Here is a 57,671-nt window from a genome sequence, read left to right on the forward strand (position 1 = left end):
ACCTCACTCTGGTTGCCTTCATTGGGATCAACATTATTGTCCAGCGCGAACTTATCGCCTTTCTCGAGGTAAATTTTGCCTTCAGCAAATCGGGCAATACGGATTTTAGGCCCTTGTAGGTCGACCAGGATCCCGACTTCACGGTCCAGACGAGCGGACAGTTCACGCACCTCTTTGGCGCGCTGAATCTGTTCTTCCGCCTGTCCGTGGGACATATTGATGCGGACCACGTCCACACCAGCCTTGATCATGCGTGCCAGTTCCCCTTCCCGATCCGTGGCTGGGCCCAGCGTTGCAACAATTTTTGTACGTCTTAAACCAGATGGCATACGTTATGTTTTCCTTTGACTTGAATCTTGTGTCTGCTTCAATTCGGGAAGAAACAAGATGTCTCGCGAAATAAACTCATGTTCAGGCGAACGCCTGAAGTTTATTTACCGAGCCATCCTCATGTTTTCTTCCACACCAGACAAGAACATAAAAGGGCCGGGCCAAAACAGCCCGTCCCAGCATTCCAGCGCTTACTTCTGCGCTGCTTTTTCCAGCATTTCCACCGCGGGCAGTTTTTTGCCTTCCAGGAACTCCAGGAAAGCACCACCACCGGTTGAGATGTACGACACTTTGTCTGCGATGTCGTATTTATCAATCGCTGCCAGGGTGTCACCGCCACCAGCAATGGAGAAGGCATCGGATTCGGCAATCGCCATGGAAATGGCTTTGGTGCCTTCGCCGAACTGATCGAACTCAAACACACCGACCGGCCCGTTCCAGACCACGGTGCCAGCGTTTTTGATGATTTTCGCCAGTTCCGCGGCAGAATCCGGACCAATATCGAAAATCATGTCGTCGTCTGCCACGTCGGTCACAGGCTTGGTTTCCGCTTTGGCGTTCTCCGAAAACTCTTTTCCGCATACGACATCCGAAGCCAATGGGATCGCCGCCCCACGGGATTCCATGATCTCGTTCAATTTTTTACAGGTTGGCACCAGATCGGTTTCAGACAGGGAGTTGCCAACATTATGGCCTGCCGCTTCGATGAAGGTGTTGGCGATGCCACCCCCCACAACCAGCTGGTCCACTTTTTCCGACAGGGATTCCAGCACTGTCAATTTGGTTGAAACCTTGGAGCCACCAACGATGGCCACCATCGGGCGTTTTGGCTCATGCAGGGCTTTGCCCAGTGCTTCCAACTCAGCCGCCAGCAATGGTCCGGCACAGGCAACGGGCGCATACTCACCCGCCCCATGGGTAGAGGCCTGGGCGCGGTGGGCGGTACCAAATGCATCCATGACATAGATGTCGCACAGTGCCGCGTATTTTTTGGAGAGTTCAACGTCGTTCTTTTTCTCACCAACGTTGAAACGCACATTTTCCAACAGGACGATTTCGCCTTCGGCCACGTCCACATCGCCGTCCAGATAATCTTTCACCAGGCGAACGTCTTTGCCCAGTTTTTCTGACAAATCCGCCGCCACTGGGGCCATGGAAGATTCCTGATCGAATTCACCTTCAGTCGGACGCCCAAGATGAGACATCAGCATCACTTTGGCACCGGCTTCGGCAGCCATTTTCATGGTCGGCAAGGAAGCACGAATCCGTGCATCCGACGTCACTTTGCCATTTTTAACTGGCACGTTCAGATCTTCGCGAATCAATACGCGCTTACCTGCCAGATCCAGGTCAGACATTTTCAATACAGACATAAACCGTCCTCTTTTTAACGTTTGAGCCCAATGGGCCGGGATCATTGTGATTGTGTTCACTTATAGGGACGACGTGAATCATCCACATAAGCCAGCACAAGCGAAAAAGCCATCGGGCCCAGGAAGGCCCCGATGACAAACTCAACGACTTAGTGAGTGCCGACGTGCTCAACCACACGCATCATGTTGCAGGTATAACCGTATTCGTTGTCATACCAGGCCACCACTTTCACGAAGGTGCCGTCCAACGCAATGCCTGCTTTGGCATCAAAGATAGACGGACGAGAATCGCCACGGAAGTCAGTGGACACGTTCGGCTCATCGGTGTAGCCCAGAACGCCTTTCAGGTCACCCGCTTCGGACGCAGATTTCATGGCCGCACAGATGTCGTCGTAAGACGCATCTTTGTTCAGCTCAACGGTCAAGTCCACAACCGACACGTCTGAAGTGGGCACACGGAATGCCATACCTGTCAGTTTGCCGTTCAATTCCGGCAGGACTTTACCAACCGCTTTGGCCGCGCCGGTGGAAGATGGAATGATGTTTTCCAGAATACCACGACCGCCGCGCCAGTCTTTCATGGACGGACCATCAACGGTTTTCTGCGTCGCCGTAGCCGCGTGAACGGTCGACATCAAACCACGCTTGATGCCGAAGTTGTCGTTCAGAACCTTGGCCACAGGTGCCAGACCATTGGTCGTACAAGACGCCGCGGAAACAATCGCCTGACCGTTGTAGTCGTTATGGTTCACACCATACACAAACATCGGCGTGCTGTCCTTGGAAGGCGCAGACTGAACTACTTTTTTGGCACCCGCGTCCAGGTGAGCCTGACAGGTTTCTTCGGTCAGGAAGAAACCGGTACATTCGATCACCAGGTCGGCACCGACTTCGTTCCACTTCAGGTCAGCCGGGTTGCGCTCAGCGGTGATGCGGATTTCTTTGCCATTCACGACCAGGTTGCCGCCTTTGACTTCCACGTCCCCGTCAAAGCGACCGTGAACGGAATCATACTTCAGCATGTAGGCCAGGTAATCCGGGTCCAACAGATCGTTGATGGCGACCACTTCGATGTTTTCAAAATCCTGAGCCGCTGCACGGAATGCCATACGACCAATACGGCCGAAACCATTAATACCGACTTTTACTGTCATAATTTACTCCTGAAATTCACCAGGCCTGGTCAAAACCGGCCCGGCTTTGGGTTACGTTAAAACTTAAAAATTATCCGATCAGTGCGTTTGCGCGCTTGACCACGTTTTCAACCGTGAAGCCAAATTCTTCGAACAAGGCAGGCGCAGGCGCCGATTCACCGAAGGTGGTCATACAGACGATGTCACCATCCGTGCCCACATACTTGTACCAGGAATCCCCAGTACCGGCTTCGATCGCCATGCGCTTCACACCTGGGGTCAGAACGCTGTCACGATAGGCCTGATCCTGCTCGTCAAACACGTCTGTGGACGGCATGGAAACCACGCGAACGTTCTTGCCAGACATTTGCGCCGCGGCGTCCATGGCCAAGCCGACTTCGGAGCCGGTCGCAATCATAATCAGGTCCGGCGTACCGTCACAATCTTTCAGGATGTAGCCGCCTTTTTCGATGTTTTTGACCTGCTCAGGCGTACGCTCCATTGGCTCCAGACCCTGACGGGAGAAGACCAATGCCGTCGGCGCATCGCCACGCATCACCGCCATCTTCCAGGACACCGCGGTTTCCACGGCGTCACAGGCACGCCAGGTTTGGAAGTTTGGAATCACACGCATGGTCGCCATCTGCTCAACTGGCTGGTGCGTTGGGCCGTCTTCACCCAGACCAATGGAATCGTGGGTGTAAACATAGATGGTGCCGATTTTCATCAGGGCCGACATACGCAGAGCGTTGCGCATGAACTCCATGAACATAAAGAAGGTGCCGCCGAAGACCTTAAAGCCACCGTGCAGCACCATGCCGTTCATCATGTGCGCCATGCCAAATTCACGCACGCCCCAAGACAGATAGTTGCCGTTGGCATGCGCGTGATTGATTTTCTTGGTGCCCGACCAGTTGGTCAGGTTAGACCCGGTCAAATCGGCTGAACCACCGAACAATTCCGGCAACAGACCACCAACGTGTTCAATCGCGCTCTGAGACGCCTTACGCGAGGCGACTTTTGGCATGTCTTTTTGAGTGTTGGCAATGAACTTGTCCATTTCCACTTCAAAATTGGCCGGCAATTCGCCTTTCAAACGACGTTCGAACTCGGCTGCTTCTTTCGGGAATTCTTTGCGATAGGCTTCAAACGCCTCGTTCCAGGCCGCTTCGTCCTTGGCGCCCTGCTCGCTGTGGTCCCAACCGCTGTAGACATCTTCCGGCACGTGGAATGGCTCGTGGTCCCAACCCAGGTTTTCGCGCGTCAGCTTGATTTCCTCGTCGCCCAGCGGGGCACCGTGGCAGTCGTGTGAGCCGCACAGGTTTGGCGAACCAAAACCGATGGTGGTGCGGGTACAGATCAGGGTTGGCTGATCGCCATTGGCTTTCGCTTCGACGATGGCCTTGTTGATCGCATCCGCATCGTGACCGTCCACGTCACGAATGACCTGCCAGCCGTACGACTCGAAACGTCCGGCCGGGTCTTTTTCCATCCAGTCATCGATGTGGCCATCAATGGAGATGTTATTGTCATCCCAGAAGGCAATCAGTTTGCCCAGACCCAAGGTCCCGGCCAGCGCTGCCGATTCATGCGACAGGCCTTCCATTAGACAGCCATCGCCCATGAAGACGTAAGTGTTGTGGTCAACAATGGTATGACCCGGCTTGTTGAACTGAGCCGCCAGCGTGCGCTCGGCAATCGCCATACCAATCGCGTTGGCAATCCCCTGACCCAGGGGACCGGTGGTGGTTTCGATGCCGTCGGCATAGCCGTATTCCGGGTGACCGGCGGTTTTGGCGTGCAGTTGACGGAATTGCTTAATGTCGTCCATCGACAGATCAAAACCGGTCAAGTGCAGCAATGAATACAGCAACATGGAACCGTGACCGTTGGACAGAACAAAACGGTCGCGATCGGCCCAGTTGGCATTTTTCGGGTTGTACTTCATGTGGTCATTCCACAGCACTTCCGCAATATCCGCCATGCCCATCGGGGCACCCGGATGACCGGACTTGGCTTTTTGGACCGCGTCCATGCTCAAGACACGAATCGCATTGGCTAGTTCTCTACGGGTTGGCATTAAACAACTCCCCTAAGTTATAAAAAATTCGGTATGACCATCGGTGCCAGCAGCAGGCCCGCCCCGGCAAAAATTCAGGGCAAAACAGCGCTAACTACTTCATTTTACTGGCAGAGTGCATGGTTTTTGATACAGGCACCGATCGTAAATTGGAGCAACATTCTCTCTTAAAAAACCATTTTCATCAAGTTTTCTTATTTTTTGCACGTCCGCTTACCAGGTCCAAATCCAAACATTGACAGCTCTCAGACGGCTCAAATGGCACCCTAACCGCCCCAGATGACAAAGGCGTGAATTTTCGAGTACCCATGAATTTTTTGTGAAAACCGACACGGAATCACCGCTTTTAACCCTAATATGCTAGGATTTCAATCAGTCATACGCTTTTTAACTCAACCAGGAGACGTACGATGCCACTTCGACTTAAAGACTTTGTGCAAACCGCCAAAGACCATGTCAAAGAAATCACCTGCGATCAAGTGGCCGACTATCAGGCGCGCGGCTACAAGCTGCTCGATGTTCGCGAAGCCGCGGAATACCTGGGCGGGACCATTCCCATGTCCCTGCACATCCCCCGCGGCCTGTTGGAACCCAAATGCGATCCGGACTTTCCCGGCCATGAAGCGCAGTTGAGCAACCCGGACCAGCCCTGGATCATTTTCTGTCAGGCAGGCGGGCGCGGCGTACTCGCAGCCTACACCCTGCAGCAGATGGGGTTTACCGACGTGGTCAATCTCGCTGGTGGTTTCGGCGCCTGGAAAGAATTTGGCGGCGACATGGAATGCCCACCGACCGAAGACGGCCTAATGCGTTGCGACCACCCGTGGAATCCGGGCTACATCAACAACTGATCCTTGCCCGCTGAGTCTTTGTTTTCTGCTTTTTGACCAGGCCTGGTCAAAAAGCATTCAACCTCAGCGTTCAAGCACATCCCGCCGCCTCTGTCGCGCATGCTCATAAAACGACAACGCGGCCGGGATCACCATCAGAATCAGCACCGTGGAAAATGCCAGGCCAAAGGCGATGGATGTGGCCATGGGGATTAGAAATTGCGCCTGCAACGACGTTTCAAACAATAGCGGTGTCAACCCGGCGATGGTGGTCAGAGAGGTCAGCAACACCGCCCGAACCCGTTGCACCGAAGCCTCTTCAAGCGCTTCACTGACGCCCATGCCCTGTTCACGTAAATGTTTGTAAAACGTGACCAGAATAATCGAATCATTGACCACAATCCCAGACAGCCCGAACAGCCCGAACAGGGACAGAATGGTCAAATCAATGTTCAAAAGCCAGTGACCGGTAATCGCGCCGATCAGGCCAAACGGAATCGCCATCATCACCACCAGTGGCCAGACATAAGAGCCAAACACCCAGGCCAACACGATGTAAATCATCGACAGGCCGATCACCAGACCAATTTTCATGTCGCCCATGGTTTCCGACTGCTGAGCCCGCTGCCCCTCCAACGAATAGCTCAGACCATAACGCTGTACCAGCTCAGGCAAGATTCCCTGCTCCAATTCAGCCAGAATGCGATTGGCATTGTTGAGGGTTTTGTCCACTTCGCCCACCACAGTCACCGCCAGACGACCATCCACATGGCGCACCACATCAAACCCGCGCTGAGTCCGCCAGTCAGCCACCGTGCTGAGCGGCACTTTTTCGCCCTCCGGCGTTGTCACTCGAAAGCGCGACAAGGTGGCAAAACGAGCCTGCTCAGCGCGCGGCAACTGCAGCCGCACCTCCACTTCATCCACACCATCGGTAAAAATCTGCACCAGACGACCGGAAAAAGCATCCCCGAGCTGACGGCCGAGTGAGGCATACGTAAAGCCCAGCGCCTTGCCTTGCGGGGTCAGTTCGTATACGAGCTGATCGCGCCCATAAGGCAAGTCATCACGCACCCCAGAGACCCCTTCAATCTGATCCAGAACCGCCTGAAGGTCCAGCGCGGCCCGTTTGAGCGCCCGCGGCTCCGCACCCCAGAGGCGCACATCAATATCACTCCCCGGCGGGCCCATTCGCGGCGATTCAATCGTGAGCACATCCAGCCCCGGTACCGTCCCGGCGCGCTTCTCCCATTCTCGTATCAGCGCTTCATTGCGCGTCTCACGCTGATCGGAATCCACCAGTTCGATGTTCACACTGCTGAAATTCGCCCCTTGCTGGCGTGCGGTTTCGTTGTAATGCACCACGGCCGTTTTGACAATGCCCGGTTCCAGGGCCTGTTCGGCCTCAAGCAACGCCTGGTACAACCGATCCGCATAGCGCGCACTGACTTCGGGCGGAGTCCCGGCGACAAAACGTGCATCCGCATTCAGTTTGGTGGACTCCGGCGACGGGAAAAATACAAACGCCAGACGTCCTCCGGCCAGCAGTCCCACCACCAGAATCATCATTGCCAGGGTGCTCGCCATGGCAATGCCTCGGTGCGCCAGCACCCAGCGCACCGCACAACGAAACGGCCCATTGCGCCAACGGTCGAACCCGGACTCCAACCGATCACGAACACTGCCGGGCTTAACCGGTTGGACGCGCGTCAACGCCATGCGCAAATGCCCGGGCAGGACCACGAAACTCTCGACCAGCGAGGCAAAAATCACCGCAATGATCACCAGCGGGATCGCAAACAGAATATTGCCCACTTCGCCCCCGACCAGCATCAAAGGCAAAAACGCCGCCACCGTTGTAATCGAAGCCGCCGTGACCGGGGGCAACATCCGGTGCGCCCCGCCTTCCGCCGCCCTGAGTGCCGACTCGCCACGTTCATGGTGCGCCAGCGCATCTTCCCCGACCACAATCGCATCGTCCACAATGATGCCCAGCGCCATGATCAAGGCAAACAGACTCATCATATTGATTGAGCCACCGGCCAGATACATCACCATTAGGGTCATCATGAACGACACGGGGATGCCCACCGCCACCCAGAAGGCCACCCGGCCATGCATAAATAAATACAGAATGAGGACCACCAGAATCAGGCCGCCGATGCCATTATTGACCAGCAGCATAATGCGCTCGTTCACTAACGACCAGGTTTCATCATAAACCTTCAGTGTCAGATCCGGCGGCAAGCTGGAACGGGTCTTGGTCAGCCACTGCTGCATCACCTCGAACGACACCAGTGTGTCGCCGTCTTCGTCACGCATCAACCGCATTTCCACCGCCGGGGCACCGTCCACCATCAACTGGGGACTGTTTTTCATGACCCGGCGTTCAATCTGCGCCAACTCCCCCAGACTGACCCGTTCGTGATCGCCTTGCACCCAGCTCAGCTGGGAAAAGGCTTTCGGCGTCCGTGCCTGTTCAATCGCACGGATATCACGGGCGGAATCGGCATCCCCAAGGGATCCGGCCGGTAAATCCACACTCATGCCGTTGATCCGATCAGCCAACTGCTCAAAGGTCAGCTCATGCGCCTCCAGTTGTTCCTGGGACACCTCAATCGCCACTTCCTCATTGGGCAGACCCGTGAAATTAATCTGGTCGATCCCGGCATCCAGCAATTCACGCTCAAAACGACGCACCCAGGGTCGCAATGCGTCACGGTCACCCCCCTGATGAATCACCAGCAGCCGTGCCACCGGCTCATAGCGCACCACACGTTGCACAATCGGTTTTTCAGCGTCCTGAGGAAGATTGCGCAACTCACTGACACGCTGATTGACCTCATCCATGACCTCGATCATGTCCGTGCCTTCCTGGAATTTAAGCGAGAGTGTGGCCATGCCCAGAGAGGAGGTGGAGGTCATCTCATCCAGAGACTGAACGTTGCGCAATACCCGCTCAAGCGGCTCCGTGATCGAAGTTTCCACATCCTCGGCATTGGCCCCGGGCCACACCACTTGCACCGTGGCCACGTCGAGCTCAAAATTCGGGAAAAATTGCACGTTCATTTTGATCAGGGCCACAAGCCCGGAAAGAATCATGATGATCATCACCAGATTCGGCGCGACCGGATGCCGGGCAAATCGCCCGATCAAGCCATAAGATCTGTTTTCGCCCGCTGGCTGAGAAGGGTGCGCCGAATCCGCTGCACTCATAAACGCCCCCCAAGCTCAGAACGCTCGGAGGCAACGTTTTCCTTGATCGAGACTTTCAATCCGCCCACCGCGTTGGGCAAATGAGTGGTGACCAGGCGTTCGCCTTCTTTGATCTCCCCTTGCAGCAAAGCCCAGGTCTGACCGGCCTGCTCCGTTTGCCCCAACAGCGTCACCCGACGCGGTTGAAGACGACTCGCTTCCACCACATACACCCGGTCGGTGCCATAGAGCGCGGAGTAAGGCACGGCAAACACCCCTTCGTGTTTAGGTAGATGCAGGGTCGCCGAAAGCAAATCACCGGGACGCAAATAGGTCAGCGCCGCTGGCAAGGCAAAAAATCCGTCCACACCGCTGGCCGAAGCTTCCCCATCCAATCGTATCAGCGGCAGAAAAACCTCCCCATCCGGCGTTTCAAAAGTGGCTTGGACATTGGTTTCAGACGCCTGAGCCCGGTACAGCCCCTTTAAATGCTCACGCGGCAGACGAGCGCGCAACACCAGTGAATTCAAATCATAAAAGCGCATTAACGTCGCACCGGCGCTGACTCGATCCCCGGGGGACACCGACACCGAAGCCACTCGCCCATCAAACGGGGCGTCGACAATGCCTCGCTCACGATTCATTTCGGCCTCGCGTACATTCGCCTTGGCTCGCTTTTGCTGTGCTGCCAGCTTCGCCAGGGTGGTCTCATGTTGTTCAACCGCAAGCCGGGCCGTCACCACGGCGTACTCCTGACGTGCCAGCGCCTCCCGAGCCTGATCCACAGCAGATTCCGACACTAAGTCCCGCTTGAGAAGGTCCTGATTACGTGCCAACTCGGTCTCTTTGAGCGCCAGAATTTTCTTTTCACGCACCAGTTTTTTTCGGTTGGCTGTTTGAGTCAACATCTGGGCGGAGCGCTGTGCCTCGATGTCTGCCAACTCGGCTTGCGCCCGAGCAAGTGGCACCGACAGATCCACCCCATCCAACGCCAGCAGGCGCTCACCTTTGCGAAACGCCTCACCCGCGAGCAGCGGACGCTCTGCCACCACACCGGTTACCGGTGACGCCAGTGTGACCATCTGCTCCGACTCGACTCGCCCGTAGAGGCTTTGGGATGGCGACAACGCCTGACGCTGCAAAGACAAGACCGACACGGGCCACACCTTCTCTTCCACTGTGGCTTGTGGCGCATCCGGCTTGGTGGCTTTGAGCAGCACAAATATCAGGATCGCGCCCAGCACAATCAATACAGGCCAGACAATCGACTTCAACTGAGCAACACGGCGGGCAGACAAAGGGTTGGGCACGAGGGAATCCTTGATTGATACGAAGAAGCCTGGACGCGCAAACGCGAGCGGTCTTGCTTCACACGTCAGATAAAAAGGATCATTATAAGGACTTCCCGACACCACACAATAACCGTCGTGCGCGCAGCGCATAAGAAAATCCTATTGTCCTGCATCAAAAGATTCACAAACATAAGGCTTGCATCGGCCCCATCCATAAATACAATCTATGGATAGATTAGAAAATATTTTCCAACCAACGCACCGAAGGAGTCGTTATGAAAAAAACATGGATCGCAGCCACCATTGTGGCAGGTTTGAGCACACAGGCATGGGCCACCCCCACTCATGACGAAGCACGTCAGCTGGTCAAAAGCTATATGGGGCAACTCAAGCCCGAGCTGAAAAAAGGCATGAAAAACGGAGGGCCGGTCAATGCCATTGATGTTTGCCACACCAAGGCACCTCAGATTGCAGCTGACCTGAGCGAGCAAAGCGGCTGGCACATCAACCGCGTCAGCCTTAAGCCACGAGCGAAATCGGCTCAGCCCGATGCCTGGGAAGAAGAAGTGCTGACAAAATTCAACCAGCAGCTGGCAGAGGGGACCAACCCGAAGAAAATCGAGTTCTCACAAACGGTGATCGTCAATGGCGAAAAGCAGTTTCGTTACATGAAGGCCATTCCCACCGGCAATATCTGCCTGGCCTGTCATGGCACCGATGTCAAAGCACCGGTTAAAGAAGCCATTGCCAAACACTATCCACAGGACCAGGCAACCGGCTATGAAAAGGGAGAATTACGGGGTGCCTTCAGCTTTACTAAGCCGCTCTGATCAAGCGTCTAACCGCCTTCAATCGAAACGCGCTACGGCGCGTTTTTTTATGGTCACTGACGGTCCGATGGGTGACAGCAATCCCCACACGCCTGACGACAACATGACTTGGATTCAATTTCCCACTGATGATGCCCGGGCTGATGTCGAAAACTGAGCGGCTCCTGATGCACACTGATGTCTGCATCCCCAAAGCGTGCATGCAAGGCATCGGTCACCTCTTCCGCAATCGCATGGGCTTTGTGCAGGCACATCATATCTTCCAGCTCCAGATCAAACTGGATCATCACTTTGGGACCGGAGCGATAGGTCCGCAAGTCATTAAACCCTTCCACACTCGGGTTGGACAAAATAATGTCACGAATCGCATCGCGGTCGGCTTCAGGCAGCTCACGGTCCAACAACTGATTGGCACTGTTTAAGGCAAGACGAACAGCCTGATAGCCGACCAGCGCCCCGATCAGAAGCCCCAGTGTGGCATCGATCCAACCGTATGCCGCCAAAAGAAGCCCGACCAGCACCGCTGCGTTGGCGCCGAGATCGGTCATGTAATGCCAGGAATCGGCCATCACCGCCGTGGAACCTGTGACCCGGACCACATAACGTTGAAACGCAACCAGAAGAAAGGTCAGCAACATCGCCCCGGCCATGACCCAGACCCCAAGTTCCGGTGCACGCACCGGCTCTGGTTCCAACAGGCGATCCACCGCGTAGACAATCAAATACAACGCTGAACCGGCAATGAAAATGCTTTGGGCAAACGCGGCCAGAGGCTCTGCTTTGCCATGACCGAAACGGTGCTCGTTATCGGGAGGCTGCTGCGCCAAACGCACCGCCAGAAGAATGGTCACCGAGGCCACGATGTCCACGGCCGAGTCCAACAACGTCGCCAACAACCCGACCGAGCCGGTCATCCACCAACCCCAGAGTTTCAGCAACAGCAGAAACACCGCCACGGCCACAGAGGCATAGGTCGCCCAACGCGTCAGCTGTGCTTTTTGTTCCGATTCAGAAAGCCGCATGCCCAACCCTTTTCAATTAACCCGAAAATTTCATAAATTTGTGCCCAAATCGCGCAGGAAATTGTTTTCACAAGGAAATTTCTGAAAAAGTGTCGTATCAACGATTACGACCGATTGAAGAAATATTTCTTGTGGAATCAAGGGGCAAGCGAGATGGCGCATCATTTGTGAATTTTTCGGGTTAGATGGAAACATCAGAAAAATGCTGATGAAATGTTTTGATGGCCGCGTGACGTTCCTGTGTCAACGCCTCGCCCAACGCCGCGCCCTGATAACCTTTGGCCAGTAAAGGTTGAGGCGAGACAGAGGCCACGGCTTCCCGAACCTGCCGCCAGTACTCACGCTGCGGATAGGCCACCGACTCAAACCCGGTCCGCCCGCGCGCATCCGCCCAGCAGACCGTCAGCAGATCGTCCAGCGTCTGTGTCTGTTTGAGTGCACCCGCGGCGGTCAGCACCCTCATCACCGTCTTGGGGCGCAGCGCGGGCTCACCCTGAGCATCCAGCCCCTGATGCACCAGGCCATGATAACCGGTGGCCAAAACCGCAAACGCCGTCATCTTTTTAGGCAGGCGATAACGCTGCCCCAGCGCCTCCACCAAAGGCACCCCCGCCTGTTCATGGCCGTGATGCTTGGGCCATGCCTCAGGGGGCGTCAGCCCTTTCCCCACATCATGCATCAAGGCAGCCCAGCGCACCTCAATGGCGTCGCTCATGGCACAGGCCTGGTCAAGAACCAGTTTCGTATGCACCCAGGCGTCCCCTTCGGGATGATACCGTTCGGGCTGAGCCACGCCTTTCAAGGCAGCCAACTCCGGGAACAGTACCGACAAAGCCCCCACATCATCCAGCACTTCAAAAAACCGACGGGGCCGAGCCGTCTCCAGCGCCTTTGCCACCTCCTGCCAGACGCGTTCGGGCGTGAGGGCCGACAACTCACCGGAGGCACTGATGGCGCACATCAGATCGCGTGTCTCCTCGGCCAGCTGAAACTCGAACTCGGCCAGCTTGGCAGCGAAACGCGCAACCCGTAACACCCTTAACGGATCCTCCGCAAACGCGGGCGACACATGACGCAGCACGCGGGCATCGAGATCCGCTTGACCGCCATAAGGATCCACCAGTTCGCCGTCTTGCGTCTGCGCCATGGCATTAATGGTCAGATCACGTCTCAACAGGTCCTCTTCCAGTGTCACATCGGGCGAAAAACGCACCTCAAAGCCATGATAGCCCAAGCCGGTTTTTCGCTCCTGCCGTGCCAGCGCGTACTCTTCTTTGGTGTCGGGGTGCAGAAACACCGGAAACGCCTTGCCCACCGGAATAAATCCCTGGGCTTGCATGGCTTCGGGCGTACCGCCAACCACAACCCAATCCCTGTCTGCCTGGGGCCAACCAAGCAAGCGGTCGCGCACCGCGCCGCCCACAAGATAAACATTGCCTTGATTCATAACCGTCATTTTATGCCAGCCCCTTTAAACAAAAAAGCCGCCTGACTAAAACAGTCGGCGGCTCGCATCAACCTCGGCGCAACAACTCGCTCAAACGGAACCATCCCGGCCCGCTTCCTGACGATAGGCCGGATAACGCTCGCGCATCTGCGATGGTGCAACCAACCCGGCCAGCGTTTGCTCAATACTCTGAGGCGCAAACCCAAACTGAGACGCAAACACCGTGTCCGCCGTTTTATCGGCCCGCAAGGTTTTCAGCTGAAAGTGTGAAGCAGATCGGATCGGTGCCAACTCGCCCAAAGACGCCATCAAACGCGCATTCAAACGACACATCGGCAACAAAACGGCATGTTCTCTGCCCATCAAATCTGCCACGGTCTGGGCCACATCTTTCAGCGTCATCTCTTCGGGCCCCACCACCGTCACTTTTTTCTCGAAATCCGCCGGGTGGGTCATCACCTTGACCAGGGCTGCGGCAAAATCCTGAACCGACAAGGGTTGAACCGCCAGGCCAGCCTGATAAACCGGCAACAGAGGCATCCGCTTAAGCTGCGCCTGATAACAGCTGCTGACCTCATCATTGGGTCCCAGCAGCAAACCTGCTCGAAGCACGGTGGTCTGGGCCTGTGTGATGGTATGGGTCACTGCATCCGCTTCCCCCAGCTGGTACAGCCAGTTGTCACGCGCATTGCCAGCGTCCGCGCCCAGGTGAGACAAGGCCACCACACGAGGCACCTTGGCCGTTTCCACCGCCTTTTTGATCTGTTGCGTCGCGCTCACCAGTGCGTCTTCCTCGACCGCCTCTGGCCCGGCCGTCAAATCTGCCAGCAAATTGATGACGGCATCCGCCCCCTGAAAGGCCTTGGCCAGAAACGCTGAATCCTCTAACGAGGCCAATGGCCGCACTCGAACCCCGCTGTATAACCTGTAATCACGATACCTCGCCGGGCGCCGAACCAGCACATCACAGATCAGGCCCTGTTTGGACAACGCATTGATCACTGCGCGTCCGACCATGCCACCGCCGCCGAGGATCACGATTTTGGATTGATTTGATTCTGCCATAGCGTTTCCTGTTCTGTTGGGCCGAACGCGTTCAAATCCTGTCTGTCAGGACGGTTCAGCGGACACAAAAGAGCGCATAAGAATAATGAAATTGCCTCACCAGGTCAAGAAACTCCGACCCCAATCACCGAATGCACCGATTACGCCGAGTTGCCAGGCATGTTAAAATAAGGTTTTGCTTACTTTGAGAAAAGACCATGGAAGTATCTGCCTACAAAAGCCCCAAAAAAGCCGAGTTGTATCTGTTTGTCCCCAAAGCGAAAGAGCTGGACGCCTTGCCCGACGAACTCTACGTCATGTTTGGCACCCCGGAACATGTGGTCGACTTCGAACTGGGTCCCGGGCGCACGCTGGCGCGCGCAGATGCTGAAGAAGTTCAAAATGCCCTTGAAAGCAAAGGCTACTATCTGCAGATGCCGCCCAATGAAAACGAAATCCTTTCTGACATGCCCGCACCCCCCGAGCATCTGGACAACATTTTCTAAATTTTTCTTTTTACCGGCTTGCCTCGAATGCGGATTGGCTTGCTTTTTTACCAGGCCTGGTGCTAATTCCTGATCAAAACACTCGGGCATTGCAATAGTCACCTGAGTGGCTACAATAGATGCGTGTGATTCATCTAGTTAGCTGTCCTCGCAATGGTGAGGGCATTAACCCAAACGGAGACTGAATATGGCATTTACTCTGCCCGATTTACCTTATGATTACAACGCGCTTGATGCGGCGATCGACGCCCAAACCATGGAAATCCACCATACCAAGCACCATCAGACTTATGTCACCAAGCTCAACGACGCCATCAAAGACTCGCCCAATGCGGACAAATCTCTGGACGAGCTGATTGCCAACGCCGGCAGCATTTCACCGGCGGTCCGCAACAATGGCGGCGGCCACTGGAACCACAGCTTTTTCTGGGAAATCATGACCGGCGACAGCATGGGCGCACCATCGGGCGCTCTGGCCGATGACATCAAAGCGACCTTCGGCAGCTTTGAAGACATGAAAGCTCAGTTCAACAACGCTGGCGCCACCCAGTTTGGCTCTGGCTGGGCCTGGTTGACCGTGTCTGCGGAAGGCAAACTGGAAATTTCCTCCACACCCAACCAGGACAATCCCTTGATGGACGTGGCAAACGTCAAAGGCACGCCGATCCTGGGGCTGGACGTCTGGGAACACGCCTATTACCTGCGTTATCAGAACCGCCGTCCTGATTACATGCAGGCCTGGTGGGATGTGGTCAACTGGAACAAGGTCGAAGCACTTTACAACGCTGCTAAATAACCTTCACAGACCTTCCTGTCTGACTGGCGTTCGGCCGGTCAGACGCAAAACACCGCTCACCTCCCTCTCACCCATAGACCCAGTCACAAGGACCCATACCAAAGTTCTATGGATCAGCTTCACCCTCTTCGTATAGAATGAACGCCTTTTCATTCAATCTAAAGACATGACGTCATGACTCGAAAAATAACGATTTCAGGCAGTCGCGGCATTGATCAGGGCGATGACACCCAAATCAGCTTCGGCCATTACCAGCGCAACAACGCGCGCAAGCAGATCACTGGACGCGCCGCCCACAATCAGCCGATTGACACCCAGCAAGCAAATGAACAGGTGGTGTGCCAGCCGGCTGACAAGAAGCTGGCGGAAGAGCTGTTCCACAAATGGAATCAGGCCCTACAAACCGGCAGCGCCAAACAGGTGGCCGCCCTGTACGCGCACGATGCGGTACTGCTGCCCACCGTCTCCAATGTGCCTCGCACCACAACCCGTGAAATCGAAGACTATTTTGAACATTTCCTTGAGAAAAAACCTTACGGCATCGTTAAACAACGCAACATCAAAAAAGGCTGCAACAAGCTGACGGATGCTGGCATTTATGATTTTGAAGTGGAGGCCGACGGTCAGAAATCCGTGGTTCCGGCTCGCTATACTTTTGTGTATGAATACCGTGATCATCAATGGAAGATCGTGCATCACCACTCCTCGATGATGCCCGAAAAATAGTCCCCCCGGAAACGGCCATCACCGTCACGGTGTCGTTTCATTGAACAGGAGTTTACTTATGGTCAGTCTGACAACGCCCGTTTGTGATTTTGACGCCCCCGCTGTGGCATTCGAGCTGCCTGGCGTGGATGGACAGACCTGGACACTGGACAAAGCCAAAGGCCCGAACGGGTTGCTGGTGATGTTCATTTGCAACCACTGCCCCTACGTCAAAGCAATTCAGGAACGCCTGGTTGCTGACACCCGCAAACTACGCGACGAGCACGGCATTCACAGCATTGCCATTATGGCCAACGATCCCAGCGAGTACGAAGAAGACTCGTTTGACAACATGCGCGCGGTGGCCGAGCAATTTGACTTCCCGTTTCCCTATGTACTGGACGAAACGCAAGAGGTAGCCAAAGCCTATGGAGCCGTCTGCACCCCTGATTTTTTCGGCTACAACGCGGATTTGGGGCTGCAGTATCGGGGCCGATTGGATGCGTCACGCAAGGAGACGGCTCCGGACGACGTCAAGCGTGACCTGCTTGACGCCATGATTCAGGTCGCGCAAACGGGAAAAGGACCGGAAGAACAGATCCCAAGCATGGGTTGCTCAATCAAATGGAAGGCCTGACAGGCATTGCGTAAGGGCGCCACCAGCAGGGGTGGTTCATGAACGCACTGCTGAGCCTGTTTGCAGTTTCCTTTCTGGCCGCCACGCTGTTTCCGGCAGGCTCGGAAGCGCTTTTACTGGCGCTGGCCAGTCAGGGTTACAGTCCTGCTCTGTTGTGGGCCATTGCAACCACAGGCAACAGCCTGGGGTCCATGGTGAATTACCTGCTGGGCCGCTACCTGCTTCACTTTCAATCCCGCCGCTGGTTTCCCATTCGCCCCAACACCTTGCAACGCAGCCAGGCCTGGTTTCAGCGTTATGGCATCTGGTCTTTATTATTTGCCTGGTTACCCTTGATCGGTGATGGCTTAACACTGGTGGCGGGCATCCTGCGCACCCGCTTCTGGCTGTTTGCCGTACTGGTCACCTTGGGAAAAGGGGTTCGCTATGCCATCCTGCTGGGGCTGGTGCAACTCTGGGCGACGCCCTAGGTCAGTCGCTCGAACCGCCATACGGCCGGTTTGAGCGTCGCATCCTATTGAGTGATCAAAACGTCTGACGCATCAAGGTAATCATGAGTATGCTTCAACACAGCGTCATATTCCCCGTGCTCCGAACCTTGGTGCACTCGCTCCAGAACCTCTTCGATCCGCTCCATTTCTTCTTCCATGCGTTCCAGCGAATTTTCCAGCGTATAGGTTAACTGATGGATTTCACCCATTTCAGCGGGGTTAATTGTGCCATCTTCCGCCAAGGCGGCCAGTTTGGCATTGTATTCACGCAAGTACGCCTGTGCCTGAGCATAGGTCGCCGGTTTTAACCCTTCGAAATGCTCGTCATCGCTTGCCCAGGCCATGCCGGCCATTAAGTTACCAGCCAGACAGGCCAGTGCCCATTGTTTGATTGATTTCATAGCCTTCTCCTTGGTTCACATCATTTTGCGCTAAGACTCGGTTGCGTCCCGCCGCTTTGGCCGCATACAGCAAATCGTCCACCGCTTTCAGTGTCTGCTCCACCGGCTCCCCCTGATAAGCGACCACTCCAAAGCTGGCGGTCACGGCCCAATCGACGGCAAAGGGTGTGGTTTCGATTTTACGACGCAAGTGTTCTGCGAGGTTCTGTGCGGCAGCCAGAGTGTGCCCCGGACATAAAATCACAAACTCTTCACCGCCCCATCGACCGACCACCGCGTCCTCGGGCAGGGCATCCGTCAACAGCCCGGACAGCTTTCTCAGCACCCGGTCCCCGGCCTGATGCCCCATACGGTCGTTGATCGCCTTGAAATGATCCAGATCCACCATCACAATCGACAGCGCTGTGCCCTGCACCTGCGCGCCCTCGGTCTGCTGTTCCAGTAAATGAGTCAGATAACCGCGATTGTATAAGCCGGTCATGGGATCACACTGACTCAATCGGTGTAGCTCCCGGTTCTGCTGTTGCAGCAAATGGCGGCCAATGGATTTGACCTTTTCATTATGATACGTCAAAAACATCACCAGAAAATACACGATCAGCGTCTGGCGAATTTCACCCCAGCTGTACGGAAGCGAGAGAAGATCGAACCCGCTCAGCCCGACCAGAACCAGGGCAATGGCCGAATAGACCAGCACCCAACGAATCGCTTCCCTTGCCGGGAACAGCAACATGGTAAACAACGGAATAAACAACAGCCAAAGGTACCCGGTGTTATCCAATCCGCCAGTGATAAAAATCAGCAAGCTCATGAAATAGACCGACACCACCAGAAAACGCAGGCCAAACATGAGAAAACCAAAACGGCGGACCATCCAGAGATTGACCAGTTGTGCCAGTCCCAGCGTCACTTCCACCGCGCCCAAAACCAGCGCCGTTCCGGTCAGCACGTAATTAAGACCAAAGACCAGAAAGACCAGCGCCGTGGCAATGGAAAAGTGATGAAGCAGGCTCAGTGATACTTGACGACGAACCGCGTGAATGGCCCGCTTAGGCTCAAACACATCCAGTTCGGAAGAAACACCTTGTGCGTCGGCATCGGAATGAAAGAGCGACATAAACCCTCCTAACCGCTCTGATCAGGCAGCAATAAATGTCACTATAGCACAAAGGCCTCCGAGCTCACGCCTTTTCAAAGGTCACGGAATCAGCGTCCCGATTGCGCTTTCAGCGTATGGTAAACACTTCGCGCATTGGGTTTGGCCAGTTGTTCAAACACCACCCGATCCGCGTAAGCCGACTGATCCACCTTCTCTGCCTCATGCACATCGCCCCCGCGGTCGATCACGGTCTGAACTTTTTCCACCAGATCGGCAAAATAATCATAGGTTCGTGCTTTCAAGGTCTCAATGTCGGTAGGCGTTCCATGTCCGGGAATGACGGTGACGTCCGATGGCACCGTTTCCACCATACGCTCGAATGACGCCATCCACTCCAGCACATTGGACCCATGCAACAGACCGGGCAGGCGCTCATTAAACCCGAGGTCCCCCGTAAAAAGCAGATTGCGTGACGGCACAAAAGCCCCGGTCATGCTCGGCGTATGCCCGCCGCCAAAATTATGCAATTCAACCGTTTCGCCGCCGCCGACCTCAATCACCTTTTTCTGTTCGAAGGTGGTGAAGTGCTCTGTGACATCGCGCGCGGGCTGGGTAATGGCTTTGCCCCGTGCTGCGGCATAACGCGCCTTATCTTCAGCGAAGTCACGGTGCCAGTTTTCGTTGGCCTGCTGCTGTGAATACAGGTTTTTAACCCCCACATCCCACCAGTAGCTGCTACCAAGATACGCATGCCCCTGATTGTTCTCCACCGCCAGCCATTTCACCGGCTTGTCGGTCAGGCGCTTGATCTGCTGGTGAAAACTATAGGCCACCGCCGGATTGGGACCGGCGTTGTAAACAAACACGCCGTCTTCGAAGATCACCGCTGTGAGATTATTATTGAGGCCATAATTCTGCCGCGTGCCCCAAATAAAGCTTCCGACCACGGTGTAAACCCCCTCCTGAACTTTCTGTGCCTGTGGAATGGGCAGTTCCGGCCCCAGGTACCCTTCTTTTTGTTGAAGCTGCTGGATTTCTTCGGCATAGGTTTCAAACCAGTCAGCCTGGGCTTCCTTGGCATGGGTTTTGGCAGCCTGCACAAAACCATCCTCTTCCGCCACAACAGGGCTGGATGCCATCAGAAGCGTGGCCGATAAAATGCTGGCAGATACCAATGATTTTGCTTGCATACAACTCCTCACCGTTCCAATTCAATACACCATGCATTGTAACGCGCGCCCGACCGCTTTTTTTGCAACAAAAAAGCAGTTTGCACCCGAGGGCCATGCCAACCTGTTAAAATGCGCTTTTTTGTAACAATCTCCCTGACCCCTTATGAGCAACGCCCAGCTGATCCTGATCGACAAACGCAACCAACCCATCAAAGAATACATTGTCGCCGTGGCCGCCTCCGATGGCCTCGACATCAAAGGCATGCAGGTCATCGCCTCCCCCGCCAAAGGGGAAAAGGCGTTAATCAGCGCCACCTTGCGCATTCCGCCATTGGAAGCGCTGAACTTTGACACCCGCAAAATTGTCGACCGCATGCTGGAACAGTTTCTGGTGAAGGACGAAGTGCTGAGCGTGACGCAACTGATCGAACGGGCCAGTGACGACGATGCGGTGCGTCAGGCGCTGACGCGCTCGGTGCGCAAACTGCGGGAAAAACTGACCGAGCTGGTCAAAGAGTTCACCCGATCCGAAGTGATCAACCTGCTCAACGAACGTCGCAACGACGCCTTGTTTAAGCTCAAAGAGACCGACCAGGAACTCAAAGGCAAGAAGGTGGTGTGCATCGACATCGAAGCCACGGACATTGCCACCAAAGACAGCGCCGACATCATTCAGGTGTCGCTGTGTGATCTGGACGGCAACAAAATTTACGATCAGCTGATCAACCCCGGCTACGACATTCCGGAAAACGACAAGCACAACATCACCACGGAAATGGTCGCCGAAGCCCCGTTTCTGGCGCATGCCTGGGACGACATTCACCGCCATCTGAGCGAAGCCGATGTGGTACTGGCCTATTCCACCGAGTCTGACTTTGCCTATTTGGAAAAAAGCGCGAGCAAAAAAATGCTCACCTTTGAGCTGGACTACAACGACTGGTTGGATGTGGCGGTGCTCACCAAAGACCTGGTCGGCGCCTTACGCTGGCAATCAGAGAAAATGTACTGGTTCTACAAAACGCCCAAGCTGACCGATGCGTATGAAAAAGTACTGGGCAAACCGTTTCCCGGCGACGCACACGATGCCCTGGCCGATGCTCAGGCCACCGCTGAGCTGTTCCGCGCACTGTTGGAAAAAGGGCGCAAGTCGCAAGTGTCGCTGAAAACCAAACCGGCGAAAAAAGAAAGCATTTCCAACAACCCGTTTGCCCAGGCCTTTGCCGCGGCCAAGCGACGCAAATAACCCTGAGGAATGACCATGTCCGAGCCAACCCTGACCTTCAAGGCACTGGAAAGTGGCCAAAAAGACCAGACATTTGACTGGGATACGCTGCAGGCCAACATCAAATTTAACGAGCAGGGACTGGTACCGGCCGTGGCCCAGCAATATGATACCGGCGATGTCCTGATGCTGGCCTGGATGAATCAGGACGCCCTGACCGAAACACTGACAACGGGGCGTGTCTGCTACTGGTCGCGCTCACGTCAGCAACTCTGGCGCAAGGGTGAAAGCTCGGGACAGATTCAGCGCCTGAAATCACTGCGACTGGATTGCGACGGCGATGCGATCCTGCTGCTGGTGGACCAAACTGGCCCGGCTTGCCATACCGGTCGAAAAAGCTGTTTTTATACCGCCGTCGAAGGCGATCAGGCGCGCATTTTGAATGACCCACTCATTGACCCCAAAGACCTCTATCGCTAACGCACAACGTGCCGACCTCGGGTGAGGCAAAAATAACCAGGCCTGGTCAAACCTGCACCCATTCCCGCAATAAGGTGGTGGCGTAGCTGCCTGCCGGCAAAGCAAACGTCAGCTTAAGTGTCGTCTCATCCGCCCACTGCCAGGCCATCTCGCTGGCGAACAGGCGCAAGGCACGTCGTGCCTGCTTCATCCCCGCCTTTTCCAGCCCGTTCTGCCAAAGTGGATGCGCCGCAATCACCGATTGCTCCCAGTCTCGGGGCTGGCCTTGGGTCATCAGCGCACCGCGACCGCTTAAAAGGCCAGTGGGAGACAAAGCACCATCAGCCATGCGCTGACAGAGCGCTTCATCCAATGCCTCCGCCACAAAACATCCCCCCGTTTGCGTCATCAGGACATCCCCAGGCAGAGCCTGTTGCCAGGTGCCATGCTGCACTCGCTGGCTTAACACATCGTTAAACAGCGCCGAGCGTAAGGCGGACAGATAAAGCCCGCGCAGATGGCGTGGCAATCGCTTTCTGGGCTGCTTCAACCAGGCTGTGGCCGCTGCCAGATTCTGGCCCGCCTTGCCAAAGCGCTGAGGGCCAAAATAATTGGGCACCCCTTCCTCAGCCAGACGACACAGTCGCTGTTCGATTTCCGTGCGATCGCCCTGGCAGTCTCGCAAACACAACTCAAAGCGATTGCCCGCCAAACCGCCGGTCTGCAACTTTCGGCCATGGCGTTTTGCCGTCATAACACGCACACCTTCCCAGGGCAGACTTGACCAATCGGGGTCGGCCCGCCCTGGCAGATGGACACTGATCCACTGCTGCGTCACCGCCTGGCGATCTTTTTTGCCAGCATAACCAAACGCCTTGGGCGGCAGTTGCCAATGCTTGGCCAGAGCGTTTACCACCCATTCGGTATTGTGACCGGTTTTTTCCAGCCATAACCAGAGATGTTCGCCAACGCCATCCAACTCGTATCCAAGCTGCTCGACCACCTTGAAATCGGCGGGCTGAGTTTTTAACCGAGCCTCCGCCACCGGCGCGCCCCAGGCGCGTGCCCACTCAGGCAACGCCGTCGACGTCACCATTAGAGGTCGCGAAACAGTTTTTCGGCAATGGGGCGCGCTTTGTTTTCTGGCGTGGGCGCTTGCTCATACACCTGCACCAGCAATTGATCGATGTTACCCGGCACCATATATTCCTTGATCATCTCACGCGCCCCCGGAGGCGAATCCTTGTGGATGTAGTTATACAAGATCTTCAGATGACAGGGATTATCCGGATCCGAAGCCAACGGCCGGATGGAGGATCCTCCCTCCAGCTTGTAGGCCTGTTTGGTCATGATGGTGACCTTGTGCCAGTAGTCCGCTTCAATCGGCTCGGCAAAACACAAGCGCAACAACCGGTCAAAATTGCCCGACCCCGAATCCATATCGGTCACAACCTGAGCCGACACGATGGTCACCGGCGGTTTTTCACATCCCGCCAAAATACTGAGAGCCAGTACCAGCCCGACCCATTGAAAACCTGAACGTATTTGTTTCACGGTTGCCTCCTTTCGCCCTGCGCCTTAATCTCAAAACCGTGTCTTAGCGATGACTGTGCCAAAACATCGACTTGCCACCTGTATTATGTCAAAACCGTCATACCCAGAAAAAAAAGTTCATGTTAGAGTAGGAAATCAACGGGTTAACCGGGAGGGCATATGACGCGAATCAGTACCGACCAAGCCATTAAAGTGATCGAGTTCGCCCGTGTTCAGGCGATGGATGCCCTTGAAGCGGAAAACCGGCGGCTGCATGAACAGGGCTTGTCGCATGAGGCCGTGCATGACATTCGTGTCCTGACCAAGCAACTGAGAGCCTGGACTCGTTTGCTCAAGCCCTTTGATTCTGATTTTTACGTGCGTAGCGAGACCAACCTCAAAGCCATCGGCAAACAGTTATCGCAGCACCGCGACCAGAAAGTGCAACACGATGCCCTCAACGCCCTGCAACCACATCTGCCGGACGCGCTGCAGACCGTGATCCCCGACCTGCTCGAAAGCCTGACCCCACCCAGCGACGAGGTGGCGGCCAATGACCCATTATGTCACTCCCTGGAAAACGCGCTGGATCTGGAATGGGCTCATTGGCAGCAATTTCGTCCGCAAAGCATTCAAGACCCGCGCCGCCTGAGCAAACGCCTGCAAAAAACACAAAAACGCGTCTTAGAGCTTGGGCAGAGCCGCCGACATAAAAACGCCACCGAGCTGCATCATCAATGGCGAAAATGGGTCAAACGCCTGATGTTTCAGCTTAGACTGTTTCAGGACGCGGAGGCATTGGAAGCCGACGAGGCATTGCATCGGCTTAAAAAACTGGGCAGCCAGCTGGGGAAAGAACATGACTTTGTGATGCTGGAACATGCCGTAGAGCATTCACGCCCGCCTTTTCAAGCGCTGGACCATGGCCAGCAACGGCAGCTGCAACAGGCGCTCAAACGCCAGCGCCATCACCATCTGAAAAAGGCGAAAAAACACTACAAGCGCATCAAATCGCGATTCAAACAGGCCTGACAGCCTCCCCAGGCCTGGTCAAAACCGAGCCCGTCAAATTCCTGGCCGATGAATTCAGGCCTCTTTCACACAGCGTGAAATGGTGTAGTCTTTGCCCTGCTTGATCTTCTGGTAGTTGCCAAACACCTCGTTAAAATTACGCTTCATGTACTGGCGCAGGCCATTGATGGTCACGACCACAAACTGACCACCGGGCAATAAATGAGCGTGCACATCCTGCAACAGAATGGAGAGCATTTCCTTGCCCACCTTGGCCGGAATATTGGACACCACGGTGGAAAACCGCGCGGTGTCGAGCACATGGCTCAGGCCATTCGACAGATACGCCTGGGCGTTGTCACAGCCATTTCGCCGGGCATTGGCCTGGGCGTACTCAACCGCCACAAAATCCTTGTCCACCATGTGCACCGCCGCTTGCGGGCACTCGGCGGCCATGGCAACGCCCAGCGGACCGTAACCACAACCAATATCAAGCAGGGCCGACTCTTCCCCCAGATTCAGATGCTTGAGCAACAACTGGGTGCCGGCATCAATCTCGCGTGGGCTGAAGAGTCCCCAGGTGGTGTGAAACGTCAAATCATGACCTCGCAAATGCGTGTGAATCACCTGATCTTGTTTCAGCGGATTTTGTTGCAGAGTGGCTGGCATGCGGACCTCATCAAGGGAAGAATTTTGCTATTATAGGCGATCCATTTTCAGGATGCGAAAGAGCCACGATTTTCCATGTTTGGACTCAACGAACGACAACGCCAAGGGGTGCGCCACATCGAGACTCCGGCTCTGGTACTGGCAGGGGCCGGTTCCGGCAAAACCCGCGTGATCACGGAAAAAATCGCCTACCTGATTCGCGAACAAAACGTGGCTCCGCATAACATCTTCGCCCTGACCTTTACCAACAAAGCGGCACGGGAAATGAAAGAACGTGTGGGGCAATTGCTCAAAGACACCCCCACGCGCGGCCTGCATGTGTCGACCTTCCATAATCTGGGGCTGACCATTCTGCGCCGGGAAATCAAAGCCCTGGGCTATAAGCCCGGCTTTACCATCATGGATGCCACCGACAGCAAACAGATCCTGAAAGAACTGGTCAAAAAACAACAAATGCCGGAGGAACAGCTCGATGGCGTGCAGTGGGTCATTTCCAACTGGAAAAACGCCCTCATTTCACCGGAACAGGCGCAAGCCAATGCCGAGGACGAATTAGAACACGCCAAAGCGGTGCTTTATGACTATTACCAGAAACAGCTGCACGCCTACAATGCGGTCGATTTTGATGATCTGATCGGTCTGCCCGTGCATTTGTTCCAGACCCACCCGGACATTCTGGACCAATGGCAGAACCGGGTGCGCTACCTGCTGGTGGACGAGTACCAGGACACCAACGCCGTGCAGTACCAGCTGGTCAAACAACTGGTCGGGGTCCCCGCTCGCTTCACGGTGGTCGGCGACGACGACCAGTCGATTTATGCCTGGCGCGGCGCCCAGCCGGAAAACATGCAACTGCTTCAGCAGGATTTTCCGCACCTGGAAGTGATCAAACTGGAACAGAACTACCGTTCCAGCAACCGCATTCTGAATGCCGCCAACCATCTGATCGCCAACAATCCGCACATTTTCGAGAAAAAGCTCTGGTCGGAAATGGGGCTTGGCGATCGCCTGCGCGTGATTGGCTGCGAGGATGAAAACGGCGAGGCCGAACGCGTGGTGTCCGAACTGATGATGCATCGGTTGCGCCACAATGCCGAATACCGCGATTATGCGATTCTCTATCGCGGCAATTTTCAATCGCGCCTGTTTGAACGGGCTCTGCGCGAACAGGACATTCCCTACCGCTTGTCGGGCGGGCAATCCTTTTTTGACAAAGCCGAAATCAAAGACGTGCTCAGCTACCTCAAGCTGCTGGTCAATCCCGACGACGACGCCGCGTTTCTGCGCGTCGTCAACACCCCACGACGGGAAATCGGGGCCAGCACACTGGAAAAACTGGCCGGCTACGCCACCCGCCGTGGGATCAGCCTGTTTGACGCCACTCAGGAAATGGGGCTGAGCACCGTGCTCAGCGACAAAGCGCTCAAACGGGTCCAGGTGTTTGGCCAACAGCTGCTGGACTGGGTCAAAACCGCCGACCAGCAGCGGGGAGAGGAAGTCATTGTGTTTGTGCGCCAATTGCTGGAGACCCTCGAATACGACAACTGGCTCCAGGAAACCGCCAACACGCCGCGTCAGGCAGAAAAACGCATTGAAAACGTCCGCGACCTGCTGCTCTGGATCGAGCGTTTGATCAACAAAGCTCTGGAAGAAGACGGTGACGAGCTGCCTTTGGAAAAAGTCGTGGCCCACATGACGCTGATGGACATGATGGAACGTCAGGAAGACGAAAAACAGGAAGCCATGAACCAGGTCACCCTCATGACCCTGCACGCCTCCAAAGGGCTGGAATTCCCGCATGTGTTTCTGATCGGCATGGAAGAAGAATTATTGCCGCACAAACAGAATCTGGAATCCCCCGGACTGGAAGAAGAGCGTCGCCTGGCCTATGTCGGCATCACCCGGGCCAAACGCAGCCTGACCATGACCTATGCCAAAAAACGACGCAAATACGGCGATACCGTCCGCTGCGAGCCCAGCCGCTTCCTTGAAGAGCTGCCGCAAGAGCATTTACACTGGGAGGGCAAACCCGGCACCGAAATGACACCGGAAGAGCGTAAAGCCAACTCCCTGGCGCACATCGACCGCCTCAAAGCCATGCTGGAAGACAGCAGCTAAGTGAAGCCGAACCCGACACTGCAACCAAATGGACGCCCTATGATTCCAGATTTTCAGATTGCCCAACTTCCCGCTTTGCATTTCGGCACCGATGTGCGCCATGAACTCATGAAACTGCCGAATAAACAGGGCTGGCGCAGCCTGCTGATCCTGAGCAGTGGTTTTTTAACCAGGCCTGGTCAATTTGGGCACACGCTGGCCGAACAATGGCAGGCCGACGGCTGTCGGGTTCATGTCAGCGCGGTCAGCGGCGAACCGTCGCCTGAGCTCGTGGACAAACTGGTCGCAGAGCATCGTGCGCAGCACCCGGATGCGGTGATTGGGCTCGGTGGCGGCAGTGTGCTCGATACCGCCAAAGCCGTCGCCGGACTCTTGCCATCCGGCCGCTCGGTGATGGATTTCCTTGAAGGCGTAGGACTGGGCCACCCATTTGCAGAAGCCACCACCCCCTTTGTCGCCGTCCCCACCACGGCCGGCACCGGCAGCGAAACCACCAAAAATGCCGTCCTGTCGCGTCTGGGTGAATTCAAAAAATCCTTTCGCAGTGACCGGCTCCTTGCTCACAGCGTCTGGCTCGACCCGGCATTACTGACCACTTGCCCGGACTCGGTCCTTTACCCCACGGCCATGGATGCGTTCACGCAACTGCTGGAATCCTACACCACGGCCAACGCCAACCCGGTGACCGATGCCCTGGCCTGGAAAGGGCTTACCCTCTGTCAGGACGCCCTGACCAAACTGGATCAGCCCGACCAGCCTGATCAACAGGCCGAAGCCCGTGCTCAAATGCTGTTAGCGGCCAGCCTTTCCGGCATCACTCTGGCCAATGCGGGCCTGGGTGCGGTGCACGGTCTGGCCGGTCCGATCGGTGCCTTTTTTGACGCCCCCCACGGGGCCGTCTGCGCCCGGCTTCTTGCCCCAATTACCCAGGCCAACATCGACGCCCTCTCAGCAGAGCCACAGACCGCTTTCACTCAGCAGATTCTGCATAAATACGCCCAGGTCGGCGCTTTACTGGCACCCGAAACACTCGAACAATCGCCCACCCAACAGCGTGACGCATTGGTGACAAAGCTGAACGCTCTCACTCAGCGTTATGTCCCGCAAGGACTGAGCCAGTTCGGCCTCTCAGAGAACAACCTCGATCCCGTACTCCAAAACTGCCGCTCCGGCAGCATGAATGGCAACCCGACAAGACTGACGGACGCTGATCTCTATCAAGCCTTAATGAACGCCCTTTGAACCTTGCATGCACTTCCTTAAAAATTAGCCGAATCAATCACCAAAGATCAGCTCGTGATTTTTTGGATTTTAATTTTATGTCCCTGCTATTTGCGGTAAAATGCTCAAAAAAGTGTGTAATACATACATTAACTTTACGATAGCAGAAAGTGGTACACCACTTCATCACTGGGCAGGCTTTCATTCCCTTGTTCACCCGCAGTGCACTCAAGCGGGTAAACGCCAAGTTCAATGAATGAAGCGTAACGAGGAAAGCGTTGTCTGAACTTTCAGTTGAACTTGAGACAGATCCGCCATGCAAACATTGGTCAAAGCCCTTCCAGTATTTCTCATCCTGACCGGAGCCTCTTTGCCCCTGCACCTGTCATTGGCCAGTCCCAAAAAAGCTGAAACAAACGCCCTCAAAACACTGGACCAACCCCAAGACCCCCCACAACAAGTGACAACACTGTATAAAGACTTGGATAACGACATGGTTAACGGTCGCGTGGATCAATGCCAAAACAGCTTAGACAGAAAAAACGTTGATGAGTTTGGTTGCCAACAGGACACGGACCAGGATGGCATTTCTGATGAGCTCGATCAGTGCCCCAATTCATACAAAGGTGCGAAAGTTAACTTCCTTGGCTGTGAAGAAGACACCGACAAAGACGGTATCCTAGATCGTCTTGACCGATGCCCGAACACCCCACTGGGCACGCCGGTTGGCAGTGATGGCTGTGTTAAACGGGTGGATGCCGATAACGACGGCGTGATTGATCAGGAAGATCAATGTCCAGACTCAGACCCCAGCGCAACCGTTAACCGTTATGGCTGTCAACCGCAAATGCTTTCCTTGACAAACATTGTTTTTAACACTGGTTCTTATGCGATTCGGGCCGATCAAAAATCAATTTTGGATGAAGACATTAGCCGACTGAAAGAAATCGAGCAAGGAGAAATCCTCCTCATCTCAGGGCATACTGATAATCAAGGTTCATCGCAAAGCAATATCAGGCTTTCATGGAACCGAGCCAACTCAGTAAAAACATACTTGATCCGAAATTTTGGCTATGCTTCCAACAGAATTTACCTGAATGGTCACGGCGAAAACCTGCCAGCTGCCTCAAATGAGACAAAAGAAGGACGCCAAAAAAATCGACGAATTGAGCTGGAGATTATGACACCTGACAAGTTGCCATCAGGGGCGAAAGAAACCATCCCTGAAACAATGAAGCACTATAACCGCTTCCAGCCCTGAAAGGCCTTTGGTGAATAAAGGAGTTCCATGCCCAAAGTGTTCCCAATTTGGCTTTTGCTCAGCCTGGCAGCATTGGGAATCGGCTGGGCCAGTGCCACCGACACCACACAACTGGTCTCGGATGCCGATGTGGCGCAAGCCAAAAAGGACTACGGGCTTTTAGCTGGCCGTCGCATGCAGGCCTGGCAAGATTTGATCCGCGACAACCAACGCAAGCCGGAACGCTTGAAACTGCAGAAGGTCAACGATTTTTTCAACCAAGTAGCGTACAAGACCGACATCGAACACTGGGGGCAGAAAGATTACTGGTCAACGCCGACTGAACTGCTGGGAACCGATGGCGGAGACTGTGAAGACTATGTCATTGCCAAATATTTTACGCTCAAGGCTTTGGGCGTGGCCGAGGAAAAACTCTATCTGACATACGTCAAAGCGCTTCGTCCCAGACAGGCTCACATGGTGTTGACCTATTTCAAAACACCCACGGCTCAGCCGTTGGTGCTGGACAATATCAACACCCGAATCTTGCCGGCCGCCCAGCGCCGGGATTTGATTCCGGTGTACAGTTTTAACGGCGACGGGCTGTGGGTCGCCAAACAACGCGGCAAAGGCAAAGCCGTCGATGGCGGCACCCAAAAGTTGAAAAACTGGCAAAGCCTGCTCCGAAAAATGGACCAATAACCGCACACAGGTGGCAAAATGAGTCTGAACAAACAAATGGTACTGTTTATGACCACCTTATTTCTGGTGGTCTTAATCGGCACATTTATCCTACAACTGAACAGTACTCGGCAATTTCTGGCCAACCAGCTGGCGTCCCATGCTCAGGACACCGCCACGTCGCTGGGCCTGTCCCTGACTTCCGTCGCCGACCCGGAAGACCCCTCCACCATGGAAACCATGATCAACGCGGTATTTGACCGGGGTTATTACGCGCACATCACTCTGCGTGACCGGGATGAGCAGATCATTTATCAGCGACGCAACCCTCAAACCATCGAAGGCATTCCCCACTGGTTCATCCGTGCGGTTGCCATGGAAGCCCCTGAAAGCCATGCTTTGATCCAATCAGGCTGGATCCCCATCGGCGAATTGACTGTGCAGAGTCACCCGGGCTATGCCTACAGTGAACTCTGGCAGACGTTCAAACAATTGCTGGCCTGGTTTGCACTGGTGGCTCTCATTGCCATCGCGTTGGCGATCAGTGCCATTCGTCTCATGCTCAAACCCCTCCAGCGAATGGAGCGCCAGGCCCAGGCCATCGTCAAAAAAGAATACATTCTGCAAGACCCTCTGCCCAAAACCCATGAGTTCAAGCAGGTGGTCCATGCCATGAATGCCATGGTGGAGAAAATGAAAGTCGTCTTTGAGCGTGACGCTCAAAACGCGCAACGTTTGCAAAAGCTGGCTTATGAAGACCCCGTGACCGGTTTGAGCAACCGCAGTCACTTTGATATGAACATCGCCGCGATGCTGGACCCTCAAAACGATGCGCCCAGCGGCAGCATTGTCATGCTTCATATAGAAGGGCTCAAAACGCTCAATGACCGTCTGGGTTATATGGCCGGGGACAAATTGATCAAATCACTCGGAAAGCAAATGACGCAGGTACTGGCCCATGACGGTGCCTTTTTTGCCCGCCTGAACGGCACCGATCTGATCGGCTTGATCCCCGGCGTCAGAGCCCACACTCTGAACGATCCGGTCAACGCCCTGTTAAGCGCTATGCCTGGCTTGCTCGAAGAACTTCAAGCAGATGACTTACCGGTTTATCTGAACATTACCTACATAGCTTATCACCCGGGACAAACCCGAAGCGAACTGTTGTCAGGCCTTGATTATGGACTTCAACAAGCCAGTGACGCTGGCCCCAACCAGGCTTTTTGTCACACACCCGCTTCAGGCCAGGATCGATCCGAAGCCCCCTATGATCTGCAAGTGGCCCTGGATGAAAAGCGATTTCTGCTCTTTCAACAGCCCGTGATTGGAGAAACTCACACAACGACTCACCTGGAGCTGCTCGTCCGTTTACGCGACCGCAATGACACCACTCGATCTGCTGGCTTCTTCATGCCTGCGATTCAGGAACTGGGCTTGCAAGCCCGTCTGGACCATTACGTGATGCAACTGGCGCAAACGTATTTGGCGCAAACGCAAGACCCGTTGTCGCTGGATATCAACTTGAGCCTGCCTGCTCTCGCTTCCCCCGCTAACTGGCAAGCGTTTATCCGTCAATTAGGTGAGCTGGGCCAGGCACCACTAGCTTTCGAAGTGTCCGAGCGCGCCGCAACGAAAGCACCCGAGACGGCTCAGGCACTGGCCGATGCTTTGAGGCAAAACCAGAAACGCTTCGGTCTGGATCAATTCGGCTCTCATTTCACCCAAATGTCTTATCTGCAAACTTTACGGCCGGATTACCTGAAGCTTGATGCCGCATTGACCAAAGCCATCGAAAAAGACACCCAAACACAACAGTATGTCCAGGGGCTGGTTGAAATGTGTCAGAGCCTCGACATTGACATCATTGCCACCTCGGTGGAGACCGAACCGCAAATCCAGGCGTTCAAGGCACTGGGCGTTCAACAGTTCCAGGGGTATTATTTTGGGGTCCCGACCCCTTTGACCACACAAGCAACAGGAGCCGGGGATGACTGAGGCCGACATTGAAACACAAACAGCCCCCGAACAAGCCAGTTTGAACGAAACCACGACCCCCATCAGCTTCCAGGATCCGATACTGGATTGCCTGTTGATTTACACCCGCATGAACCGACGCCCGTTTTCCAAAGAATCTTTGATTTCGGGCTTGCCCATTCACAATGCCGAGCGACTGACACCCGAATTAATGAAACGTGCCGCCGACCGGGCCGGGCTCAGCATCAGTTACAAAAAACGCTCGCTGGACAAAATCCCCACCCTGGTCCTCCCGTGTATCTTAACCCTTAAAAATGACCAGGCCTGCTTGCTTGAGCAGATCGATGATGACAGCAAACAGGCCACAGTCATCTTTTCCGAAGCGCCTGACGGGCGCAAAACCGTCCCACTGGACCAACTTGCACGAGACTACCTCGGCTACGCCGTTTACATCACCGAAAAATTCCAACAAGCCGAGCGCAAGGAAGATTTGGTAGAAAACCGACGCGGACACTGGTTCTGGTCGACCTTCTGGGACAACAAAGGCATTTACCGTGATGTGATCATCGCCTCTCTTGTGATCAACCTGTTTGTTTTGGCCAACCCGCTGTTTGTGATGAATGTGTACGATCGCATTGTGCCCAACAATGCGATCGAATCTCTTTGGGTGCTGGCCATCGGCATCACTGTGGTCTATCTGTTTGACATCCTGCTCAAGTTTCTGCGTTCCTATTTTCTGGAAGTGGCCGGTAAAAAAAGCGATGTCATCATGTCGAGCAAATTGTTCGAACAGACGCTGGGCTTAAAAATGGAAAATCGAGGCGGCGCGATCGGGGCCTTTGCCAACAATCTCAAAGAATTTGACAGCATTCGCAACTTTTTCACATCGGGCACCATCGCCTCCATTGTCGACCTGCCCTTTGTGGTTATTTTCCTGTTGGTTATTTACTTCATTGCCGGTCAAATTGTGTACGTGCCGATCGCCATCATTGCCGTGATTGTGCTTTACAGTTTTGTCATGCGCGGCCCGATTCAACGCAGTGTCGAAGACACCTATGAAGCCTCGGCCCAGAAAAACGCAGTGCTGATCGAAACCCTGACCGCCATGGAAACCATCAAATCATTGGGGGTTGAGGCGCACTCGCAATGGAAATGGGAACAGGCGGTCGGTGAAATTGCCCGCACCAGTATTAAATCGAAAATGTTGCAAAACTCCATCGGCCGCATGACTGGCTTCATGCAGCAGATCAGCACCGTCGCCATCATTCTGGCCGGGGTGTATCTGATTCAGGACAAAGCATTGACTATGGGGGGCCTGATTGCCACCGTCATGCTCTCTCAGCGCACCATTGGGCCGATGGGCCAGGTTGCCAATCTCACCGCCACCTATCAACAGACCAAAACCGCCCTGAATGCCCTGAACGAGCTGATGCAAAAAGAAGTAGAGCGCCCGACCGCCAAACGCTTCATTCAGCACCCGCATTTTGAAGGGCGCATTGAATTCAAAAACGTGGTCTTCACCTATCCGGGCGAAACCAAACCGGCCTTGAACGGCATCACCTTCACACTGGAACCCGGGGAAAAACTCGGTATCATCGGTCGCATTGGCTCAGGCAAAACCACCATCGAAAAACTGATTCTCGGCTTTTACCTGCCCGACTCGGGCAGCATCATGATCGATGGGATCGACATCGCACAACTGGACCCGGCGGAACTGCGCCGCAACATTAACTATGTGCCCCAGGATGTGCGCCTATTCAGCGGCGACGTACGCGACAACATTGCCTACCGTGCGCCCTATGTGGAAGACAGCGACATCCTCAGGGCAGCTCGTCTAGCCGGCGTGGATGACTTCATCAAAACCCACCCTTCCGGCTACAGCCTGCCGATTGCTGAAGGCGGGGACTCTCTGTCCGGCGGACAACGCCAAAGCATCGGGGTCGCCCGCGCCCTGCTGTTGGACAGCGCCATTTACCTGTTTGACGAACCCACCAATTCCATGGACGCCAAAACGGAACAGACACTGATCAATCGATTGAAAAAAGACGTCATCAACAGCACCGCCATTCTGGTCACCCACAAAATGAGCCTGCTGCAACTGGTGGATCGCCTGATTGTTCTGGAACACGGCAAGATTATTGCGGATGGCGCCAAAGACAAAGTACTCGAAGCCCTCAAATCCGGGCGCATCAGCAAGCAAACTTAGGGCGGAAAAGATGACGAAACGCAATTCACACAAACATCTCTCCGAATCCGATCTGAGGTTTATGTCCAGCCTGAGCCAGGCTTCACTGGAAAAACCCACAGTGCGCTCTCAGCTTCTGGTCTGGATTTTCTTTCTGGTGATCATTTGGGGCATTGTCTGGGCCAGCCAGGCCGAGTTGGACAAAATCGTTCGGGGTGAAGGCAAAGTCGTCCCTTCCAGTCGCATTCAAGTAGTACAAAACCTTGAGGGTGGCATCGTCGAAAACATCTTTGTCAGTTCCGGCGAAAAAGTCAAACAGGGACAAGTGCTGCTCAAACTGGACAACACCCAGTACATCAGTTCCTACGGCGAGACCAAAGCCCAGCAGTTCGACCTACTGGCTCAGGCCACCCGCCTTCAAGCGCAGGCCACAGGGCGACCGTTTGCGTCTAAACCGCCGGCCGATGACCCCAAGGTCACCGAAATGTTCAACCGCGAAGAAAAGCTGTATAGAAACCAGTTGGACCGGCTGGAAACCACCACCGACATCCTGCGAGAAAAAATCAGTCAGCACAAGTCGGATTTGGACGACGCCTACAGTCGTTTTCGTCAGGTTTCCAAAAGTCTGGAGCTCCTGCGCCAGGAAGTCAACATGATGAAACCCTTGGTCCAGGAAGGCATTGCTTCCGAAGTCGATCTGCTTAAAAGCCAGCGCGAAGCCACCGACCTTGAATCCGAACTCAAATCCATCGAAATTTCCATCCCCCGACTGAAATCGATCATTACCGAATCGCGCAAAAAGATCGAAGAAGAGACCAAAAAATTCCGCAATGAAGCACAGAAAGAACTCAATACCGTGCTGGCCAAACTGTCCCAGCTTGAAAGCTCGGAAGAGGCGATTGAAGACCGCGTTCGGCGCACCAACATTACCTCCCCGGTCAACGGCACCATCAACGAACTGATGGTGTCCTCCCTGGGCGAAGTGGTCAAACCAGGCAGTGACATTGCCAAAATCGTGCCTTTGGACGATGCATTGATTCTGGAAACCAAAATCCTGCCCGCTGACATTGGGTTTGTTTACCCGGGGTTGAAAGCCAAAGTGAAATTTACCGCCTACGATTTCGCGATCTATGGGGGGCTGGAAGGCACGGTGAAAGAAGTCTCAGCCGACACCATGACCGACGAAGAAGGCAATAGCTTTTACATTGCCCGAATCAAAACCAATCAAAATCACCTGGGTAATTCAGACAACCCCTTGTACTTATTGCCAGGCATGCAGGCTTCTGTGGATATTATCGTCGGCAAACACACCGTGTTGGATTATTTGATTAAACCAATTATCAAAGCCAAAGATGTTGCTTTGAGAGAATCTTAACGTAAACTTAGCCAGAACGATTATAAAAAATGCCCATAAACAATGTTGCACTCATATGGAAACTATTTGTCTCTACTTGCCTCAACCTTCTGTGGCTGAACACTGGGAGAATGCTCTGAATGAGCCTTACCAGAAAATCAGAAGTCTTGCTGACTTCCAACAGATACAAAGGTGTTTATGGGTTGCCCAGTATCAGCCTGACGTTTCAACGGAATTCATTGACAATCTCCTTGCACAACAGCAACCTGTCCTCCTTGTGTCCAATCAACCTAACGAACAAGAAGGCCTGAGCTGGCTCAAAAAAGGAGTGCGCGGTTACCTCAACAGTTTTGCTCATGCTGAAGTAATCGGGCATGCACTGGCCGCCATTCGGCAAGGCAATACATGGGTTGGCCAAAACATTATGCAAGCTCTTATACAGGGTGTTACCACGCTTGAAAGCCAGACAAACCGGAATCAGTCCTGGCGAGAGCGGCTTTCCGATCGTGAAACGGAAACGGTGGAAGCGATTTTACAAGGCAAAAGCAACCGGGAAATTGCTCAGGCGATGAACATCACCGAGCGCACCGTCAAATCGCACGTCCATCATATTTTAGAAAAATTAGAGGCAAAAGATCGTCTCAACCTGGTCCTAAAGATACAGAACTGGCACAAAGTCTGCTAATTTTTTTAAATAACTATTACATATAAAAGAAGTTCTCGCATGAAACGCACTCTTTCAATTGCACGAACAGCCATCATTGCATTTTTGGTTGCCACAGCCTTTTCTGTCCGTGTCACGTATGCTGCCCCTTTTGAAAAACTCATCGAAGACGCCGTTCTCCACAACCCGGAATTTCGTCAGGAAATCAAAGCGTACCGGGCAATTCAGTCTGAACTGAGAGAGGCACAAAGCGGCTACTACCCAACCGTTGATCTCAATGCAGGCATCGGCTACGAAGAGGTAGATCGATCGGACGTTGGCGGCATTGATAACAGTGGCGGGGACGGCCTGACACGAAAAGAAGGCAGTATTAATTTAACGCAAAACCTGTTTCAAGGGTTTGCGACCCAGGACAACGTCGCCAGAGTTAAGCACAAACGAAACGCCCAAGCCTATCAGGCCCTGGCCACGGCAAACAACCTTGCCATGCAAATGATTCAGGCCTACATCGATTTGTTGAAAGAAGATGAGTTACTCAAACTGGCCCAGAACAACCTGGACACGCATTTGAAGATCTTTGACCAAATCAAAAAACGAACCGATGCCGGTATTGGAAATCAGGTGGAACTCAACCAAGCCAAGGCTCGCGTCGCCTTGGCCAAATCAAGTTTGAGCGCTGCCAAAAATAACTATGATGATGTCAAAGCATCCTTTCGACGCATTCTAGGGAGGGATCCTGACTCTCTTTTGATGAAACCTGAATTTTCCATTCAGTTACCCAAGGACATCCAAACAGCCACGCACATTGCGTTATTAGAACACCCGCAAATCAAATCTGCGGACGAAGACGTTTTTGAAGCAAAAATGCAGTACAAAGGCAGCCGAAGCCAATTTTACCCGCGCTTTGATATCGAGATCAGCCGCTCAATGGATGAAAACATTAATGGCATTCAAGGGCGTGAGGAAAACATGCAGGCCATGCTTAGAATGCGATATAACCTTTATAATGGGGGACGTGACTCAGCCGTTCGTCGTCGCACCGCAAGTCAATACCATCAGGCCGCTGAAATTCGAAATAACACCCGCCGACAAGTGATTGAAGATTTGCGTTATGCCTGGAATGCCAATACTTACATCTCCGAGCAGCTTGAGCACATCAGCCAACACATCAACATGACCCACGAAACATTAATTGGTTACCGAAAACAATTCAGTCTTGGGCGCCGTTCACTCTTGGACTTGCTGAACACTGAAAATGAATATTATGGCGCCCTGGAAACACTGATCAACAATGAAGCCGACCGCTTAAAAGCGCAATATAAGATTGTTTCAGGCATGGGATTACTCTTAAATCAACTCAATATCGAATTTCGTTTTCTCGATGTTCCCACCCCCGTAACGCACCATTTAGACCAACGCACAACAGATCAAACCCCTGTCCGCCCTTTGAACATTTTGGCAGAAAAAACAACCAGTCCAACCGTGGCTGACGCAGGCGAAAAAGCAAAGACAAATCAACTGAATGACGCTCCAGAGGAGAAAGGGCAACCCGAAACACTTTCAGAAAACGAACCGAACCCAATTAAAACTGAGAAGTCAGACGACTCTGCGCAAAAAGAAATAAATCACATTCCTCTTTATACCATCCAACTTGCCAGTTTTGTGAAAGAACAGGATGCCAAAGCATTCATCGAGCGATTCAAACTAGAACAAGCTCACTATGAACTAAGACAAGTCAGAGGGAAACAATATTTTGCGGTCAGTGCTGGTCAGTTCGCGGGCTACAGTAAGGCCAAACAGGCAGTGCCTGAGTATCAAACCAAGATAGGTCGTTCGGTATGGATTCGAAAATTGGAAGATATGGATCAGGGACGGCTGAACCCGGTCAAAACCAGCAAAAAGACCACCTCTAAGGAACCTGCACCGAGAAGCAACCAGCAACAAAATGAAAAGCAAACCAGTGAAAGTTCAACAGCACCCTATACCGTTCAACTTGCCAGTTTTGTGAAAGAGCAGGATGCAAAGAACTTTATTGAGCGCTTTCAACTGGACAGGGCCACCTACGCACAAAGGTTCATTAATGGTAAAAGATATTTTTCGGTGAGAGCAGGGGCTTATCAATCTCAGCGTAAAGCAAGGAAGGCGGCATCAGAATTCGAGGCGCTGACTGGCAAATCAGCCTGGGTTCTAAAATTAAGCGAATAAAAACAGATTAATTCACCTCCAGTGAAAGCGCCAGGTACCATTGCCATGCCCCCATGGCAATGACGCCTAGCCCGGCCCCTTTTTGCACCCAACGATTGCGTGACAGACGGGTAAACACAAACGCAAAACTTCCCATCAATAACAAGTTTGGCAGCGTCCCCAGGCCAAAAGCCAGCATCACTCCGGCCCCTTGCAGGGCACCACCGGCTGACAAAGCCATAATCAGCATGCTGTAAACCAAGCCGCATGGCAACCAACCCCAGACAAACCCAAACCCCCAGGCCTGGTGAAAATGGCGAACCGGCAGCATTTTCTGACCCAATGGCTGAATCCGTTTCCACAGCCGCTGACCCAATTTTTCGACATGCACCAGTACTTGCCACCAGCCGCCCAGATACAAACCCAGCAAAATCATAAAACCGCCTGCCAGCCATTGCAGGGTCTGCTGCAAGGGCAGCAGATCGGTCAGACTGATCAACGTGTGCCCGAGATAACCAAACACCGCCCCCATCAGGGCATAGCTGCTGATGCGACCCAGGTTATAGCCTAACTGATAAGGCAGCATGCGCCAGAAACTCACCTGAGCTTTGGGTTCCAACTGAAACGTCAGTGTCCCGACCACACCGCCACACATACCCAGACAATGCACGCCGCCCAGCAACCCAACAACGAGGGCACTGAGATACATCGACTCCATCATCCCTGACCACCCCATCGGTCCAGACGTCGATACGAAAGCGCTTCGCTCACCGCCTGGGCACCAATGTCCGTCTGACCCTGCATATCAGCGAGCGTTCGAGCCACACGCAAAATCCGGTGATAGCCTCGTGCGGACAGTCCCAAACGGTTCATCGCTTTTTCCAGCAGCGCATGGGTGGCATCGTCCAGCGGCCATTGCTGCTGCATGGCTGACACGGGCATCTCCGCGTTCAGACATCCTTGCCTGGCCTGCTGACGGGCCTGGCAATCCGCCACGCGGGAACGTATCATCGAAGATGTTTCGGTGTTCGCATCCTTGTGTTGTCCGGCCAGTTCCGCATATTCCACTGCGGGAACTTCCAGATGACAATCGATCCGATCCATTAAAGGGCCTGACAATTTGCGTTGATAACGCGCTATCTGTTCGGGCGTATCTTTGCAGCGACCTTGCGGATCATCAGCAAAAAAACCGCTGGGCGAAGGGTTAGCCGCGCAGATCAATTGCACCTGAGCAGGGAAAGACACTTTCTGATTGACGCGGGTGATTTGAACCCTGCCGGTTTCCAGCGGCTCGCGCAAGGCTTCCAGCACGGGCCGCTGAAATTCGGGCAGCTCATCCAGAAACAACACCGAGTGATGCGCCAGAGAAATCGCGCCCGGCTGGATCACACTGCCTGACCCGCCGCCGATCATCGCAGCGGCCGTGGCGCTGTGATGCGGACTTTCAAAGTGACGCTGATAGAACTCATCCGGTGCACGCTCCTTGCCGGCCACCGAGTGAATAGCGGCCAAAGCCAATGCCTGTTCTTCTTCCAAAGGCGGTAAAATCGTAGGAAAGCGCTCAGCCAGCATGCTTTTTCCCGAACCAGGCGGCCCGATCATCAACAACGAATGACCACCGCTGGCACAGAGCTCCAGTACCCGCTTGGCCTGCAATTGCCCCTGCACATCCTGCATGTCTTTCTGATACACCGGTGGGGCCGTCTCGGTCAGCATTGCGTTTGCCGCAGGCAGCTCGTACTCTTCCAGAAGATAGGCGCACACCTCGTTCAAATGCGCCGCGCCAAGTACGTTTGCACCAGTCACCCGAGCGCACTCCGGCAGGCTCTCCTCAGGTACGATCACACAACGACCGGATTGACTGGCCTGAATCACAGCGGGCAACATGCCCGGGACCGGGCGCAAGCGCCCGTCCAACGACAATTCGCCCAAAAACTCAAACCCCGCCAGCGATTTGGCAAACGTCACCGCCCCCGTTGCAGCCAGCACGCCCAACGCAATGGCCAAGTCATAACGACTGCCCTGCTTGGGCAAATCGGCTGGCGCCAGGTTCACCGTGATGCGCTTGGGCGGCAGGCTATAACCATTCGCGGACAAAGCGCTGCGAACCCGATCGCGTGATTCCTTGACACTGGCCTCGGGCAATCCTACCAGCGAAATATTGGGCAGCCCGTTACTGGCATGCACCTCTACTTGAATCTCAGGCGCTGAGACACCCTGAAGCGCCCGGCTGAAGACACACGCGTAACGCGACTGGCTCAAGCCGACGACTCCAGAGACGCCTCCAGCTCGGCCACTTGCTTCTCTAAGGCTTCCAGTTTCAGGCGGGTTTTGACCAACACCTCCGATTGATGATCAAAGGCCTCTCGGGACACACAATCCAGCTGAGCGAGTTGTTGCGCCAGCGTGGCTTTGAGATGAGATTTAACGGAGTCAGGCAAACTGCCAGCCTGTTCCGGCAGCGCTGACAGAACGCGCTCAATCGCGGCATCAATGGACGAAGAATTCAGCATGTCACCTCCTGCATTATCATGCCGCTACTATAATCCATCGTAAGCGGTAATACCATCCATCCAATGAAAGGTGTAAAATGTCCGCATTGCACACATCTGACTTCGAGGCCGGCATGTTATTGGACATCAAAGACGCACCCGATAAAGCACAACGCATTTTCAGGCAACTGGTTGACGTCTTCGATGATCAGGAAATCAATCCGACGCCCCTGAACTATTACATCTGGTATCAGTACTACAAAGGCAATCATCCAAAATTTCGTCAGGAAATGGACGCCGCGCTCAATGACCCGTTCGGCTACAACGATCGACTCGGTCGCCGACTCTATGACGAATACTTTGCTGAGGACGAACCGACCAACGAGTTTGATCGCGCGTTCAAACGTCTGATCAACCTGGTCATTCAGAAGATGAATGCCTGGAGCGACAAGCTTGAACAACACACCGAAACCCTCAATCAGTGCACCGACTCACTCACTGCAGAAAACGTGGACGCCGAACGTCTGCGGGAGCTGACGCAATCGGTTCTCAGCACCGCGTCCTCAATGAAGGCCTCCAGTGAAGCATTTCAGCAGGACATGCTGCAAAGCAACGAAGAAATTGCTCATCTGCGCCAGCAGCTGATCGAAGCCAAAGCCGAAACCATGACCGATGAACTCACCGAAATCGGCAATCGAAAAGCCTTTAACCACACCATCCGCGATGCCGTGGAGGAACACTCGTCACAGCCCGGATCACTGATTCTCATTCTGACCGACATTGACCACTTTAAACGTTTCAATGACACCTTCGGCCATTTGGTGGGTGACAGCGTCTTACGCTACTTTGCCAACATGATGAAGAAAACACGCGGGGACAACGAAAGCATCAGCCGTTTCGGTGGGGAAGAGTTTGCAATTCTGCTGACCAACAGCGACCTTGAGTCCGCTCAGGCGCGCGCCGAAACCATTCGAAAAACCCTGCAGCAGGCGCGTCTCAAGCGCAAAGATTCCAGTGAAAACCTGGGGGAGATCACGGCCTCATTTGGTGTCGCGGCCTACACGGGTGAAGACATCGAAGACTGGATTCACCGGACGGACGACGCCTTATACCAGGCCAAAAAAGAGGGACGGAATCGAGTGGTGGTGGCCGCAGCGCCCACAGAAGAAGACACCAGTTAATCGCTCTGTTGATCACGAATGATCAGGGTATCCACGCCCAGGCGACGTAACGCGTTGCGCTGTTTGTTCAGTGCCAGCCGATCATCGAAAGGGCCCATACGCAATCGGTAATAGGTGCCATGCTCCGTGGTCAGCTTGGACACCGTCAGCGACTGTCCATGCGCTTTCAGGCGTTTCTGTTCGGCCAGCGCGTAGCGCTTGGCGCCAAATGACCCCGCCTGTATATAATGCGGCACATCCAGTTTAACCGACAATGGAATCGCATCCACCACGACTTCGGCTTCGGCCAACCCCTGATAAAAGGTAAACGCCACCTCTTTTTTCTCAGCCGACGCCTCATGTGCATGAGGATTGGGCAATGCCTCGACCAGCTTAGGCGCTGGCTCCGACGATCCGTGCGTGTCATCATCCGCCCCCGACTGTGTGGTCACAGGAGCCGTTTCATCCGAAGGAGCGGTGTCGTCAGTCACTGAAACATCGTTCAAAGGCTCGGCTTCCGCCACCGCCTCAGATGCCTCCACTTTTTCCGACTTGACCCCGCGTTCCGCAAAATGGGTCACCACCCAGTAAGCGCCCATCAAGGCCGCACTCAGGCCAACGGCCAGTGCCCAGGCACCGCCTCGTTTTTTTGGCATCTGCTCCGATGATGGATCGGCTTCGGGTGCACGCTGCGACTGGCGCTGATAGGGTTGCCGCTTGACCGGTCCGTGGCGGTAATCCCGCGTCATGTTGCCATCCTTCGCCTGCTGAGTTGTGTCACATCCGCTCCGGTGCGGCCACGCCCAGAATGGCCAAACCGTTCTGCAGGACTTGGCGCACCGCGCTGACCAGCGTCAAGCGCGCATTTCGCAGGGACGCATCGTCCACAACAAACTGACAGGCGTTGTAGTAAGTATGCAAGCCTTGCGCCAAGTCCTTGAGATAATAAGCAATCTGATGCGGTTCGTAGGCACTGGCCGCGCGCGCAATGGTCTCCGGATACTTGGCCAGCAGAATCGCCAGATCTTTTTCAGCGTCGGCCTCCAGCTGATCCATGTTCGCCAAACCGGCCTCAATATCCAGCGCCCAGCCTTTGTCGGCGGCCTGATTTAAGACCTGACAGATGCGCGCATGCGCATATTGAATGTAATAAATCGGGTTTTCATTGCTCTGTGACTTGGCCAGATCCAGATCAAAATCCATGTGCTGTTCGGATTTGCGCTGCACATAAAAGAAACGCGCCGCATCCGTGCCCACATCGTGGCGCAGTTGGCGCAGGGTGACAAACTGCCCCGAACGCGTCGACATGGCCAGCTTTTCGCCACCACGCCACAGGGACGCAAACTGCACCAACAGTACCTGAAGGGCGTCCGGGTCGGTCTCTAATGCCGCCATGGCCGCCTTGACCCGCGGCACATACCCATGGTGGTCGGCCCCCCAGACATCGATCAGCACATCAAACTCACGTTCCAGCTTATTGAAGTGATAGGCGATGTCCGAGGCAAAATAGGTTTTGAGTCCATTGTCGCGCACCACCACGCGATCCTTCTCATCGCCATAGTCGCTCGAACGGAACCAGAGCGCGCCGTTCTGCTCATAGATTTTCCCGGCCTGCTGTAGCTTTTCGATGGCGGCATCCACCAGCCCTGAATCCATCAGCGAACGTTCTGAGAACCATTCATCAAAGGTCACACCAAATTCGGCAAGATCTTCCTGAATATCCTGCAAAATCGCATCCAACGCGGCTTTGAGAACGGCTTCATAACCGTTCTCCAACAGGGTTTTGGCCCGTTCAATCAGTGCATCAATGTAGGTTTCCTTGTCTCCGCCATCTGGCTCATCGGCAGGCAATGAGGCCAGCACCGTCTCCGCCGAATGCCGAAACGCCTCACCATGGCTTTCGACCAGCGCATCCGCGATGTCGTAGATGTAGTCACCCTGGTAACCATTCGCCGGAAACGCAATGGATTCGCCGCAGCGCTGCAAATACCGAACCCAGGTGGACGCCGCCAGAATGTCCATCTGCCGACCGGCATCGTTAACATAATATTCTTTTTGCACCTTGAACCCGGCTGTGGCCAGCAGACTGGCCACACTGGCCCCGTAGGCTGCGCCACGGCCGTGACCCACGTGCAAAGGGCCGGTCGGGTTGGCGGAAACAAATTCCACCAACACTCGACGCCCCTGGCCGACCTGGCAGCGCCCGAACGCTTCTTTCTGCGTGAGCACCTCGGTCACAATGTCAAACTTGGCCTCATCGGCCATAAAGAAATTTAGAAACCCAGGTCCCGCGATCTCCACCTTGGCAATCTCCGCCCGCACCGGCAGTCGATCAATGATCATTTGCGCCACGTCTCGGGGAGGCTGGCCAACCGCCTTGGTCAGCATCATCGCCAAGTTGCTGGCCAGGTCACCATGTGCCTTGTCTTTGGTGTTTTCAATGTGAATGCGCGGGCTGGCGGAATCGGCCAGCAGTTCGTCTTGCTTGAGTTGTTCAACTGCCTGGTGCAGGCATTGTTCGATAATGCTTTTCATGCTCACAGTCTCTGAATTGAGGGGCATCCAAGGCAAAAACCACCAGGCCTGGTGAATGTTGCCTTCCGTCCTTTACAATCGGCTAAAAAAGCGTCCACCGATCAGGACGTGGATTTTTTGGTCGTCTTTTTGGTCGCAGGTTTGCGGGTCGTTTTCTTTGTGGTTGTCTTTTTGGTGGTCGTTTTCTTCGCGGCGGTTTTCCTGGTCGCCGTTTTTTTCGCCGGGGCCTTTTTGGCCGCACCGCGCCGACCCCGTTTTTTGGGCTCAGGCGCTTCATCCAAGCGTTTCTGGCATTCCTCCAGACTTAACGCCTGAGGGTCTTCGTCTTTTTTGATCTTGGCGTTCTTGCGCGTACTCACATCGGTGATGTATGGCCCCCAACGCCCTTTCAGAATCTTGACGTCCGTGCCCTCGAACACGCGGATGATTTTTTCCGCCTCGGCCTGGATTTTGGCTTCCACCAGTGCCACGGCATCCTCCAGCTCGATCGACAGCGGATCAAAGCCTTTGATCGGCGCGTATTTTTTGGGACCGTACTCCAAATAGGGACCAAACGGCCCCTGCTTGGCAATCAGTGTCTGCCCTTTTTCCACGCCAAACTGGGTGCCGTCCACAGCTGTGGCATGATAGCTTTCCGGCATCTGCCCCACCTCGCGCGGCAGCTTGAACAGCTCCAGCGCTTCTTCCAGCTTAAGCGTGTCCATTTTCTGCCCCGGTTTCAGGCTGGCAAAGGTGGGTTTTTCATCATTCTCGCCATCGCCTTTCTGGACATAGGGTCCATAACGTCCGATTTTGACAAAAATCGGCTCACCGCTTTTGGGGTCATTGCCCAGAGGGCGTGCCTGCCCCGCTTCTTCACGCGAGACGTCTTCGGCGGCGACCACACGCGGGTGAAACTGCTGGTAGAATTTATCCAGCATCGCCTGCCAGGATTCCTTGCCTTCGGCAATGGTATCAAACTCGGATTCCACCAGCGCGGTAAAATGGTAGTCCACCACATCGCCAAAATGTTTGACCAGAAAATCGGTCACCACCCCGGCAATGTCGGTTGGAAACAGTTTGTTTTTCTCGGTGCCGGTTTTTTCGGTGAGGGTCTCGGCCTTCAAACCTTCGGGCGTCAGCGCCCATTGACGCACGTCTCTGGGTGTGCCTTCGCGATCTTCTTTGACCACATAGCCCCGTTGCTGAACGGTATCGATGGTAGGCGCATAGGTCGAGGGTCGACCGATGCCCATTTCTTCCAGCGTGCGAACCAGGGATGCTTCATTGTAACGGGCCGGCGGCCGCGAAAAACTCTGTTTGGCCAACAGCTCTCGGACCTGCAGCGCCTGGCCGACACTGAGCGGCGGTAACTGGCCGTCGAGTTTTTCGTCGTCCAAGTCATAGGCTTTCAGAAAGCCTTCAAACGTGACCACCTCGCCCTTGGCGGTGAGCTTTTCGCTGGGCAGTTCACTCAGGCCGATGTCCACTGTGGTGCGCAAGACCTGCGCTTCACTCATTTGCGAAGCAATGGCCCGACGCCAGATCAGTTGGTACAGACGCTGTTCGTTGCGCTCACCCGTGACCGATTTGGTGGAAAAGTCCGTGGGGCGAATCGCTTCGTGTGCTTCCTGCGCATCGGCGTTCTTGGTTTTATAACGGCGCGGCTTGGCAAAGTCGCTGCCATAATCCTGGGTGATGGTGTTCTTGGCCTTGGCAATCGCCTCTTCCGACAGGTTCAGGGAATCGGTTCGCATGTAGGTGATCTTACCGGCTTCATACAGGCGCTGCGCCAGCGTCATGGTCTGCTTCACCGAAAAACCAAGCTTGGCGGCGGCTTCCTGCTGCAGGGTCGAGGTGGTAAACGGTGGTTTGGGTGATTTTTTGCCCGGTTTCTCCTGCAGGTCAGTGACCGACAGCGCGCTTTTTTGCACGCTTTGCAGATAGGCCTGAGCCTCGTCTTCGGTTTTGAACGCCTGGCTGCGCTTAACCACGACATCCCCGATGACGTTTCCAGCCTCATCCAGAATGTCCAGCGTCCCCTGAACACGGTAACTGGCCTGGGGTTCAAACGCATCCACTTCGCGCTCACGTTCGACAATCAGACGCACCGCCACCGATTGCACCCGCCCAGCGGACAGACCGGTACGGATTTTTTTCCACAGGATCGGTGACAATTCAAACCCAACGATTCGATCCAGAATCCGACGGGCCTGCTGTGCCTCGACCAGGTCCATGTCCACCCGTCTGGGCTTGGCAATGGCCTGCTGAATCGCATTTTTGGTGATTTCATGAAACACGATGCGCTTGGTGTCTTTCACATCCAGTTTCAGCGCCTCGGCCAAATGCCAGGCAATCGCCTCCCCTTCGCGGTCCTCATCCGTGGCCAGCCAGACCGACTCCGCGTCTTTGGACAACTTGCGCAATTCCGTGACCGTTTTCTTTTTATCCGGCGACACTTCATATCGGGGCTCAAAGCCCTGATCAATGTCAATGCCCATGCCCTTTTTTTGAATGTCGCGAATGTGGCCATAACTGGAACGCACCGTAAATCCCGGTCCCAGAAACTTTTCAATGGTTTTTGCCTTGGCAGGCGACTCCACGATCACCAGATCGGTCATGTTTCACTCACTTTGACGGTTATGTTGGCCGGTTTATCTGTTGCAGGCGGCCGAATGGGCTTTTTAACCAGGCCTGGTTAAAACAACCTCGGCGACTGGGTTTGAGGCCAATAAGATACACGAGATTGGTTCAACAGACAAAATTGATCGCGCATTCTACTATTTATGGGGACGCTTTTCCAAACCCTGCTCGCTTTCAGTTCCCCATTCGTCGAAACCGCCCGGCCGAAAGCGCTTCGACCCGGCCTTCCAGCTCAAGCATCAACAGCTCACTCTGTAGCGTCGCCACCGACAAACCACTGACTTGGGCCAGTTCATCCAGCGAACAAGGTTCATAGGTCAGCCAGCGAAATAGGTCCGTTTCGCTCTCCGGGGGATCGGCCCGCACACTGGTTTGTACCGGGGGCGCCACCGCCGAGTGCAGGCCGGGGCCCAGCTCTTCCAGCACATGCTCGGCGGTTTCCACCAGCTTGGCGCCCTCGCGGATCAGTTGATGACAGCCTTTCACCTGAGGATCGTGAATGGAGCCGGGCATCGCAAACACCTCGCGCCCCTGTTCCAACGCCTGCTTTGCTGTAATCAGGGAGCCACTTTTCAGCGCGGCCTCAACCACCAACGTGCCATGACTCAATCCCGCAATGATTCGATTACGCGCCGGAAAATGCCGCGCCAAAGGCCGCGTACCCAGCGGGTATTCCGAAACCAGCGCTCCCTGGGCGGCCACGGCCTGCGCCAGCCGGTGATTGCTCGCGGGATACACCCGATCCAGTCCGGTCGCCACCACCGCCACCGTCTGACCGGCTTTTAATGCTCCCTCATGCGCAGCCCGATCGATGCCGGACGCCAACCCACTGGTCACGGTCAGACCTTTTTCGGTAAGCGCCTGCGCCAACGATGCCGCGGAGGCCTGACCGGATTGCGTGGCCCGTCGCGCGCCCACCATGGCCACCTGCGGGTCGCTAAGCAAATCAACCGAACCGCGCACGTAGAGCAGCCAGGGCGGATCCGCCGTTTCCTTCAGTAGAGGTGGATAGCCTTCGGCCCAGTAATGCAGCAGGTGCTGTCCCGACTCAGACTGCCACGCCCGTGCCTCCGCCTGCCAGGCTGACTGCGCCGGGTCCAGAAGTCGGTCCAGCTGATGAGCGGTCAACAGTTTCAGACGTTCCCATCTGGCCCGATCCGCCTCGAGCGCCGTCTTCAGATCCCCAAAGACCGCCAGAATTTTTTGCAGCCGGGCGAAACGTATTCCGGCAAAATGAAACGGCAACAGGTTTTCCAGCGTGGGCGCAGACATATTCGCCTTTAATTCGTTTATAATAAGCGCTTTGCACGAGTCATAATGACTCGATCTGGTGGGGTTCGAAAGAACACCGCTTTTTTTATTGTCAGAGCCGCAGGCCCAAAAAGCAAGCTTGTCCGCAATTAAACGTAACCGATTATGACCGATAAACTCGATATAGTGCTCTACCCGGATGAGGGACTCAGAGACCTTTGCACGCCCGTTGATGGCATGAACGATGACTACGATCGCCTGATCGATGACATGTTCTACACCATGTACGACGCCCCCGGCATCGGGCTGGCGGCACCGCAGGTGGCCATACAGAAACGCCTGATTGTGCTGGATGTCTCGGAAAACCAGGATCAGCCCATCGCCCTGATCAACCCGGAAGTGGTGCAAAGCAAGGGCGAAATCGTCTACGAAGAGGGCTGCCTGTCTTTGCCCGGCGTCTACGCCAAAGTAAAACGCCCTTCGGAAATCCTGGTCCGCGGCTTGAACCGCGACGGTGAAGCGGTGGAACTCGAAGCCAAAGATCTGCTGGCCATCTGCATTCAGCATGAAATCGACCACCTGAATGGCACCTTGTTTGTGGATCATCTGTCACAACTCAAACGGAGCCGCGCCTTGCAGAAATACCGCAAGGAAATGGCCAATCTCAAAGCGACCTCTTCGTGATGGCACACTGGCGTCGGTCTGACTTTGACCCTTGTTTCACCCCGCGCAACGGACGGTTATGACCCAAAACACCTCTCAAACCCTCAACATTGTTTTTGCCGGCACCCCCGACTTTGCCGTGCCTGCGCTCAGCGCCCTGATCGACAGCCCACACACGGTCTGCGGCGTCTACACACAACCCGACCGGCCAGCAGGCCGGGGACGCAAACTCACCCCCAGCCCGGTCAAAGCCAAAGCGCTGGAACATGACCTGCCAGTGTTTCAGCCGCAAAATTTTAAAGATCCGGACGACCGGGCCACGCTGCAAGCCCTGCGCCCCGATCTGATGGTCGTCGTGGCCTATGGGTTGATTTTGCCGCAGTCGGTTTTGGACATTCCCACTTACGGATGCCTGAACATTCACGGCTCGCTGTTGCCGCGCTGGCGTGGTGCCGCCCCGATCCAGCGCGCCATCGAGGCCGGCGACCCCCAAACCGGGGTGACCATTATGCAAATGGCCGCGGGCCTCGATACCGGCCCCATGCTCACCACCCTTGCCACGGAAATTGACGCCACGGACACAGCCCAATCCTTGCACGACCGTCTGGCGGACCTGGGCGCGCAGGCACTGATGACCACGCTGGACCAACTGACTGACACAGGGGTGACGCCGATCGCGCAGGACGACGCCCAGGCCACCTACGCCCAAAAGTTGAGCAAAGCCGAGGCAGCCATTGACTGGCACCAGCCAGCGCAACCGATCACCCGTAAAATTCAGGCTTTCAACCCCTGGCCAGTGGCCACGACCCAATGGCAAACGCAGACACTGCGACTCTGGGAGGCCCAGTGCCGACCGGAACTGTCCTCGTCTGCGGCCCCCGGCACCGTCTTGTCTGTCCAGCCGGAAGGTGTGGATGTGGCCACCGGGGAAGGCATGGTTCGTCTGATCACCGTCCAGCCGCCGGGCAAAAAGGCCATGGCGGCCTATGACTTTGCCCAATCCCGTCAATTAACCGGACAGGTGCTGACATGAGCCATGCGCCCAACCCTCGCTTTATCGCATTGAAAATGCTCCTGTCGGTGGTCGAGGACGGCCGTTCGCTCAGCCAGGTGCTTACCACGGGCCTGTCACAGTTTGACGCCCGCCGGGATCGGGCTTTTTGCCAGAACCTGGTCATGGGCACCCTGCGCTGGCACAACCAGCTCGCAGCCATCCGGGATCGGTTACTGAAAAAACCCTTGAAAGCCAAAGATGAAAACATCAACCAGTTAATCCTTTTGGGGCTGTTTGAATTACGTCACGCCGACACCCCCGCGCATGCGGCCGTGTCGGAGACCGTCGCTCTGGTAAAAAAACTGAAAAAACCTTGGGCCAGAGGCTTGATCAATGCATTGCTTCGCTCTTATCAACGCGAGCGCGACGCCCTCAACGAGTGGATTGAATCAGAGCCGGCTTTGTCCCACGCTCACCCCGACTGGCTGGTAGCGCGACTGACACAGGCCTACCCCGAACACTGGGAGAGCGTGCTGGCGGCCAACAACCGCCCCGCGCCACAGACGCTGCGCATCAATCGCCTTGCCACCACGGTCAGTGCCTACCTCACCGACCTGGCCGAAACGGGCGTCGAAGCCCACCGTCATCCCCATGCCCCCGAGGCACTGGTCCTGACGGGCAACCACCACATCCCCAGTCTGCCCGGGTATGAGGCCGGACACTTCAGCGTGCAGGATGCCTCGGCGCAATTAGCCGCACCGCTGCTGGACCCGCAACCCGACGAAACCATTCTCGATGCCTGCGCGGCCCCCGGCGGAAAAACCACCCATTTGCAGGAATGGGCCGACAACCGGCTCAAGTGTCTGGCCCTGGAAAAAACACCCGAGCGTCTGGAGCGACTGAGCGAAAACCTGCACCGGCTCCAACTGGACGCACAAATCGAAAATGGGGACGCCGGGTGCCCGCAGGGCTGGTGGGACGGACAGTTATTCGACCGAATTCTGTTGGATGCGCCCTGTTCCGGCACCGGTATCATTCGCCGCCAGCCCGATATCAAATGGCACCGTACCGCTGACGACATCACGCAACTGACGGCCACGCAAGGCCGGTTGCTCGACGCACTCTGGCCGCTGTTAAAACCCGGCGGCACCTTGCTGTATGCCACCTGCTCGGTGTTGCCCGAAGAAAACGGCGAGCAGATTCAGGCCTTTCTCCAGCGCACACCCGATGCGCAACCGACCTTGCCAGACGTCGACTGGGGCCTGCCCGGGGCACTGCCCGGCCGTCAGATTCTACCCGGTCAATCCAAAGACCCGGACATGGATGGTTTTTACTATGCGCGACTCAGGAAATCGATTTCGGTTGATTAAACACCTGCTCGCCTCGGCCCTGGCGTTTTTATCTGCCATGGTTCTGTGGGGCGCGGCTCTGGCTGAGCCGTCCGCCGAAAACGGCCGAATCGAGGTACGTTCTCTGTATGACTACCAGGAAAGCCAGCAACTCATGCTGGATGCCCGCATCAAACTGACGCTGCCATCCGATGTGGTCGAAGCGTTGCACCACGAGATTCCCATCGCCTTTGAAACCGACATCACGCTGGACGAATCGCGCAGCCTGCTCGGCATCCCCTATCAGCGCAACCGTGTTCGCATTCAATACCAGACACGATTGCAATACTATGGTTTTAACCAGGCCTGGGTTCTGCACAATCAGCGCAATCAGAAGGTTCAGAGTTTTTCCACGCTGGAAGAGGCCCTGGACACACTGGGCACGCTGTCTGGGTTTGCGCTCACCAATCTGGCCACGCTGCACCCCAACACCGAATACCATATGGGCGTGCGCATGTCACTCAACCGGTGGGCCCTGCCCAGCCCGATGATGATTGATGCCCTGTTTTCCTCTGCCTGGCACCTGGACAGTGACTGGAAAACCATTCAAATCCAGTCACCCAAGAGCTGGCTGTAACCAACCATGGCGAGGCACCCATGAAATCTTTGTGGCACAACCCCATGACGTTTTTCCGACAATACGGCCTGCTCATCGCCATCGCCAGCGTGCTGCTGATGATTCTGGTGATGATGAGCCAGATTCTGCAAAACGCTTCCCAGTTTGCCCAGACCTATTCGCTGTTGCTGTTTATTTCTTTCAGCGGCGTTCTGCTGTTGCTGATCATGCTGGGGCGCACGCTCTACCGCCTGCGCCGACAGTATCTTGACAATGTTCCCGGCACCCGTCTGACTCGGCGTCTGGCTGGCCTGTTCAGCCTAATCATCGGCTTGCCGCTGACCGTCATGTTTTATTTTTCTTACACCTTCGTGCAACAAAGCATCGACCAGTGGTTTGACGTCAAAACCGAAAATGCGCTCGACCACGCGGTGGAGCTGGTCCAGGTCACCCTGAACGACCAGACTCGGCGCTCGCTCAATGCCACCGAGCAGTTGCTCAATCAGCACCGCACTGACCTGCTGGTAACACCCGTTCTGACGCTGAGCAAGATGAGCCAGCAACTGGGCATCCGCGAACTGGCCCTCTATCAGAGCGACGGGCGCCTGGTCGCCTACAGCACCACCAGCAATTCCCGTCTGCTGCCGCCCAAACCGGCGCCGCGCCTGTTTCAGAACATTCGCAATGACCGTAATTACGCCGCCATCGAAACCCAGGTGGGCACCAACAACGCCTACCAGATCATTCGGGTCATGATCCCGGTCCAGGATCTGGCCAACAACCAGACGCTGGCACTGCAGGCCATTTTCCCCCTGCCGGAGCAAATCAGCCAACTGGCCAGCAAGGTGCGCGTGGCCGCCAACCAGTACCAGGAACTGTCTTACCTCAAAGGCCCTCTCAAAACCTCATTCACCATGATTCTGGCACTGGTGTGGCTGTTGGGGCTGATCGTCGCTCTGCTGTTTACCTTGCAGGCCCTGCAGAACATGACCCGCCCGATCCGCACCCTGGCCGAGGGCACGCGGGCGGTCGCACAGGGCGACTACAGCGTCACCATCCCGGAAACCGGTGACGACGAGATGGGGCAACTGATCACCTCCTTCAATGAAATGATCCAGCAGATTGCCAAAGCCCGTCATGAAATCAAGTTCGGGCACCAGCAGACCGAAATTCAGAAACTCTACCTGCAAGCCATTATCAAAAACCTAAGCAGTGGCGTCTTGACGCTCGACCCGCATATGCGGCTGAAAACCATCAATGATGCCACCAATGCCATTCTGGAAACACAGCTGTTCACTCAGCAGGGATCGACCATCAAAGACATCCTCAACACACCGGATCGCAGTCACCTTGCGGCCTTCTTTGAAGAAATCATGCCCCGCCTGCGACAGGACAACAAACCCTGGCACCATCAGCTGACACTGGACACCCCCAATGCTCAGAAAATTTTGCTGATCCATGGCTCCACCCTGCCCAGCCTGGACCAGAAAATCGGCGGTTACGTGCTGGTGGTCGAAGACATCACCCAACTCGTACAGGCGCAACTGCATGCGGCCTGGACCGACGTGGCGCAACGCCTGGCGCATGAAATCAAAAATCCGCTGACCCCCATCCAGCTGTCCGCCGAACGTTTGCAGTTCAAGCTCGCGCGCCACCTCAACCCCGACGAAGCCGCTCTGCTCGAACGTCTGACCGACACCATCATTGAGCAGGTCTCTACCATGCAATCGCTGGTGCAAGCGTTTACCGAATACGCCAATACGCCGGAACTGGCCCTCAATGAACTCAATCTCAACCAACTGATCGAAGACGTCGCCGGCATGTATCAGGAAACAAACCAGCGCTGGCACCTGCATTATTCGCTCGACCCGGCGTGCGAACGGGTGGTCGCCGATGGCGCCAAACTACGCCAGCTGCTGCACAACTTAATCAAAAATGCGCTCGAGGCGTGTGAAGATCAGGACGAGGCGGAAATCCGCATCGAAACCCAGTGCAAAGCGGATCCGGCGAAACCTGTTATACTGAAAATCTGTGACAACGGCCCCGGCATCCCCGAAAACGCCCGGAACTGGATTTTTGAACCCTATGCCACCGACAAACCCAAAGGCACCGGGCTGGGACTGGCGATTGTGAAAAAAATCGTGGACGAACACCATGGACGCATTCAGCTCATTGATAAACCGGCCCCCGAGCAGGGCACTTGTTTTGAAATTACCCTGCCCGGCCACACCCATCAATCTGTGACCCAAACCACCGAGACATTATGAAAACCGCCAAAATCCTGGTCGTTGACGACGAAAAAGACATTCGCAACCTGATGCAGGAAATTCTCAGTGAGGAGAATTACGACGTCATCACCGCCGCCAACGGGCAGCAGGCAAAAACGGCCTGGCGCGACCAGGCCCCCGACCTGATTTTTCTCGACATCTGGATGCCCGACATCGACGGCATTACCCTGCTCAAAGGTTTGATTGACGAATCGCTGCTGGAGCACAGCCGAGTCGTCATGATGTCCGGGCACGGCACCATTGAAACAGCGATCGAAGCCACCCGACTGGGCGCATACGACTTTCTGGAAAAACCTCTATCCCTGGCCAAGCTGTTAATTACTGCCGAACGTGCCCTGTCGGACCTGCGCTTACACACTGAAAACCGCCACCTCAAGCAAAAGCTGCCCGAACAAATTCTCCCCATCGGCAAAAGCAAACGCGTGGTGGAATTGCGTGACACCATCGAGCGCCTGGCCAAATACAGCATGCCTCTGCTGATTCAAGGGGAACCCGGCACCGGCAAACACCGCGTAGCCGAAGCCATTCATAAACTGGGCGATCGCCACAAAAAGGCGCTTTATGAAATTCACGGCGCCGACTTTGACGATCTGGAAAACGTGATTCTGGGCCAGCACCAGACCGGCACCACGCAACTGGGTGAACTGGTGCGCGCCGATGGCGGTACCTTAGTGGTCTCCAACGTCGACGCGCTCTCTGAGAATGGGCAGAATTTTCTGGCCCAGCTGGTGTTTGATCAAAGCTTTGTTCGGCCCGGCGACAACAAAAAAATCAGCATCAACCTGCGCCTGATCGCTTTGACCCAGGGCGGGCTGGACGATCTGGCCGCACAGGGGCTGTTTCGTGATGACTTGCTTCAGCGGTTGAAAGTCATGCCGGTCGAAGTTCCGGCATTGCGCCAACACACCGAAGACATCCCCGACCTGATCGATTATTTTCTGGATTACTTTCTCACCCATGAAGGTCTGAACTATCGTGAATTTGATGTGGCGGCGCAGAATGTGTTGCGCCAGTATGCCTGGCCAGGCAATTACCGGGAACTGCAGAACCTGATTCAACGGCTTCTGATTCTGGGCGAAGGCAAAATCACCGATGACGAAGTCAAACAGGCGCTGGAACAAAGCAAAACCGATCAGATGTCGGCCTGCAACGTGGACACGTCTGTGAACCTGAAAACCGCCAAAGAGCGATTTGAAGCCGCCTACCTCAGTCAATTGCTGCGCGAAACCGGCGGCAACGTCACCGAAACCGCCAAACGTTCCGGGGTGGAACGCACCAATCTTTACCGCAAACTCAAAGCATTGAACATCGATCCCAAAGACCCGAAATAGCGGACACAAGAAAGCGGTTATTTTCCCCAGCGTTTGGCGCTACAATGGGGCCATGATTTCAAGCACGAAAACGAATTTATGAATATTATCATTCTGGGTGCCGGTCAGGTCGGCAGCTCCCTGGCTGAACTGCTGGCCAAAGAAAACAACGATGTCACTGTAGTGGACCTTGACCGCACGCATCTGCAACGCCTTCAGGACCGCATCGACATTCGTACAGTGAACGGTCATGCTTCGAACCCGGACATTCTCAATCAAGCCGGTCTGGAAGAAGCCGACATGCTGATTGCCGCCACCCAGGTGGACGACACCAACATTGTGGCCTGCCAGCTGGCCCACATCATGCACAAAACCCCGACCAAAATTGCCCGGGTGCGTTCATCCAGCTATCTGGACCACCCGGAACTGTTCGACCGCAACCTCAACACCAATGCCATTCCCATCAATGTCCTGATCAGTCCCGAATCGTTGGTGAAAGATTACATTCTGCAACTGATCAGCTATCCGGGCTCTCTGCAGGTGGTGGATTTTGCCGAGGGCCGGGTGCGACTGGTCGCGATGCGCGCCTACTCCGGCGGCTTACTGGTGGGCAAAAAAATCCGTGAGATCAAACACTACCTGCCGGAAGGCGCACAAAACCGGGTGGTCGCCATTTATCGGCGCGATGAAGTGGTCATTCCTACCGGCAACGTCACCATTCAGGTGGGCGACGAAGTCTTCTTCCTGGCCGAACCCGACAGCATTCCGTTGATTGTTCAGGAGCTGCGCCGCGACAAACTTCGCCCGTCGCGGAACATCATGATCGCCGGGGGCGGCAACATCGGCTTCAACCTGGCCAGAGAGCTGGAAAAACAGCACCAGGTCAAAATCGTCGACCACAATGTCACCCAGGCGCGTCAGATTTCCGAAAGCCTGGAAAACACCATCGTCATCAATGGCGATGTGTCGGATCGCAACCTATTGCTGGAAGAAAACATCGATGAAATCGACCTGTTTGTGGCGGTTACCAACTCGGATGAGGCCAACATCATCTCCGGGATGATGGCCAAAAAGCTAGGGGTGCGTCGCGTGATTGCGCTGGTGAACAACCAATCCTATGTGGACCTGATTCACCTCAACAGCATTGACGTGGCCCTGTCGGCCGACCAGATCACCACCAGCCGCCTGCTGCATTACATGCGTCAGGCCGACACGGTCAAAGCCTTTACCTTGCGCCGCGGCGCGGCCGAAGCCATGGAAATCATCGTTCACGGCAGTGAAAACAGCTCGGACCTGATCGGACGCAAAATCAGTGAGATCCGCTGGCCCATGGACATCACCATTGGCTGCATCATTCGAGACAACGAGGTCAAATTCGCCCATCGTGACCTCACCATCGAAGCAGAAGACCATGTCATCCTGTTTTTGAATGACCGGACGCGTGCAGCGGAAGTCACCGAACGCTTCCTGCCGCGTGAAAAGAAAACCCTGTTTTAGGACGGCATTGTGCACAC

General features: G+C 54.9%; 50 protein-coding genes (2 of these 50 only partly in view). 28 read left to right on the forward strand and 22 right to left on the reverse strand.

Annotated elements, in window-relative coordinates; translation table 11 throughout:
• From pyk to tkt, 4 genes are all read right to left on the reverse strand, one after another.
• Positions 1 to 329, reverse strand: partial view of a pyruvate kinase gene (gene pyk / locus AVO41_RS09875; RefSeq protein WP_068586425.1) — the 5' portion only. It extends 1,114 nt beyond the left edge of the window; only the first 329 of its 1,443 coding nucleotides appear in the window; it begins with the start codon at positions 327 to 329; its stop codon lies off the left edge, out of view.
• A 192-nt stretch (positions 330 to 521) separates the two neighbouring features.
• The gene (locus AVO41_RS09880; RefSeq protein WP_068586429.1) at positions 522 to 1,703 is read right to left on the reverse strand and encodes a phosphoglycerate kinase; all 1,182 of its coding nucleotides are present in this window, start codon (positions 1,701 to 1,703) and stop codon (positions 522 to 524) included.
• A 149-nt stretch (positions 1,704 to 1,852) separates the two neighbouring features.
• Positions 1,853 to 2,857: a type I glyceraldehyde-3-phosphate dehydrogenase gene (gene gap, locus AVO41_RS09885; RefSeq protein WP_068586434.1), complete on the reverse strand. Its 1,005-nt coding sequence runs from the start codon at positions 2,855 to 2,857 to the stop codon at positions 1,853 to 1,855.
• A 70-nt stretch (positions 2,858 to 2,927) separates the two neighbouring features.
• A complete protein-coding gene (tkt, locus tag AVO41_RS09890; protein ID WP_068586437.1) occupies positions 2,928 to 4,916 on the reverse strand; it encodes a transketolase in 1,989 nt (662 codons plus the stop codon).
• A 410-nt stretch (positions 4,917 to 5,326) separates the two neighbouring features.
• On the opposite strand from tkt, the gene AVO41_RS09895 reads away from it, so the two are divergent.
• Positions 5,327 to 5,767 (forward strand): rhodanese-like domain-containing protein, encoded by a 441-nt coding sequence (locus tag AVO41_RS09895; protein WP_082676733.1) that lies wholly within the window; start codon positions 5,327 to 5,329, stop codon positions 5,765 to 5,767.
• A gap of 63 nt (positions 5,768 to 5,830) precedes the next feature.
• Here the strand turns inward: AVO41_RS09895 and AVO41_RS09900 are convergent, their stop codons facing one another.
• Entirely contained in the window at positions 5,831 to 8,962 is a 3,132-nt protein-coding gene (locus AVO41_RS09900; protein WP_068586440.1) for an efflux RND transporter permease subunit, read from the reverse strand.
• Positions 8,959 to 10,251 carry an efflux RND transporter periplasmic adaptor subunit gene (locus AVO41_RS09905; protein ID WP_068586443.1) on the reverse strand — a complete coding sequence of 431 codons (1,293 nt, stop codon included), beginning with the start codon at positions 10,249 to 10,251 and terminating at the stop codon, positions 8,959 to 8,961. The genes AVO41_RS09900 and AVO41_RS09905 overlap by 4 nt, the downstream gene beginning before the upstream one ends.
• A gap of 257 nt (positions 10,252 to 10,508) precedes the next feature.
• On the opposite strand from AVO41_RS09905, the gene AVO41_RS09910 reads away from it, so the two are divergent.
• On the forward strand, positions 10,509 to 11,063 hold the full coding sequence (locus tag AVO41_RS09910) for a DUF3365 domain-containing protein (protein ID WP_068586446.1): 555 nt from the start codon (positions 10,509 to 10,511) through the stop codon (positions 11,061 to 11,063).
• A gap of 53 nt (positions 11,064 to 11,116) precedes the next feature.
• On the opposite strand, the gene AVO41_RS09915 is transcribed toward AVO41_RS09910, so the two are convergent.
• The 3 genes from AVO41_RS09915 to AVO41_RS09925 all read right to left on the reverse strand — a co-directional run bounded on the left by AVO41_RS09915 (position 11,117) and on the right by AVO41_RS09925 (position 14,597).
• Positions 11,117 to 12,085 carry a cation diffusion facilitator family transporter gene (locus AVO41_RS09915; RefSeq protein WP_068586449.1) on the reverse strand — a complete coding sequence of 323 codons (969 nt, stop codon included), beginning with the start codon at positions 12,083 to 12,085 and terminating at the stop codon, positions 11,117 to 11,119.
• A gap of 181 nt (positions 12,086 to 12,266) precedes the next feature.
• Positions 12,267 to 13,532 carry a multifunctional CCA addition/repair protein gene (locus tag AVO41_RS09920; RefSeq protein WP_068586452.1) on the reverse strand — a complete coding sequence of 422 codons (1,266 nt, stop codon included), beginning with the start codon at positions 13,530 to 13,532 and terminating at the stop codon, positions 12,267 to 12,269.
• Positions 13,533 to 13,622: 90 nt separating this feature from the next.
• Positions 13,623 to 14,597 (reverse strand): SDR family oxidoreductase, encoded by a 975-nt coding sequence (locus AVO41_RS09925; protein ID WP_068586455.1) that lies wholly within the window; start codon positions 14,595 to 14,597, stop codon positions 13,623 to 13,625.
• Positions 14,598 to 14,794: 197 nt separating this feature from the next.
• Here AVO41_RS09925 and AVO41_RS09930 point away from each other — a divergent pair, with 197 nt between their 5' ends.
• The 5 genes from AVO41_RS09930 (at position 14,795) to AVO41_RS09950 (ending at position 17,690) form a co-directional block, all read left to right on the forward strand.
• Complete coding sequence (locus AVO41_RS09930) at positions 14,795 to 15,082, forward strand: YcgL domain-containing protein (protein WP_068586457.1); 288 nt, start codon at positions 14,795 to 14,797, stop codon at positions 15,080 to 15,082.
• 187 nt (positions 15,083 to 15,269) lie between these two features.
• Positions 15,270 to 15,878 carry a superoxide dismutase gene (locus AVO41_RS09935; protein ID WP_068586460.1) on the forward strand — a complete coding sequence of 203 codons (609 nt, stop codon included), beginning with the start codon at positions 15,270 to 15,272 and terminating at the stop codon, positions 15,876 to 15,878.
• Between the two features lie 174 nt (positions 15,879 to 16,052).
• Positions 16,053 to 16,604, forward strand: coding sequence for an SgcJ/EcaC family oxidoreductase (locus tag AVO41_RS09940; RefSeq protein WP_068586463.1), 552 nt, complete (start codon positions 16,053 to 16,055; stop codon positions 16,602 to 16,604).
• Positions 16,605 to 16,662: 58 nt separating this feature from the next.
• Complete coding sequence (locus AVO41_RS09945) at positions 16,663 to 17,220, forward strand: thioredoxin family protein (RefSeq protein WP_068586466.1); 558 nt, start codon at positions 16,663 to 16,665, stop codon at positions 17,218 to 17,220.
• A 38-nt stretch (positions 17,221 to 17,258) separates the two neighbouring features.
• Complete coding sequence (locus AVO41_RS09950; protein WP_068586468.1) at positions 17,259 to 17,690, forward strand: YqaA family protein; 432 nt, start codon at positions 17,259 to 17,261, stop codon at positions 17,688 to 17,690.
• A 44-nt stretch (positions 17,691 to 17,734) separates the two neighbouring features.
• Here the strand turns inward: AVO41_RS09950 and AVO41_RS09955 are convergent, their stop codons facing one another.
• The 3 genes from AVO41_RS09955 to AVO41_RS09965 all read right to left on the reverse strand — a co-directional run bounded on the left by AVO41_RS09955 (position 17,735) and on the right by AVO41_RS09965 (position 20,401).
• Positions 17,735 to 18,112: a DUF6746 family protein gene (locus tag AVO41_RS09955; protein WP_068586471.1), complete on the reverse strand. Its 378-nt coding sequence runs from the start codon at positions 18,110 to 18,112 to the stop codon at positions 17,735 to 17,737.
• Positions 18,069 to 19,229, reverse strand: coding sequence for a GGDEF domain-containing protein (locus AVO41_RS09960; RefSeq protein ID WP_068586475.1), 1,161 nt, complete (start codon positions 19,227 to 19,229; stop codon positions 18,069 to 18,071). Before AVO41_RS09960 ends, AVO41_RS09955 begins: the two co-directional genes overlap by 44 nt.
• A gap of 89 nt (positions 19,230 to 19,318) precedes the next feature.
• Positions 19,319 to 20,401 (reverse strand): MBL fold metallo-hydrolase, encoded by a 1,083-nt coding sequence (locus AVO41_RS09965; protein WP_068586478.1) that lies wholly within the window; start codon positions 20,399 to 20,401, stop codon positions 19,319 to 19,321.
• Positions 20,402 to 20,546: 145 nt separating this feature from the next.
• Here AVO41_RS09965 and AVO41_RS09970 point away from each other — a divergent pair, with 145 nt between their 5' ends.
• Positions 20,547 to 21,626, forward strand: coding sequence for a 3'-5' exonuclease (locus tag AVO41_RS09970; RefSeq protein ID WP_068586481.1), 1,080 nt, complete (start codon positions 20,547 to 20,549; stop codon positions 21,624 to 21,626).
• A 15-nt stretch (positions 21,627 to 21,641) separates the two neighbouring features.
• Positions 21,642 to 22,085, forward strand: a complete 444-nt coding sequence (gene hisI, locus AVO41_RS09975; protein ID WP_082676752.1) for a phosphoribosyl-AMP cyclohydrolase — start codon at positions 21,642 to 21,644, stop codon at positions 22,083 to 22,085.
• A gap of 46 nt (positions 22,086 to 22,131) precedes the next feature.
• Here the strand turns inward: hisI and truD are convergent, their stop codons facing one another.
• Entirely contained in the window at positions 22,132 to 23,160 is a 1,029-nt protein-coding gene (gene truD, locus AVO41_RS09980; protein WP_068586484.1) for a tRNA pseudouridine(13) synthase TruD, read from the reverse strand.
• Positions 23,160 to 23,618: a hypothetical protein gene (locus tag AVO41_RS09985; RefSeq protein WP_068586486.1), complete on the reverse strand. Its 459-nt coding sequence runs from the start codon at positions 23,616 to 23,618 to the stop codon at positions 23,160 to 23,162. The genes truD and AVO41_RS09985 overlap by 1 nt, the downstream gene beginning before the upstream one ends.
• Positions 23,619 to 23,777: 159 nt before the next feature.
• Between AVO41_RS09985 and AVO41_RS09990 the strand changes: the two genes are divergently transcribed.
• On the forward strand, positions 23,778 to 24,629 hold the full coding sequence (locus AVO41_RS09990) for a CHAD domain-containing protein (protein WP_068586489.1): 852 nt from the start codon (positions 23,778 to 23,780) through the stop codon (positions 24,627 to 24,629).
• A gap of 54 nt (positions 24,630 to 24,683) precedes the next feature.
• Here AVO41_RS09990 and AVO41_RS09995 read toward each other — a convergent pair whose 3' ends face one another.
• Positions 24,684 to 25,277, reverse strand: a complete 594-nt coding sequence (locus AVO41_RS09995; protein WP_068586494.1) for a class I SAM-dependent methyltransferase — start codon at positions 25,275 to 25,277, stop codon at positions 24,684 to 24,686.
• Between the two features lie 75 nt (positions 25,278 to 25,352).
• On the opposite strand from AVO41_RS09995, the gene rep reads away from it, so the two are divergent.
• From rep to AVO41_RS10660, 9 genes are all read left to right on the forward strand, one after another.
• On the forward strand, positions 25,353 to 27,395 hold the full coding sequence (gene rep / locus AVO41_RS10000) for a DNA helicase Rep (RefSeq protein WP_068586497.1): 2,043 nt from the start codon (positions 25,353 to 25,355) through the stop codon (positions 27,393 to 27,395).
• Between the two features lie 39 nt (positions 27,396 to 27,434).
• On the forward strand, positions 27,435 to 28,637 hold the full coding sequence (locus AVO41_RS10005; protein ID WP_068586500.1) for an iron-containing alcohol dehydrogenase: 1,203 nt from the start codon (positions 27,435 to 27,437) through the stop codon (positions 28,635 to 28,637).
• Positions 28,638 to 28,932: 295 nt separating this feature from the next.
• Complete coding sequence (locus AVO41_RS10010) at positions 28,933 to 29,877, forward strand: OmpA family protein (RefSeq protein WP_068586504.1); 945 nt, start codon at positions 28,933 to 28,935, stop codon at positions 29,875 to 29,877.
• A 27-nt stretch (positions 29,878 to 29,904) separates the two neighbouring features.
• The gene (locus tag AVO41_RS10015; RefSeq protein ID WP_068586507.1) at positions 29,905 to 30,558 is read left to right on the forward strand and encodes a transglutaminase-like cysteine peptidase; all 654 of its coding nucleotides are present in this window, start codon (positions 29,905 to 29,907) and stop codon (positions 30,556 to 30,558) included.
• A gap of 18 nt (positions 30,559 to 30,576) precedes the next feature.
• On the forward strand, positions 30,577 to 32,532 hold the full coding sequence (locus AVO41_RS10020) for an EAL domain-containing protein (RefSeq protein WP_068586510.1): 1,956 nt from the start codon (positions 30,577 to 30,579) through the stop codon (positions 32,530 to 32,532).
• Positions 32,525 to 34,717, forward strand: a complete 2,193-nt coding sequence (locus tag AVO41_RS10025) for a type I secretion system permease/ATPase (RefSeq protein ID WP_082676735.1) — start codon at positions 32,525 to 32,527, stop codon at positions 34,715 to 34,717. Before AVO41_RS10020 ends, AVO41_RS10025 begins: the two co-directional genes overlap by 8 nt.
• Before the next feature lie 10 nt (positions 34,718 to 34,727).
• Positions 34,728 to 36,071: an HlyD family type I secretion periplasmic adaptor subunit gene (locus tag AVO41_RS10030; protein ID WP_235584731.1), complete on the forward strand. Its 1,344-nt coding sequence runs from the start codon at positions 34,728 to 34,730 to the stop codon at positions 36,069 to 36,071.
• 55 nt (positions 36,072 to 36,126) lie between these two features.
• Positions 36,127 to 36,735: a response regulator transcription factor gene (locus tag AVO41_RS10035; RefSeq protein WP_068586513.1), complete on the forward strand. Its 609-nt coding sequence runs from the start codon at positions 36,127 to 36,129 to the stop codon at positions 36,733 to 36,735.
• 39 nt (positions 36,736 to 36,774) lie between these two features.
• On the forward strand, positions 36,775 to 38,919 hold the full coding sequence (locus tag AVO41_RS10660; protein WP_082676737.1) for a TolC family outer membrane protein: 2,145 nt from the start codon (positions 36,775 to 36,777) through the stop codon (positions 38,917 to 38,919).
• Between the two features lie 7 nt (positions 38,920 to 38,926).
• Here AVO41_RS10660 and AVO41_RS10045 read toward each other — a convergent pair whose 3' ends face one another.
• The 3 genes from AVO41_RS10045 to AVO41_RS10055 are packed head-to-tail and all read right to left on the reverse strand — an operon-like array spanning position 38,927 to position 41,411.
• The gene (locus AVO41_RS10045; RefSeq protein ID WP_068586516.1) at positions 38,927 to 39,619 is read right to left on the reverse strand and encodes a sulfite exporter TauE/SafE family protein; all 693 of its coding nucleotides are present in this window, start codon (positions 39,617 to 39,619) and stop codon (positions 38,927 to 38,929) included.
• A complete protein-coding gene (locus AVO41_RS10050) occupies positions 39,616 to 41,160 on the reverse strand; it encodes a YifB family Mg chelatase-like AAA ATPase (protein ID WP_068586519.1) in 1,545 nt (514 codons plus the stop codon). The genes AVO41_RS10045 and AVO41_RS10050 overlap by 4 nt, the downstream gene beginning before the upstream one ends.
• Positions 41,157 to 41,411 (reverse strand): accessory factor UbiK family protein, encoded by a 255-nt coding sequence (locus AVO41_RS10055; protein ID WP_235584732.1) that lies wholly within the window; start codon positions 41,409 to 41,411, stop codon positions 41,157 to 41,159. The genes AVO41_RS10050 and AVO41_RS10055 overlap by 4 nt, the downstream gene beginning before the upstream one ends.
• Before the next feature lie 77 nt (positions 41,412 to 41,488).
• Here AVO41_RS10055 and AVO41_RS10060 point away from each other — a divergent pair, with 77 nt between their 5' ends.
• Positions 41,489 to 42,571 (forward strand): GGDEF domain-containing protein, encoded by a 1,083-nt coding sequence (locus AVO41_RS10060; RefSeq protein WP_235584733.1) that lies wholly within the window; start codon positions 41,489 to 41,491, stop codon positions 42,569 to 42,571.
• Here AVO41_RS10060 and AVO41_RS10065 read toward each other — a convergent pair.
• From AVO41_RS10065 to dprA, 4 genes are all read right to left on the reverse strand, one after another.
• The gene (locus AVO41_RS10065) at positions 42,568 to 43,299 is read right to left on the reverse strand and encodes an SPOR domain-containing protein (RefSeq protein WP_068586521.1); all 732 of its coding nucleotides are present in this window, start codon (positions 43,297 to 43,299) and stop codon (positions 42,568 to 42,570) included. The two genes, AVO41_RS10060 and AVO41_RS10065, sit on opposite strands and share 4 nt — an antisense overlap.
• A gap of 28 nt (positions 43,300 to 43,327) precedes the next feature.
• A complete protein-coding gene (gene argS, locus AVO41_RS10070) occupies positions 43,328 to 45,085 on the reverse strand; it encodes an arginine--tRNA ligase (protein WP_068586524.1) in 1,758 nt (585 codons plus the stop codon).
• A gap of 101 nt (positions 45,086 to 45,186) precedes the next feature.
• Positions 45,187 to 47,685 carry a type I DNA topoisomerase gene (topA, locus tag AVO41_RS10075; RefSeq protein WP_068586528.1) on the reverse strand — a complete coding sequence of 833 codons (2,499 nt, stop codon included), beginning with the start codon at positions 47,683 to 47,685 and terminating at the stop codon, positions 45,187 to 45,189.
• A gap of 196 nt (positions 47,686 to 47,881) precedes the next feature.
• Positions 47,882 to 48,979 carry a DNA-processing protein DprA gene (gene dprA, locus AVO41_RS10080; protein WP_068586531.1) on the reverse strand — a complete coding sequence of 366 codons (1,098 nt, stop codon included), beginning with the start codon at positions 48,977 to 48,979 and terminating at the stop codon, positions 47,882 to 47,884.
• A 144-nt stretch (positions 48,980 to 49,123) separates the two neighbouring features.
• On the opposite strand from dprA, the gene def reads away from it, so the two are divergent.
• The 8 genes from def to AVO41_RS10120 form a co-directional block, all read left to right on the forward strand.
• The gene (gene def / locus AVO41_RS10085; protein ID WP_068586534.1) at positions 49,124 to 49,642 is read left to right on the forward strand and encodes a peptide deformylase; all 519 of its coding nucleotides are present in this window, start codon (positions 49,124 to 49,126) and stop codon (positions 49,640 to 49,642) included.
• 58 nt (positions 49,643 to 49,700) lie between these two features.
• Positions 49,701 to 50,654 (forward strand): methionyl-tRNA formyltransferase, encoded by a 954-nt coding sequence (gene fmt / locus AVO41_RS10090; protein WP_068586537.1) that lies wholly within the window; start codon positions 49,701 to 49,703, stop codon positions 50,652 to 50,654.
• Positions 50,651 to 51,985 carry a 16S rRNA (cytosine(967)-C(5))-methyltransferase RsmB gene (rsmB, locus tag AVO41_RS10095; protein WP_068586544.1) on the forward strand — a complete coding sequence of 445 codons (1,335 nt, stop codon included), beginning with the start codon at positions 50,651 to 50,653 and terminating at the stop codon, positions 51,983 to 51,985. The genes fmt and rsmB overlap by 4 nt, the downstream gene beginning before the upstream one ends.
• Entirely contained in the window at positions 51,951 to 52,580 is a 630-nt protein-coding gene (locus AVO41_RS10100) for a DUF4390 domain-containing protein (protein WP_068586549.1), read from the forward strand. Before rsmB ends, AVO41_RS10100 begins: the two co-directional genes overlap by 35 nt.
• 20 nt (positions 52,581 to 52,600) lie before the next feature.
• Entirely contained in the window at positions 52,601 to 54,826 is a 2,226-nt protein-coding gene (locus AVO41_RS10105) for an ATP-binding protein (protein WP_068586551.1), read from the forward strand.
• Positions 54,823 to 56,178, forward strand: a complete 1,356-nt coding sequence (locus AVO41_RS10110; protein WP_068586554.1) for a sigma-54 dependent transcriptional regulator — start codon at positions 54,823 to 54,825, stop codon at positions 56,176 to 56,178. Before AVO41_RS10105 ends, AVO41_RS10110 begins: the two co-directional genes overlap by 4 nt.
• A gap of 78 nt (positions 56,179 to 56,256) precedes the next feature.
• Complete coding sequence (gene trkA, locus AVO41_RS10115) at positions 56,257 to 57,654, forward strand: Trk system potassium transporter TrkA (protein ID WP_068586557.1); 1,398 nt, start codon at positions 56,257 to 56,259, stop codon at positions 57,652 to 57,654.
• Positions 57,655 to 57,663: 9 nt separating this feature from the next.
• Positions 57,664 to 57,671: the 5' portion of a TrkH family potassium uptake protein gene (locus AVO41_RS10120; protein WP_153003536.1), read on the forward strand. Its footprint extends 1,444 nt past the window's final position; only the first 8 of its 1,452 coding nucleotides appear in the window; it begins with the start codon at positions 57,664 to 57,666; its stop codon lies beyond the right edge, outside the window.

This window comes from Thiomicrospira sp. WB1, from assembly GCF_001507535.1.
Classification (GTDB): Bacteria; Pseudomonadota; Gammaproteobacteria; order Thiomicrospirales; family Thiomicrospiraceae; genus Hydrogenovibrio.

Coding starts and splice junctions, on each gene's coding strand:
- AVO41_RS09880 (WP_068586429.1), bottom strand. CDS start 1,703: ATGTCTGTATTGAAAATGTCTGACCTGGATCTGGCAGGTAAGCGCGTA.
- gap (WP_068586434.1), bottom strand. CDS start 2,857: ATGACAGTAAAAGTCGGTATTAATGGTTTCGGCCGTATTGGTCGTATG.
- tkt (WP_068586437.1), bottom strand. CDS start 4,916: ATGCCAACCCGTAGAGAACTAGCCAATGCGATTCGTGTCTTGAGCATG.
- AVO41_RS09895 (WP_082676733.1), top strand. CDS start 5,327: ATGCCACTTCGACTTAAAGACTTTGTGCAAACCGCCAAAGACCATGTC.
- AVO41_RS09900 (WP_068586440.1), bottom strand. CDS start 8,962: ATGAGTGCAGCGGATTCGGCGCACCCTTCTCAGCCAGCGGGCGAAAAC.
- AVO41_RS09910 (WP_068586446.1), top strand. CDS start 10,509: ATGAAAAAAACATGGATCGCAGCCACCATTGTGGCAGGTTTGAGCACA.
- AVO41_RS09915 (WP_068586449.1), bottom strand. CDS start 12,085: ATGCGGCTTTCTGAATCGGAACAAAAAGCACAGCTGACGCGTTGGGCG.
- AVO41_RS09920 (WP_068586452.1), bottom strand. CDS start 13,532: ATGAATCAAGGCAATGTTTATCTTGTGGGCGGCGCGGTGCGCGACCGC.
- AVO41_RS09925 (WP_068586455.1), bottom strand. CDS start 14,597: ATGGCAGAATCAAATCAATCCAAAATCGTGATCCTCGGCGGCGGTGGC.
- AVO41_RS09930 (WP_068586457.1), top strand. CDS start 14,795: ATGGAAGTATCTGCCTACAAAAGCCCCAAAAAAGCCGAGTTGTATCTG.
- AVO41_RS09935 (WP_068586460.1), top strand. CDS start 15,270: ATGGCATTTACTCTGCCCGATTTACCTTATGATTACAACGCGCTTGAT.
- AVO41_RS09940 (WP_068586463.1), top strand. CDS start 16,053: ATGACTCGAAAAATAACGATTTCAGGCAGTCGCGGCATTGATCAGGGC.
- AVO41_RS09945 (WP_068586466.1), top strand. CDS start 16,663: ATGGTCAGTCTGACAACGCCCGTTTGTGATTTTGACGCCCCCGCTGTG.
- AVO41_RS09950 (WP_068586468.1), top strand. CDS start 17,259: ATGAACGCACTGCTGAGCCTGTTTGCAGTTTCCTTTCTGGCCGCCACG.
- AVO41_RS09955 (WP_068586471.1), bottom strand. CDS start 18,112: ATGAAATCAATCAAACAATGGGCACTGGCCTGTCTGGCTGGTAACTTA.
- AVO41_RS09960 (WP_068586475.1), bottom strand. CDS start 19,229: ATGTCGCTCTTTCATTCCGATGCCGACGCACAAGGTGTTTCTTCCGAA.
- AVO41_RS09965 (WP_068586478.1), bottom strand. CDS start 20,401: ATGCAAGCAAAATCATTGGTATCTGCCAGCATTTTATCGGCCACGCTT.
- AVO41_RS09970 (WP_068586481.1), top strand. CDS start 20,547: ATGAGCAACGCCCAGCTGATCCTGATCGACAAACGCAACCAACCCATC.
- hisI (WP_082676752.1), top strand. CDS start 21,642: ATGTCCGAGCCAACCCTGACCTTCAAGGCACTGGAAAGTGGCCAAAAA.
- truD (WP_068586484.1), bottom strand. CDS start 23,160: ATGGTGACGTCGACGGCGTTGCCTGAGTGGGCACGCGCCTGGGGCGCG.
- AVO41_RS09990 (WP_068586489.1), top strand. CDS start 23,778: ATGACGCGAATCAGTACCGACCAAGCCATTAAAGTGATCGAGTTCGCC.
- AVO41_RS09995 (WP_068586494.1), bottom strand. CDS start 25,277: ATGCCAGCCACTCTGCAACAAAATCCGCTGAAACAAGATCAGGTGATT.
- rep (WP_068586497.1), top strand. CDS start 25,353: ATGTTTGGACTCAACGAACGACAACGCCAAGGGGTGCGCCACATCGAG.
- AVO41_RS10005 (WP_068586500.1), top strand. CDS start 27,435: ATGATTCCAGATTTTCAGATTGCCCAACTTCCCGCTTTGCATTTCGGC.
- AVO41_RS10010 (WP_068586504.1), top strand. CDS start 28,933: ATGCAAACATTGGTCAAAGCCCTTCCAGTATTTCTCATCCTGACCGGA.
- AVO41_RS10015 (WP_068586507.1), top strand. CDS start 29,905: ATGCCCAAAGTGTTCCCAATTTGGCTTTTGCTCAGCCTGGCAGCATTG.
- AVO41_RS10020 (WP_068586510.1), top strand. CDS start 30,577: ATGAGTCTGAACAAACAAATGGTACTGTTTATGACCACCTTATTTCTG.
- AVO41_RS10025 (WP_082676735.1), top strand. CDS start 32,525: ATGACTGAGGCCGACATTGAAACACAAACAGCCCCCGAACAAGCCAGT.
- AVO41_RS10030 (WP_235584731.1), top strand. CDS start 34,728: ATGACGAAACGCAATTCACACAAACATCTCTCCGAATCCGATCTGAGG.
- AVO41_RS10035 (WP_068586513.1), top strand. CDS start 36,127: ATGGAAACTATTTGTCTCTACTTGCCTCAACCTTCTGTGGCTGAACAC.
- AVO41_RS10660 (WP_082676737.1), top strand. CDS start 36,775: ATGAAACGCACTCTTTCAATTGCACGAACAGCCATCATTGCATTTTTG.
- AVO41_RS10045 (WP_068586516.1), bottom strand. CDS start 39,619: ATGATGGAGTCGATGTATCTCAGTGCCCTCGTTGTTGGGTTGCTGGGC.
- AVO41_RS10055 (WP_235584732.1), bottom strand. CDS start 41,411: ATGCTGAATTCTTCGTCCATTGATGCCGCGATTGAGCGCGTTCTGTCA.
- AVO41_RS10060 (WP_235584733.1), top strand. CDS start 41,489: ATGTCCGCATTGCACACATCTGACTTCGAGGCCGGCATGTTATTGGAC.
- AVO41_RS10065 (WP_068586521.1), bottom strand. CDS start 43,299: ATGACGCGGGATTACCGCCACGGACCGGTCAAGCGGCAACCCTATCAG.
- argS (WP_068586524.1), bottom strand. CDS start 45,085: ATGAAAAGCATTATCGAACAATGCCTGCACCAGGCAGTTGAACAACTC.
- topA (WP_068586528.1), bottom strand. CDS start 47,685: ATGACCGATCTGGTGATCGTGGAGTCGCCTGCCAAGGCAAAAACCATT.
- dprA (WP_068586531.1), bottom strand. CDS start 48,979: ATGTCTGCGCCCACGCTGGAAAACCTGTTGCCGTTTCATTTTGCCGGA.
- def (WP_068586534.1), top strand. CDS start 49,124: ATGACCGATAAACTCGATATAGTGCTCTACCCGGATGAGGGACTCAGA.
- fmt (WP_068586537.1), top strand. CDS start 49,701: ATGACCCAAAACACCTCTCAAACCCTCAACATTGTTTTTGCCGGCACC.
- rsmB (WP_068586544.1), top strand. CDS start 50,651: ATGAGCCATGCGCCCAACCCTCGCTTTATCGCATTGAAAATGCTCCTG.
- AVO41_RS10100 (WP_068586549.1), top strand. CDS start 51,951: ATGCGCGACTCAGGAAATCGATTTCGGTTGATTAAACACCTGCTCGCC.
- AVO41_RS10105 (WP_068586551.1), top strand. CDS start 52,601: ATGAAATCTTTGTGGCACAACCCCATGACGTTTTTCCGACAATACGGC.
- AVO41_RS10110 (WP_068586554.1), top strand. CDS start 54,823: ATGAAAACCGCCAAAATCCTGGTCGTTGACGACGAAAAAGACATTCGC.
- trkA (WP_068586557.1), top strand. CDS start 56,257: ATGAATATTATCATTCTGGGTGCCGGTCAGGTCGGCAGCTCCCTGGCT.